Genomic DNA, 42482 nt, shown 5'->3' with positions numbered 1-42482 from the left:
TATTATAATACCAAGCGTATAAAGCAAAAGTTGGCAGGCATGAGTCCTGTTCAATATCGGATTCATACCAGCCAATTAGCTGCTTAATATAAAACTCTAACTTTTAGGGGTCACCTCAAAACGAGGGGTCTTTTGTATGTACTTCACTTATTCAAATGTAACGATTGAAGAAAATCGAAAGTTCTATGAAATGATGTATGACGCTTCACATCATTTAGTGAAGATCGATTGTGTAATGGACTGGGGATTTGTGAAGAAACAGTTGGAAGCTTTTTATCCACATCGTATAGGTCGACCAACGAAAGACCCGATTATGTTGGTAAAAATCCTGTTGATTCAGTATTTAGAAGGCTTTCGTTCTGTTCGTTTTACATGCAATCAAGTGAAACAAAACGCAACGTATCGCTGGTTTTTAGGGATCGCTCCACAAGAAAAAATCCCAGATCACTCAACCATTTCTAAGTTTCTTTCGCAACGTCTACAAGGTACAGCGTTTTGGGAGGAGCTCTTTCATCATTGTCTGCATTTGATTCACGATGAAGGATTTATTGCGAATGAAACATGGGTTGCCGATGAAACGGAACTAAAAGCCAATGCGAATAAACGTGTACGTGAGACAAAAATTGAACAGAAGAAGATCGAGGAAAACGAAGAAAATCTAGCAGAAATTAATGAACGTCGTGCACGTCATGGGAAAAAACCTCTTCAAATGAAAGATCCAAAAGTAGAAGAAAAGCGCACAAATATTAGTCCGGTAGACCCTGATGCACGCTTATCAGTTAAACATGACGAACGTGGGCGATTTGCGTATTTTGAACATCGTATTGTTGATTCACTTCATAACTTTATTATTGCGACGGATGTGACGGCCGCAAATGTGCCAGGGCATCGCAAATTGATTGGACAAGTCGATCACTTAAACGATTTGTTTGGAAAATATGCAAAGGAAATCGCCCTTGATTCAGGTTACTATAATGCCGGGCTTGCACGAAAATTATTTGAACGGGATTTCTTTGTCTACATGTCCTATCGTCGCTTCCCAACAAAAGATCACCCACAATGTCGTCGTTATCAATTTAAACAGGTGAATGAGGATCTCTATGCTTGTCCATGCGGTGTCCCATTTTACTATAAAACAACGAATCGACAAGGGTACCATGAATTCAAACCACCTAAAGGCAGTTGTAACTCTTGTCCCTTTGCGAAAAAAGAAAAGGAAGATCGTGTGTTACGTATCTCGATTCATCAAGAAATTTACGATCAATTAAGAGAACAGCGCTTATCGTCTCGTGGGAAAATCCTTCGTTCTGTACGTCCTTCAACCGTCGAGCTAAGTTTCGCACATTGTAAAGAACTCCACGGTTTACGTTATGCACGTTACCGTGGAGTTCAAAAAGTAAAAAGACAAGTTTTGATGACGGCCATCATACAAAACTTGAAAAAGTGGACCAAACTACGCTCACTAAAGCAAATTGGTCTACACCTAACATATGAAATTATAGAAGAATCCGTTTGATAAAACAAATGATAATCATGAAAATGGCACAAAAAATTTGTGCCATTTTCATTGACATAATCTTTTTTCAACAAAGTGAGCCCAATTTCTTAATTAAGAAATTGGGCTTTTATCATTACTCCGGAATAGCGCCCGATTCTTGAATAAACTATAGTTTTCATTAACTGGTATACCTTAATAAGATCATACTAATAAGAACTTACTATTTTTCTGAATTTTTTAGGTTTACCATCATTAAAAATGAAACAAGATAACAAAGTAATGGAAAATAGACTAATGGTAATGTATCAGGAAAGATAAATGGTTTTACACCGAGGTATTTTGTAATAGGTAAACTGATAAGTAGTGCCAATATCATTAAGTAGGACTTTTTATAAATTGAGGCTACCAAAGCAATACAACTAGGAATAAAAAGAAATATTATATAGTATAATCTCAGGACCTTTATCCAATCTGGCTTATCTTCACCCAGTACAGGTATGTAATCTTTCCATATATAAAATCCCATTAAAGATCCAAAAACCCCCAATATCCTCGCAATCTTATATTTGTTTTTATAAATATAATTCATTAGGATAACCCCCTCATATTAAAATATGCACCTAATATAAGGGAAAATGACAATTAAAAAACTTCTGTACAATCTAAGGATGCCTTCCTTACTTTAGAAATGCGGACGTTAATTGAACAAATAAACTTAATTTCATTTCACCTTTTCAAAAAAGAAGCCTGGTCCATTTTCTTGTGGTACAAATCCTGATAAAGCTGATGAGTTCTCTACCATATTTTGTTCTTCTACTGTTATAACTAGGAGTTGATCCCCATCTTCTGCGAGAATTGGAGAACCAAGTAACGCAGATGCTTCTGTTTGGTTTAAATCTTTATTGTTTATAAAACCAATGGATAGCGTAAGAACACCTGTAAAACAAAGAATTAATGCAAATTTAGATAGTTTTTTCAATAAAAAGTCCTCCTAATAAATTTTTAAACAGCTCGTACTAACATACATATTTCACCATAGGTAAAAAGATTACCTTCCTATTCCTGAATTTAATATATTATCGTACAATCTTAAGGAGATGCTTACTCTTTATTGAAGTAACCTGATCCATTAATATAATAATCCGTACTCCATTAATTGGCTAGATTCTAGAATAACATGGTGAACATTTTTAAAAATTATTATCTATTTCAGATCAATAGTAAATTTCAATTAATTTATCATTAGGCTATACAATCTGCCACCTATGTTCCAAAACTCGTTATTTAGAAAAACAGTAAATTGGAAAGGTTGATGTCTATGCAAGATGAATACCCTCCATTAACAGCTTATTCAGAAGAACAACGACAAGCAGCGATGGTAAAATATAAACTCATTGCGCCCTATTTTATCAACGAAAAACCATTAACTGTCATTACAGAAGAAACTGGAATTGCAAAAAGAACACTGCAATACTGGATTCGGGAATATAAACAATTTGGATTAAAAGGTTTAATCCGAAAAACAAGAAGTGATGCTGGCAAAATATATTTAGAACCGGAAATTGTCTCTTCGATTCAACAACTGATTTTGAAGTATAAAAGGAATTCACTGACATCTATTCATCGAATGATCTGCGAGCAATGTCAGAAAAAGGGCTGGCAAAAACCGAGTTATTATCAAGTGTATAAGGTATCGCAGTCCCTGTCTCCAAGCTTGAAGAAGTTAGCGCATCATGGTCAAAAAGCATACGATGATCAATATGATTTAATTCATCGAAGAGAAGCAAGCTATCCCAATGAAATTTGGCAAGCTGATCATACCCCTTTAGATATTATAGTTTTAAATGAAAAAGGAAAACCAGAAAGACCTTGGCTAACAATTATTTTAGATGATTATAGCCGGGCAATCGCTGGATATTTCTTAACCTTTCAAAACCCCTCTGCAATACATACATCTTTAGTCTTACACCAAGCAATATGGAAAAAAGGTAATTCCGATTGGCAAATATGTGGTATCCCTGAAATATTTTATACAGACCATGGAAGTGACTTTACGTCCAATCATTTGGAGCAAGTAGCAGTTGATTTGAAAATTAACCTAGTCTTTTCTGCAATCGGTGTTCCAAGAGGGCGAGGGAAAATAGAAAGATTCTTTTTAACCATTAATCAATTATTTTTACAAGATTTACCCGGTTATTTAGGAAATCAGAATACTACCGCACTTCTTACTCTTAAGGAACTCGATGAAAGGTTATTGAAATTCATCATATATAGCTATCACTATAGGGTTCATGGTACAACAAAAAAAGAACCGATACATGCTTGGAATAATGGATTTCTTCCCAATATGCCCGATAGTTTGGAAAGTCTTGATTTATTATTGCTAAATGTAGCAAAACCAAGGAAGGTTCATTCTGATGGGATTCACTTCCAAGGATTGATATATATAGATACAAACCTAGCTGCATACGTTGGTGAAACAGTCGTTATTCGTTATGATCCAAGGGATATTGCGGAGATTCGAGTGTTCCATCAGGATAAATATTTATGTACAGCTATTTCTCCTGAAATTTCTGATTATACAGTGGGTTTAAAGGATATTGTTTCAGCACGAAATAAAATACGAAAAAATCTAAAAAAACAACTTGATTCCGGAAGAACAGTTGCAGAAGAAATTGCCTTGTTAAAGCAAATGGATCTAGAGAACAAGGCGAATAAATCTAATTCTAAAAGGTCGAAATTAAAGAGGTATTTCAATGAATAAAGGTCAAAAATTTATTGAAACAAAAGAATATAGGAGATTTAAAGAGTTTTGTGATGCATGTATTAAGTATAAATATATTGGTATTTGTTATGGATTACCAGGTGTCGGAAAAACGTTATCTTCAAGGTATTATTCAAATTGGGATTCCATCGAAAAACAAATATCTTATAAAACTGCAAACGAAATAGGCTTAGATGCAGATGAAAAGATACTTGAAGAAAAAACAATTTTTTATACGGCCCCGGCAGTAAGAGCGACTAAAATGACTGACCAGATCCATTCTATTGGAATTAGAATGAATCTGGTAAGAACTATGTATAAAGTACTTACTAAGGGGGAGGAAGAAAATTACTCCACTGACGCTTATGAAGATATCGACCTGATTATTGTTGATGAAATAGATCGACTGAAAGTGCAAAACTTAGAGCAACTCAGGGATATCTATGACAGAAATGATATAGCAATGATCTTTATTGGAATGCCCGGAATTGAGAAGCGATTAGCTCGATATCCCCAACTCTACTCTAGAATTGGATTTGCTCATGAATTTGATAAACTTAGTAAGGATGAAACTCATCATATCTTGGAGTATAAATGGAGAGAATTAGGACTCTCTGTAAAGCTTGAGGATTTTTCTGATTATGAAGCAATAACCAGTATAATAAAGATTACTGGTGGAAACTTTAGGCTCATACAAAGACTGTTTACTCAGATTGAAAGAATACTTGAAATTAATAAGCTTGAAACAATAGCAACAGAAGTTGTTGAAGCCGCACGAGATAGTTTAGTAATCGGAATCAAGTAAAAATAACTTTTAAACAGGTGCAAAATAAATCCCAAAGTGACACAAGGTATTAACTGGTGGTATCTCTTAGTGTCGAAAATAAGGCTAAAAAGGGAGGGATTTTACATAGTGAAATACGGTTACGCGAGGGTAAGTACTTTAATGCAGGATTTAGAATCTCAAATACAAGCATTGGAAAGCGAAGGATGCGATAAAATTTATTCTGAAAAGTTTACGGGAACGAAGGCAGACTGTCCAAAATTTAAAGAAGTGCTTTCTTTTTTAAAAGAGGATGATACTTTAGTGGTTACTAAGTTGGATCGCTTCGCAAGGTCAACAGTAGATGCGATTCAAACAGTAAGGGGATTGTTTGAAAAAGGTGTTAAAGTTCATATTTTAAACATGGGGCTAGTAGAGAACACTCCAACGGGAAAGCTGGTATTTAATGTTATGAGTGCTTTTGCAGAGTTTGAAAGGGACATGATTGTGGAACGTCTACAAGAAGGTAAAACTATTGCGAAGCAGCGTGAGGATTTCAGAGAAGGTCGGCCTAACAAGTACAGTAAAAAACAGATTGAGCATGCTTTAGGGCTATTAGAAATTCATTCATATAAACAAGTAGAAGAAATGACTGGGATTTCAAAAAGTACGTTGATTAGGGCTAAAAGAAAGACGTTTTGAAATGACATTAGCAAGATTTAATGAATGTCAGAAATAGAAGAATAATTTAAGATTTCTCCTTCAAGGAATAAAGCTGCCTGGGAAAAAGAAAATAGAGCTGTCATTCGCTTTGTATAGAAAGATTACCCTTCTAAAACGGTACGACTTTATTCAAAATCAAAACCACCCGTCATGATGTGGTTTTGATTTTGGACTCTGTGCAAAATAACGCTTAAAATAGGTGCAAATTATCTCCAAAAGTGACATATCAAGGGCTTGAAAGGTGTCATATCTTAGCGTCAAAAATAATAGGAGAAATTAGTTGAAGGTGAGGTCTTGTATTCTTTAACAAAAGGGCCATAATCTTGAATAATATTTAAAATAATTGTTATGGGTGAAGGAATTGGAGGGGGCACTTAAAGCAAACGATTAAGGTCAGTTTAACAAATATTCTAAACTGACAATTATTCATTTTGCTATAATCGATGTATTACAAGGCATACCCGCAGTTTATATCAGACTGGGCTATTTGCGGAAATTCCACTTTGGATTCTGGAATTATCCTGAATAACAGAATGAATTTGAATAATTCCCGACTGATCATCATACTCTGATGCATTGGGATTATATACGAGTAAATCAAAAACAATATGATCCTGTTCAAACTTTGAGGTTCATATACAAAGAGGGGGGCGACGGGAGATGAGCAATGAATTTTCTCAAGAAGAAATTCTTCGATTGATCAACCAACAGAAAATTGCTGTTCATAGAACAGAGATCAATTATCAAAGAGCAGTTGCACTATCAGTTCAAGCGATAACAGAAGATGAACGGAATTGGATAAGGCAGATTTTGAGTGCAGAAGATTCTGATTCTGATCCTTTTAAACCATCTCCAAATTATGTTCGTTTAAAAAAAGCACAATTTGAAATAAGAGAAAGCAAAGAAAATGTGAGAAAGGACTTAGATACTCTAAGAGAAAATATGAAAAAGTTCACTCCAAAAGAGTTGATCGAGCTTAGCAATAAAAATGTAAGAGAGAGTCGGGGGATTAAAAACTTCGATGGTATTTACATCATACATAATTGTGTAAAAGATATTTATTACGTTGGACAAGCAGTAAGGGTATTCGATAGGGCTTATCGGCACTTTGTTACAAATCCAGCAAAAAATGAGAAAAGGTATGAAGGTACCGTTGAATTCAATCTTCCTGAAATATATGATGATTATCATTTAGGAGATAAATTTGATATTAGTTTAATCCCTTTAGGGGATACATCATTTTCGACGCTAGATGATCTGGAGGCTTATGCTATAAGTGCATATAATGCATCAGTTGAATATGGTGGTTATAATCGAACACATGGTAATGTAATAACTAAAGTTTGTTTCAAAAATGACAGCGAAGAAAAAGCTGCGAACTTAATATTAAATAAGATAAAAGGAACGGAAATCTTTTCAAATCTTAAAAATAATGACGATAGGAGGAAGTACACCCACACCTTAGCATTAGAACTTGCATTACCAAGTAATCTAAATTTTCGCTCTAACTTTTCCAAGAGCATAAAAGAGTGTCAAAAAGCTAATAAAAAAAAGTACTAATAAGAAATGATCAAACAAGCATAACCGCGTCTGAAAATCAGAACGGGGTTATGCTTGTTTGAGGTTTTAACATTAAACAACTTTATTGTCACTTTACACGAGAGATATAGGAGTGTATCGTAGTAGTATTTTTCTGTGGAGATATTTTTAAAAAATGGAACACATGCCCAATATCGTAGTACAATTGGATTAAATTCCATTGTTAGGGAGCGATATTTCATGCAAGTGAGAAAAACACAGAATACCAAAAAGCAACTTACTAATAATATAATTCTCTCAATTGAAGAATATATTAAGGAAAATAATCCGGATGGAACATCTGTTGGGGCAGGTACGAGTTTTTGTGAATGGGTTTTGCATAATATTTTTGAGTTAAGAGAAGATGAAGTTATTGAGGCTATGGAGATATCAGGTAAATTTGATAACGGTATTGATGCTGTTTTTGAATATAATGATGAATTATGTGTTCTTCAATCTAAATATAATAGTGCTCATAAAGTGGATGCAGTACATAGGTTTATAGCAGATTGTAAAAGAGTTGTAGTGGATTCACCTGATACTGATAGAGAAGCAGTAGTGAGAGCTTGTAGGAGGATTTCTGAAGCTTATTCTAAGGATGAAGTTATAAACTGTTACTATGTTACTGATAATAGTTTTTCTAAATGGGAAAAGGAACAAATTATGAAGTCTATTAATGAGGCAAAAAAGACCCATAAGAGTTTAAAATTTTATATTTTCGATTTTGAAAATATACTTGAGAATATAGAAATTAAGAATGGTGGATTACCCCGTGAATTTAGAGAGATAACATTAGATTTAAACATTGGTCAGCATTTTGAGGATATGTTTGAAACTTCTGTTGTTGGGATGGTTAAATTAAAGGATTTAGCTGATTTCGTTGAAAAAGGGGGCAATATGCTCTTTTATTCTAATATCAGGAACTATCTTGGAAAGGGCACTAGAATAAACTCTGGAATTAAATCAACTTTAGAAGATACTCCGGATAAGTTTTGGTATTTTAACAATGGAGTTACTATTGTTTGTGAAGAATTTGTTAATTCTAGGAATACTGTTAGAATTAAAGCTCCTCAGATAGTTAATGGTTGTCAAACGGCGAAATCATTATTACATCATTTTTATGGGACAAAGTCTCAAGCTGCTAATAGTCAGGACGGATATTTATTAGTAAAAATCATTGAAACTAAGAAGCTTGGAAATGATAAGGATAAGAAGGAATTAAGAGATAATATTACAAGGTATACAAATAGTCAGAATGCTGTAAAGGGATTAGATTTTTATGCACTTGATGAGTTCCAACGAGACTTGAAAAATAGATTAGATGTTTATGGATATTATTATGAGATTCAAAGAGGAGCTTTTATAACGGAATCTGCTGTTAAGCAAAAGTCATATAAAGGTCATGCTGATTATGATTACTTACTTCAAGGAGTAAGAAGTACTAAAAAGTATTGTTTACCGGCTAAGGAAGTATTACAAGCTTTTACGGCTGCTGTTAATTTAAGACCAAATATTGCATATGGAAGAGCTAATGAATTAACACCGTTTGGGAGTGAATGGGATAAAATAGTTAATGATAAAACAAAAGATATGCCTTTAGAGAATTTCTTGTTTCCTTATTTATTATCAAAATATGCGAAGGAAAGTTTGGGTTATAAACCTGGAGCAGATGATTTTAGAAAGAATTCGGTGTTCCTTTTCCTTTCTACTTATTATCTATTTATGTTAAGTGTTTATAATAAGGTAAAGGGTACTAATCATGAAGAGGTAGCAGAGATAGCTGATTTAAATCATATAAATGCTTGCATTTCAGTATTTAAAAATTCTGCTTTAAATATTGAAATAATGGATATTATCCATGATATTTTGAGTAATTTCTTTGAGGATTCCACAATTGAAGATGAAATTGGCGATAATCGAAAAGGTTTTGTTCAAAATAAGATGAAGCGACCAAGTAAGTTCTGGAATATTCTTGAGAGAAAGATAGAGAGAGCTGTAAATAATGTTGAGCGTAAGGCCATTTATAAAGAGATTTCAAATTGTATAAATGAAAACTAATTGAGACCATTTTTGGTCTTTTTTTATTTGTTTAATTTGGAAATATATGAAAATGGTATTTATCATATAGCGTGTCACTTTAGGCGATAATTTGCGCTGATTTCAAGTGCTAGTTTGCACATATATTATTACAAAAGCACCAATTCGGAATTAGCAGTGTCGGTGCTTTTGATTTGAACTACAATATATGTAAGAATAATCGATTTTTAAAAGAGTCTTAGGCATCCGAATATTTACGAAAAGGGTAGAGAAGGGGGACAAATATGACATTGAATAAGGAAGCACTCATGTTGTTTGAAAATAATCAATATGATGAGGCGTTATATTTATTTGAGGAAGCAGTGAAAGTTGAACGGACTGTGCAATCTTTGAATAATTTAGCCTGGATTTATTTATATGAAGAAGAGGATCTGTATAGGGCAAAAATAATCCTTGAGGAAGTTATTGAACAGAAACCGAAGTCGCATTTCCCGTACAACATGCTTGGCGAAATTGCGATAAAGGAAGGGCGATGGATAGAAGCAAAGGAAATATTAATGAAATCACTTGCCCTATTCCCTTCAACAGAAGCCATTCATAATCTTGCAGTCGCTCATTATTATTTAGGTGATTTCCAAAAGGCTGCTGAAGGCTTTAACAAAATCGCAAAGGACGCCGATGTGATTAGATGGTATGAAGTAATGGCACACATTCAATATAAGAACGTTCCCTCTGCAAAGTCAATTCTAAATCGTTGGAATGACCAGTCAGATGATTATATTGGTGCGATTGAAGCTGCAGATGCTTATCTGGAAATGGAATATTTTGAAGAAGCTCTTCTAATGTTTGAAAAAGAATGGCATCAATATGTGGTGTCACCCTATATCAACGGTAGATATGCGTATACACTATTTCAGCTAGGTGATCTTCATACATGCCTTGAAATAATCAATCAAGCGATTGAGGTAAAAAAGACTGAAATAATAGAAGAACAACAAGAGCCTTGTGATGAGCATTGGACAGTGACTGATAAGACTGAGAGAGTGGCAGAGCTCCAGCTTGAAAAAATAGAACTTGATCAATTATTTGTGCAAATACAATCCGGATTTCGTCCACCTTTAGATTTTGAATTGAAGGCTACTGGAGGATGTTATTTATTCGGCTGCCAACAACATCAACATCTTGAATATAAATAAATCATTTAAAATTAAGCATCAGTAAAAGGGCGCCGTCCACTTTGACTAATGCTTTTTAATTTGTCCGTTTTTAGATAGCTCTTCTGGCTGCTTTGTTCCAAAACTCGTCCTTTTCTGAACACACCCAGATTTGAGTTAAAAAGGATGTTTTTCCTTGCTATAGACGTTACAAAACCCTGTTCATTATTCTACGTCCAATAACCTAATAAAACCTATCTTATATTACGATGATAAAAGCGCTGATTGAAAGTGGTACACCGATTAAGTATGTTGCGGAAAAGTGGAGCGTGTCTCGAACGACGATATATCGCTATTTAGAAAAATAGTAAAAATAAAGAAACCCAGCTAATCTTCTCATGCGAATGTAGCTGGGGCCGATACTAGGAACGAGGTCTTAGAAGTTTATAAGGGCTTTTCTATGTTCCATTATGAAAAATTATATGTATAAAAGAATGATAGATTGGGAATTATGAAGATAAGCAAGTTAAATAAAGGGGGTAAAATAGTGTCAAGAGAAAGCAAATTAACGTTGTCTGATTTTGTTCATAAAGATCAATTTGAATTAAATTCTTACCTTGCATATTTGTTCCATCAATTTTATGATACTGTTCCGAATCAGTCGGAAGATAAGATGGTAAAACAATAGATTAATAAATAAAGGAAACTAAAAGGGTGAAAAAAGTAATGAGTGTGAAAATAGGGTAAGCGACCTTGTTATTCTGATTAGAATTAACGGGGTCGCTTATTGTTTTTATAAACCTTTATTAATCTGTTTAGTTGACGATATAGCGCATGTTATAGGCAACCAAAAACATTCATTTATGATAAATTGATTTTGAAATAAGTTTTGATATAAAAAACACTAAAAAGGAGATGAAAATCATCCCTTTTTTATTTTTCTCAAAAACCATGGTTTTTGATAATGATAAATGGAATCTGCATTATAATTGTGCAGGTGTTTTTTTGTATGAAATGATTTTAAAAATAGATGATTATAAATTATTGACTAAGACAATAAAATGATCTAGAATAATATTATATTGACTAAGACAATTTTTGGGGATGTGGTTCATTGATTGGACTGGAATATATTCTAAGCTTATACAATATGCAACACATTGAATTAGCAGAAAGGTTAGGAATAAAAAAACAGAACATTAACTTATGGATCAAACGTAAGCAGAACATTCCTAAAAAATATCTCCCAATTTTAACAGAACTGTTTGGAATTGAAGAAGAATATTTCATAAAGGAATTAACAGAAGTAGAAAAATTAGAAATCCAAAAGGAAAAATTAAAGAAAGACCTAAAGCCAATCATTACAAATCACGAACAGCAATTTATGATTGGCGATGTGAATGATATTGTTGAAGTGCCTGTTTATGACAAAGAAGAAATGAATACCATCGAACGGAATATTGAAAAAGCTAAGTTGGTATCTAGGTTTAAACAGGCAATTGAAATGGTTGATGATAATCCTAATCTTGATACCTTTAAATTAATTGTTGAGTTGTTGGAAAAATCTCAACACGAAGTAATTTTGCATAAAACAATTGAAGCTTTGGCACATTATCTTGAAGTTTTACCAGATTGGGTATCGACAGGTCCTGAACAAGATGAATTTGAAAGTGACCTATTTGAAGTATTAGATGACAATAATTATTAGGTAAGGAGAATAAAAGTATGGCAACAGCGAACATTGGCTTCGAAGAAACGCTATGGAAAGCAGCAGATAAATTAAGAGGAAGTATGGATTCAGGTGAATATAAACACGTTGTACTTGGACTTATTTTCTTAAAATACATCTCTGATAAATTTGAAACAAAATATAATGAACTTCTTGAAGAAGGCGATGGCTTTGAAGAAGACCGTGATGAATATACGTATGAGAATATATTCTGGGTTCCAAAAGAAGCAAGATGGGGCTTTATCAAAGACAATGCAAAGGATTCAAAGATCGGTCAATATATTGATGATGCGATGATTGAAATTGAAAAGGAAAACCCAAGTTTAAAAGGGGTTTTAGATAAAAGATATGCAAGACCTGAACTGGATAAAAGACGGTTAGGTGAGTTAATTGATATGATTTCAACAATTAAACTTCATGATAAGAGTGAAAAGGACTTGCTTGGGAGAGTTTATGAATACTTTCTTGGTAAATTTGCAAGTGCTGAAGGAAAAGGTGGCGGTGAGTTCTATACACCAACAAGCGTCGTTAAAACTTTAGTTGAAATGCTTGAGCCGTATAAAGGAAGAATTTATGACCCTTGTTGTGGTAGTGGTGGAATGTTCGTTCAAAGTGAAAAATTTGTTAATGAGCATAAAGGAAAGGTTTCTGATTTATCCATCTATGGACAGGAACTAAACTCAACAACTTGGAAACTTTGTAAAATGAATTTAGCTATACGTGGACTTGATGAAAATATAGGAGATCATCACGCAGATACCTTCCACGATGATCAGCATAAAACACTAAAAGCAGATTACATCCTTGCGAATCCTCCTTTCAATATTAGCGATTGGGGTGGAGATCAATTAACTGATGATGTTCGCTGGAAATTTGGAACACCACCAGCAGGGAACGCAAACTATGCATGGCTTCAACATATGGTTTATCACTTAGCGCCGAATGGTTCTGCAGGAATTGTCCTTGCAAATGGTTCATTGAGTTCAAATACGTCAAATGAGGGTGAAATTAGAAAAAATCTATTAGAAGCCGATTTAGTAGATGCAATTGTTGCGCTTCCTGATAAATTATTCTATTCCACAGGGATTCCGGTTTGTCTTTGGATATTAAATAGAAATAAAAGAGGGAATCTAAAATTTAGAAACAGAGAAAATGAAATCCTCTTTATCGATGCGAGAAATTTAGGAGAGATGGTTGACCGAAGACACCGAGAGTTAGTGGAAGATGATATTCAAAAAATTGCTGAAACCTATCACAAATGGAGAAATCTTAATGGTGAACATGCAGATATTAATGGTTTTTGTAAATCATCTACATTGGACGAGGTACGTGAACATGAGTATGTTTTGACACCGGGAAGGTATGTTGGGATTGGTGATGTAGAAGATGACGGTATCTCTTTTGATGAGAAAATGGGGAAGTTAACAAAAGAATTAAGTGACCTTTTTTCTAAATCCAAAAGTCTAGAGGATGAGATAAGGAAGAATCTAAGGGGGATTGGTTATGAGTCTTAAACAATCTAAGGTTGGGGTTATTCCATCTGAATGGGAAGTTGAAATCATCGATAATCTAAAATCTACAGAAAGAAATTCCATATCAATGGGGCCATTTGGATCAAAAATAAAAAAAGAAAACTTTATAGATCAAGGGGTTCCTGTTATAAGGGGCATTAATTTAAAAAATTTTAAATTTCACGAAGATGATTTTGTATTTGTTTCTGAGGAAAAAGCTGAAGAGTTAAAGGCGAGTTGGGTAAAACAAAAAGACATTGTAATAACACATAGGGGAACTTTAGGACAAGTTGGTTATGTACCTGAAAAATCTAAATATAAAAAGTATATTGTTTCTCAAAGTGGAATGAAATTATCCTGTAATGAGGAAAAGGTAATAAGTAAATATCTATATTATTATTTAAATTCCAGAGTAGGCCAATATTTTTTACTAATGAATAAATCTCAAGTTGGAGTCCCAGCAATAGCGCAAGCCTCCACATCTTTAAAAAAAATCCCTGTGCCTTTACCATCTTTGGAGGAACAAAAAGCTATAGTGAACAACCTTTCACCCTTAGATGAAAAAATCGAAACAAACAATCAAATAAATGAAAAAATCGAAAAAATGGCTCAAGCTATTTTTAAACATTGGTTTGTTGATTTTGAATTTCCAAATGAAAAAGGTAAAGCATACAAATCAAGTGGTGGAGAAATGGTTGAAAGTGAGATTGGGTTGATTCCTAAAGGATGGGAAGTAGAAGGATTGGGTAAAATTATTGAAATTTCTAGTGGGAAAAGACCAAAAGAAAAATCCCCAGAATTAAATAAAGAATTTACGTTTCCTTTAGTTGGAGCAAGTTCTATTATGGGTTTTGTTAAGGAATACAATTATAATGAACCGATTCTTGTTATTGGTAGGGTAGGTACACATGGGGTTATTCAAAGGTTTCAAAAAAAAATATGGGCTTCTGATAATACATTAGTAATTAAATCTCGTTATTATGAGTATGTGTATCAAGTTTTATCAACTATTGACTATAAATCTTTGAATCGTGGATCTACTCAACCACTTATTACACAAACTGACATCAAAAATCAAAAAATAATAATTCCTAATATAAATTTATTAGGAAAATTTGAAGAAACAGTCAGAAGTTTATTTGAGCTAGTTAATAAAAACAATATTGAAAATAAAGCCTTGAGTAGTACTAGGTATTCTTTACTACCTAAACTCATGTCCGGCGAAATCCGAGTACCACTCGAAAATTAAGGAGATGTTCTTATGAAGTTTGGAATAAGGAAACCAAGCTTGAAGAAGAGAATCTTAGCAAGAACCAGCATCAAAAGACAAATCATTCATCGAGCTGGTTTGAAAATGCCTAGAGGGTATGGTTGGTTACGGAATCCTAAAAAGTATGCCTACAACAAAGTGTATCAGAAAACGACATTTGATATTTTTAAGTTGCTCAAAAAGTTGTTCAAATAATGGTTGGTGGAGAGGGTGGCATAAATGAGCCTCTTAGAAAATTTTACGGAAGATAAACTAGAAGAAGCTGCAATAGAAGTACTGCAAGAACTAGACTATGACTATATATTCGCACCTGAAATAAGTTGTGATGGAGAACATCCTGAACGAAAAGACTATCGAGAAGTCCTACTTGAACAACGTGTGAAAGATGCTTTATTTCAAATTAACCGAGATCTTCCACAGGAAGCGCTAGACGAAGCATACAGAAAGATTATTGCATTCAATAGCCCAATTCTCGAAGAAAACAATCGTTATTTTCATCAGCTTTTAGTTGAAGGGATTGAAGTGTCTTTTCGTGAGGATGGGATTAATCGTACGAAAAAAGCATTTATTTTTGATTTTGAACGCCCAGAAAAAAATGATTTCTTAGTTGTTAATCAATTTACCTTAGTGGAACACGAAGAACGACGACCTGACTTAATCCTTTTTATTAACGGTATTCCTTTAGTTGTGATTGAATTAAAGTCAGCTACTGATGAGAATGTCGGTATTGATAATGCTTATGAACAAATTCAAACGTACAAAAGAGACATTCCTTCATTATTTAACTACAATGCGTTTTGTATACTATCAGATGGTATTAATGCCAAAGCTGGTACAATTACTGCTAATCAAGAACGTTTTATGAATTGGCGAACGATTGATGGGGTGAATATTGAACCTCTTGAAGTTCCTCAATATGAAGTGATGCTTCGAGGGATGCTTGGTAAAGAGAGAATCCTAGATATTATTCAAAACTTCATTCTTTTTCAAGAAACGAAAGAAGAAGAAAAAGATGAAGATGGTAATAAAATTGGCGATAAGAAAACAATTGCAAAAGTTTTAGCTGCTTATCATCAATATTTTGCAGTAAAAAAAGCAGTTGGAAAGACAGAAGAAGCTACCAGTGAATCTGGTGACAGAAAGATTGGTGTCATATGGCATACGCAAGGTTCAGGTAAAAGCTTTTCAATGGTATTTTATACGGCACAGCTTGTTCAACAACTAAATAATCCAACAATTGTTGTGATTACAGACCGCAATGATTTAGATGATCAGCTTTTTCAAACGTTTTGGAAATCGCGAGATGTATTAAGGCAAACACCAAAACAAGCTCATGTTCGAAAATTAACGGACGAACAAAAGAAACAACAAGCAAAAGAAAATTCTAAAGAACTCAATGGACTTTATGATTTATTAAATGAACGGGAGTCTGGCGGTATTATTTTTACAACCATTCAAAAGTTTAAACCAGAAGATGGGGATATGCCCGTTTTAACAGATCGTAGAAATGTGATTATCATGGCTGATGAGGCTCACAGAAGCCAGTATGGATTAGAAGCGAAAACAAATAGCAAGACAGGTGAAGTGAAGTTTGGGTATGCAAAGTATTTAAGGGATGCGCTACCTAATGCTTCCTTCATAGGGTTTACGGGTACACCAATTGAATTAGAGGATAAATCAACGCCTGCCGTTTTTGGGAATTATATAGATATTTATGATATGACAAGAGCTGTCGAAGATGAAGCAACGGTTAAAATTTATTATGAAAATCGAATTATTAAACTTGAGACCGATGATGAAGAATTAAAGAAAATTGATGAGGAATTTGAAGAAATTACTGAAGGTCATGAAGATAATGATCGAGAGAAATATAAATCGAAGTGGTCTAGGCTAGAAGCCATTGTGGGGTCGCCAAACCGTATTAAAGAGCTAGCCAAAGATATAGTTGATCACTATGAAGAGAAATCGAAAACAATCGATGGAAAAGCAATGGTCGTTTGTATGAGTCGCCGTATTTGTGTAGACCTTTATGATGCTATTGTAGCATTAAGACCCGATTGGCATAGTGATGATGTCGATAAAGGAAAGATTAAGGTTGTCATGACAGGAAGTGCAGGAGAGGCAGAGAAACTACAACCTCACATTGGTGGGAAACAACGAAGAGATACGTTAGCTAAAAGAATGAAAGATACAAGCGATGAATTAAAGATTGTTATCGTACGTGATATGTGGCTCACTGGCTTTGATGTTCCGTCCATGCACACGATGTATATTGATAAGGCGATGAAAGGCCATAATCTTATGCAGGCCATTGCAAGGGTCAATCGTGTCTTTAAAGATAAGGCTGGCGGTGTCGTCGTTGATTATTTAGGTATTCTTGAAAGTTTGAAAAAAGCATTAAACCAATATACGGACAGTGATAAAAAAAGTACAGGAATTGACACATCAGCTGCAGTTGCTGTCATGGTAGAAAAATTAGAAATTCTTCGTGATATGATGCATGGCTTTGATTACTCGACCTTCATGGGGAAATCACAAGCAGGCAGAATGCGAGCCATTGTTGGTGGTATGAACTTCATACTTGGAAAAGTAGAAAAAGAACAGAAAGACTTCAAACAAATTGCGACAGAGCTAGCAAAGGCTCATTCCCTATGTGCGGCGACAGAAGAAGGAAAGAATGTTGCATTTGAAGTGAGTTATTTTAAGGCCGTAAAAGCAAGTTTAGCAAAATTAGAAGTCAAACAACCGAAAAAGAAATCGAAGAAAGAAATCGAAGAAAGAGTGAATCAATTACTTGAACGCTCGATTATTTCCGAAGAAGCAATTGATGTGTTTGAAGTTACGGGATTGAAGAGACCAGAAGTCTCGATTTTATCAGAAGAGTTTCTACAAGAAGTAAAAGAAATGGAACATAAAAACTTAGCAGTCGAGATGTTGAAGAAGTTATTAGAAGGTAACATCAAAACGATGGAAAAGAGAAATCTCGTAAAGTCTGAAAAATATTCTGATAAACTTAAAAAGGCACTTAATAAATATAGAAATCAAGCGATCACAAATGTAGAAGTAATGGAAGAATTACTCCGAATGGCAAGAGAAATGAAAAAGACGAGAGAAGAAGAGGATGATCTCGGCTTAAATGATGATGAAATTGCCTTTTACGATGCCCTCACCTCAGAAGAAATTGTAAAAGAGTTGATGGATGATGAAACACTTAAAAAAATTGCAAATGAATTAACGTCTGCTATCAAACGAAACATCTCTATTGACTGGCATGTTAGAACGAGCGCTCAAGCTGGTATGAGACGAATTATTAAACGTCTGCTCAAGAAATATGACTATCCGCCAAAACAAGTGAAGAATGCTTTAGAAGTTGTTATGAGACAAGCTGAATTAATGTGTGAGAATGTGAAGGTCGAAGATATACAAGCTAATCGAGCAGCAGAAGGCAGTGAAGATTGTCAAGTTTGAAAATGAGAGTAACTATTCTTTGGCACCTATGAATCGGCATCAATTATTAGCGAAGTAGGTGGAAATATGGACTTAAATCATATTATTTCTTTAATAAAAGAAGAAGTACCTAAAAAAGCAATCGATCTAGCAGAAAGCTTAGAATTATTAAAAGAGACGGTTTCAGATACGATAAATGAGATCCATCAAAAAAGTAATGAAGCTTTTCAAGAAAGGGATATATCTAAAAGAAATGAGCTTAATCAACTAATCGATCAAATTATCCTTTTGGAGAGTGAATTTAAAATTTATTTGAAAGCCGATTATACAAACATGACGAAATAATGGGAGGTGTCTGCATGGCAGATCTAAAATATGAAATCACAGAACATATTGCTGTACTTTCAGAGTCACCAAAAGGATGGAAAAAAGAACTAAATTTAATTAGCTGGAATGGTCGTGAATCGAAGTATGACATCCGTGATTGGGCTCCAAATCATGAGAAGATGGGCAAGGGTGTTACATTGAGCAAAGAAGACTTGGACAAGCTGAAGGATGTATTGAGTAATTTGAAGTAACTATTTGATCGTAAAATAGGGGGATTATAAATGACTAAAAAAATTGTGGATGTGACGGATAAATACAGCCATGAACTGCAGGAAATAAAAAATAAACTTCAGCGATTAGAAAATGGAAGGATTTATGAATTAACACGTGTACAAATGGATGGTTATCTTTCAACTAATGTAAGTCAATTAAAGAGAATGATCGCTAGTTTAATAGATAAAATTGAGTATGGTAAAGATTCGGTAGAGGATGAGTTTTCGGAAGCTTTCGGAAAAATTGATAGATAGTACTCTAATGGGTTCTGGTGCAAAACTTCAAGACAATCGCAAGTAATCTCTAAATCTTGGACATACTGATATTATTAATCTCAAAAAGGTGCGTGATCAGTATGGAAAAGCAAAATGTATTCAAGTGGAAGCATTATCAGCTTGACATTATTTTGTTAACGGTAAGATGGTACCTACGGTATCACCTAAGTTTTCGTGATTTAGTGGAAATGATGGAAGAACGGGGCTTATTCATTGCTCATACAACGATCATGCGTTGGGTTCATCAGTATGGTCCTGAATTAGACAAACGAATCCGTCGTCATCTCAAACAAACCAATGACTCGTGGAGAGTGGATGAAACGTACATAAAAGTAAAAGGCCAATGGATGTACCTGTATCGTGCAGTGGATTCCGAAGGAAACACAATCGATTTTTACCTAAGCAAAACAAGAGACCAAAAGGCTGCAAAGCGCTTTTTCAAGAAAGCTTTGCGGTCTTTTCATGTTTCGAAGCCTCGTGTCATAACAGTTGATAAGAACCCAGCCTATCCAGTCGCTATTCAACAACTGAAACAGGAGAAAAAGATTCCTGAAGGCATCCAAATAAGACAAGTTAAATATCTCAATAACATTGTCGAACAAGATCATCGGTTTATCAAGAAGCGAGTTCGTACGATGTTAGGGTTCAAATCCTTTCGAACAGCAAAGGCCATGATCTCTGGAATAGAAGCGATGCATATGGTTAAAAAGGGGCAAGTTGTTTTACAGAACAAGTCTGCCCAAAATCAAGTAAAAACCATCCATAAACTATTTGGAATTGCTGCTTAAAAAGAAATTCAGTTAAGAAATCTATATGCTTTTTTAAACAAATCCAATCTTTGCACCAGAACCTTTTAGAGTAATAGTATCAGTATGTCCAAGATTTAGAGATTACTTGCAATCAATTTAATCTTTTTGCACCAGAACCCCTTTTTCTGTATTTTATCATGTTAGACTTCATGAAAAGGGAGAGTAATAATTATATTAAACCACTCTCCTTCTTCGCTAGAAGCTTGAATGGTATATTCTTGACCGAAATTTAATTTTATTCTTTCATTGACGTTAATTAATCCAATATGTCCTACTTGATGTTCTTGTTGAGATTCGCTATTTAACCAGAAATTTAACTCAGCTAACCTTTCCTGATTTACACCGATTCCATTATCGGTAATATGGATTTGTATTCTCTTATTATTTTGCTCTGTGGAAATAAACAAATTATTTTGTCCCGATTTATGAAAGAAGCCGTGTTTGAAAACGTTCTCTACAATAGGCTGAAGTGTTAATTTTGGTATTTTTGCAGATAGTAAATCTTCTGGTATATTAATATATATGTTTATTTTTTCGGAGTATTTTGCTTTCTGAATCTGTAAGAAAGCATCTAAATGCTGCAGTTCTTCTTTTAAAGTTACGATTGTTTCGCTTTTAAAAGCATATCTCATCATTCTAGATAAAGATAACACGATCATTTGAACTTCTTTCTTTTTACCCTGTAAGGATAATATGTCTACTGCCTCTAAAGTATTGTATAAAAAATGAGGATTAATTTGTGCAGATAATGCTTTAATCTGAGCCTCACGGTTTTTAATTTCCACTTGATAGACTTGATTAATTAAACTATCAATACTTTCAATCATCGTGTTCATTTGCTCGGCAAGTTCTCCGATTTCGTCATTTGAATTAATAGATACACGATTTTTCAAATCTCCTTTTTCTACATTTTTCATGGTAGAATGCAACATTTTAAGAGGAGAAGTGATTCTCTTAGAGATAAGAATAGCAGCGAGTATTGAAATAAAGATGCTGATACTAACAAGTGTAATTGAAAAAGTACGAACATCCCTAAGTCCCTGGTTTAAATTCCTTTCAGGAACAATTGACAGCATAATCCAACCGCTTTTTTTAGATTTATAATAATTAACTAACTCTTTCCCATTTTTGCCAATTTGAATAAAAGATCCTTTATTGTCGATTGTTTTTAATAATTTAGAAATGATAATAATAGTTACTTCATCTGGTTTATTTGTATAAATGACTCTTCCATTTGGTCTTAAGACCATAAACATGCGGGGATCCTTATTGATATTTTTAATGGAACCCATATTATAAATATTTAAGTCAAGTCTAATCCAACCAAGAGGTTGAGCTGTCTCTGGTTCTTTAACAAGTCTTAAAAAAGAAACAACAGCATCTTCTAAATCACTATCAAGAAGAATACCATATTCAATACTGGTATCCGAGTTTTGAAAGTTTTTTAACTTTGGGTTTGGGATGGAGACGTCTGAAATTTTATGACCAATTTTATTCCCGGTCAAATCGTAAATAAATAGATTATCAATTTCTGTCCAGGAAATTCTGGCATAAGAAAAAAGATGGAAAATATCTTTCTGCAATTCTTCGGACAAGACTTCATCTCTGAAACTATGATTTTTTAACATATTAATTAATATATCTTCTGAAGCTAGTTGTAGACTAGCTTTTTCCATTAGATTAAGCTGGACATCAAAGCTGTTGCTCATTTGTTCAATTGTCAGTAGGTTAGCCTGTGAAACTTCATCAAAAATCGCCTTTGAATCAAACCAATATGTGATTGTCGAATAGATAATCAATAAAACGACAATTAAACTTGTGAAAACAATTGCAATTTTTTTTTGTAATGAATTAAAAATCTTAAATCTCAAAGTTTCCACCGCCGCCTTTTTAGTAACATGGTATACCAAATAGTTACTAATTTGAAGGGGAGAAATAAAAGGTTAAATGTAGAAATTATTAACTTTATCATTCTTTAGCGGTCATTATTTTATTTTTATATTTAGAAGGTGTTAAATTATTCTCCCTTCTAAATACCTGCCCAAAGTACCTGACGTCATCATATCCTACAAGCTGTGCTACCTCACTTACTTTTAAAGACTCGTTTTTAAGAAGCTCTCTAGCCTTCTTCATTCTGATTGTTGTAATTGTTTCAATAAAGGTTACGCCTAGCTCTTGTTTGAATAAACGTGCTAAATAATTCGGATGAATATAATAACTATCTGCATAATCTTTTAACGTTTTCTTAGTTGCGTATTCTTGACTTAAATCTTTTATTACTCTATCTAGGATACCTTTTCCAGTAAGCTGGTACTTGTCCTCGTTTAAAGCGTTAATAAAGTTTAAACATTGCTCTTGGAACAACTGTGGTGAATCAAAACTTTGAAGCCATTCTAGTAATACTTCCGAATGGTAATGTTTCCACATGAATAGCTGGAAAGCATGCTCCTTTATATTTTGAGGAATTTTTTGGTTCAAGATTATAATTAGGGCATTTAAAGAAGTTTTTACATCCTCACAATCTATTAGATATTTAAGATTTGAGATTTGAGTATGTTCTATCTCCTCTTTATTTAAAAGATTCACATCAACGCAGTCTTTTTCTATGTTAATAGTGAATACCTTTTTTTCACCTAAGGTCAATAAAGAAGACATTAATGGTATCGCCTTCGTAAAATAGGAAGATAAATGCTTTAAATCTTTCATATTTTCAAAAGAGATAGTAGTTACGGTTTGATAGTTAATTAAATCCATTAGCTTTTGGGTAAAACCTTTTTCTGTGATACAAATGAAAAATTGAGGAATACCATATATCCAGATTAATACCTGATTATCTGATAATAATTCTTCAAGGCTTGTCCGAATATCTGTAAATGATTTAGGACTGTACAGATTTCCTAATAAAACGATATGGATGGTTGAATCGTTATTAATAAATTCTTGTAAATAACTCCTCGCATTTTCACTTAATTTTGCTATCTCCTCCTTTTTGGATAGATGATGGGATATTTCATCGCGAAGATGTTCGAATTTTGATTTCCTTAAAGTGTGAATTTTATCCTGTTCTTTCAGCAATACACTTGTAAGCTCATTAGGGTCGATGGGTTTTAATAAATAATCTGACACTCCCAGCTTTAAGGCTTCTTTTACATAAGAAAAATCATCGTAACCACTGATGACTATAAAATTGGCTGGTTTATAAAACTCTGATACTTCTCTAATGAAGTCTATTCCTTTTAGTTTTGGCATCATCATATCAACTAAAAATAAATCTATACTTACATCTGAAGACTTCAATTTTTCAAGCAAATCATGCCCATCGTCTCCTTCGTAAGCGATTTCAAAATCGTGATTTAAAAAGGGAAATTTAAATTTGATACCTTCACGAATTAATTCCTCATCATCTAAAATTGCAATCCTAATCATCTTTACATTCCTCTTTTCCTATACATTACAAATCAAAAGGATCTAGTCCTAGTCTTCTATCAATTTAAGAGACGGTGTATACATTCTAATTATAAAGTAATAAATAATTTTACAAGTAGAAATATGAAAATATTCAACATTTTAGGTTAGATTTGTCTCATTGATAGAAAATTCAAAATTATTTATTATTTTAAATAAGAGGAGAAAGTTTATAAATAAGATTTAATATGAAAGGGCTTTCTTTTTACAACAAGAATGAAAGCGTTATCAAAGGGGGGTTAAATCATTTTATAGTTGTTTTTTAATTGCAAGCTTTAATAAAGGGGGAGGAAAATTTTATGAAGATGAAGGTATTTATTGTATTACTGATAGGCTGTCTCTTATTGGCTGGCTGTAGCGGTGCTGAGTCAAGTTCGGAAGAGAAATCAGATAAAGTGACATTAGAATGGTTTATGTGGGCAAGCAACGATGCAGAGGTAAAATCCTGGCAAGCAATGGCTGACAGGGTGAATGAAAAGTATCCAGATATACAAGTTAATCTGAAAACTGCTCCATGGACAGAGTATTGGAGTAAACTCCAAACACAGATTGCCGGTGGTTCTGCTCCTGATATCATATCAATGCAAAGCATGCGTCTTCCAGGTTACGGTTCTGCCCTTGCTCCGTTAGATGAGTTTATTAAAAAGGATGACTCTTTTAAACTAGAAGAATTTAATAGTACAATTATTGAAAATACGAAGTATGAAGGTAAACAAGCTGTGGTGCCTTATGACTTCGGGGCTATGATTATATATTACAATAAAGACTTATTTGAAAAATATAACATTCCTGAACCAAAGCCGGGTTGGACATGGGAAGATTTCCAGGAAGCAGCTAAATCACTAAGCAAAGATGGAAATTATGGATTTATTGCAAACGGTTATCCAGATTTCTGGTTCCCGATGATTTTATCAAATGGCGGCAAATACTTAGAAAATGGAAAATATAAAATTAATGATCCAAAAAACGTCGAAACTGTTCAGAATTTAGCAGATATGATTAAAGAAGATGTTTCTCCAAAAATGGTTGCTACAAATAATGGTAGTTGGTCGATGGAACAATGGCTAAAAGGAAATGTCGGAATGGTAGTGGACGGGCCTTGGGATACTTTATGGTATAACGACAGTGCTACATTTGAATTCGGAGTAGCTACAATTCCAGTTGGGGAAAAAGATTCAGTGAGTATTTCTGCAGGTTCAGGATTTGCTGTTAGCAAAGGAAGTGAGCATCCAGAAGAGACGTACAAAGCGATCACTGCATTAACTAGCTTAGAGTCTCAAAAAGAACTTGCCTCTGCAGGACGGGCTTATCCTGCACTTGAAGGTGCACAAGAAGATTATTTTAATCAAGTTCCAGAAGATTTTAAACCGGTTTTAGAATATGCCGATCAGCATACTGTACCGTATGCCATTACTGAAACATGGAATCAGGCTAGCGATATGATTACTAAGGCAATGATTCCAATCTTAAATGGTGAAAAATCAGCTAAGGACGGATTAGACGAGTTACAGAAACAACTTGAAAGTATTCAAGACTAAGAGCTTTAACTTTAAAGAATTGCTACTTGGCTATTTATTTCCTTTAGCCAAGCCAATTCTTACGAAAGGAGAGATTAGATGAGTGTACCTTATGTGGAAAAAGAAAAGAATTTAGATATACCTAAAGAGACGAAGGCCAAGAAGAAAAAATCAAGTGATGTTCGTGCAGCTTTTTGGTTTTTGCTACCAAATTTAACTGGTTTTTTAACTTTTACATTCATTCCTATTATTGCGACGTTTGTACTTAGTCTTTTTGAATGGTCACTTATATCAGAACCCAAATTTGTCGGGTTTGATAACTATATTAATTTATTTAGTAAAGATACGGTATTTGGTTCTGTAATCTTTAATACTTTTTTCTACGTTATTGTTTATGTCGTACTGAATCTAATTGTTTCCGTAGGCTTTGCAGTATGGCTAAACCAAAAGATAAAAGGGATTAAAATTTATAGAGCATTCCTCTTCTTACCAGTGCTTGTTTCACCTGTCGCAATTGCAATGGTATGGCAGTGGATGTATGAACCACAAAATGGATTGATTAATGAAATGCTTCAGTGGATTGGTATTCAAGGACCAAACTGGCTTGGTGACTCAAAATGGGCAATGATCGCTCTTATCTTAATGTGCGTTTGGCAAAATTTTGGATACAATATGATCATTTTTTTGGCAGCTCTTCAAGGAGTCCCACAGTCAATGCTAGAGGCAGCGTCTATCGATGGTGCTGGTCCATTTGTCCGATTTTTTAAGATTATGTTGCCAGCGATAAGTCCTGCTATTTTCTTTGGTACTGTGATGACATTGATCAATGCTTTCCAGGTTTTTGACCAAGCGTATGTCCTGACAAACGGAGGTCCAGGAAATGCAACGGAAGTCCTTGGTCTTTATATTTACAAAAACGCCTTCCAATGGTTCGAAATGGGGAAAGGTGCAGCTATTGCCGTGATTATGTTCGGCTTTATTTTAATCATCACATTGCTCCAATTGGTGTTACAGAAGAAATGGGTTCATTATGAAACAAAGTAAGGGGGGGATAATATGAAACCACTATCAGTATTGAATCGATCATTGTTAGCATTGGCTTGTTTTAGTGTATTTATGCCTTTTCTATGGATGATTATTACATCGTTGAAGCCTGACAATGAGGTTTTTACGATGGATTGGATTGGTTCTCGTTTAGCTTGGGAAAATTACGAAAAGGCTTGGAATTTTTTCCCCTTTGGAACGTTCTTTTTGAATAGTTTAATAGTGTCGATCCTTGGTACTTTGTTAGTATTAATTACTTCAAGTTTATCGGGCTATGCTTTTTCAAGATTGCGATTTCGCGGTAGAGACAAACTATTTGGAGCATACTTGATTACATTAATGGTCCCTCAGCAAGTTGTTGTAGTTCCAATGTTTCTATTGATGAAAGAATTAGGATGGGTAAACAGCTATTGGGCATTAATCATTCCATGGGCGTTTACTGCTTTTGGGACATTCTTATTACGACAGTTTTACCTTACTATCCCGTTTGAAGTCGATGAAGCTGCTAGAATTGATGGTTGTAGCCATTTCGGTGTTTACTGGCGTATTCTTCTTCCGCTGCTCAAACCTGGTCTAGCAACTTTGGCAGTTTTTACATTTATCGGCTACTGGAACAGTTTTTTATGGCCCCTAATTATTACGAATGAAGAAGCTCTATATACGTTACCACTTGGACTGCAAATGTTCCATGGTCAGTATTCAACTCAATGGAATTTGCTGATGGCAGCATCCACAATGGCTACTTTGCCATCATTTATTGTATATTTAATCGCTCAACGTTATATTGTCGAAGGAATTTCGTCAAGCGGTCTAGGAGGAAGATAAAAACTTATGAATATGGAGGCGTTTTATTAATATGAAAGATTACAGTTTGCGTTATAGACAAGTACATTTAGATTTTCATACAAGCCCTGATATCGAAAATATAGGAATTAATTTTGATCCAGACGAATTTGCGTCCACATTAGAGAAGGCTAGAGTTAATTCAATCACTTGTTTCGCCCGTTGTCATCATGGTTTTTTATACTATGACTCAAAGTTGTTTCCAGAGATTGTACATCCGCACCTTGTGAATAAAGACTTGTTAAAAGAACAGATAGAAGCCTGCCATAAAAGGAACATTCGAGTACCTATTTATATTACAGTACAGTGGGATAATTATATGGCAGAAAAGCACCCCGAATGGCTGGCAAGGGATGAAAATGGCGACCCTATTTATCATCCGAATTCATATAAAGATGATTCAACAGTAGACCCCGGTTTTTATCGTCATCTATGTGTGAACAGTCCATATGTTGAGTATTTAAAATCCCAGACGCAAGAAATTTTAGATGCGTTTCCTGTAGACGGCTTGTTTTTTGACATTGTTAACCCGCTTGACTGCTCATGTGAAAATTGTAAAAGTGGGATGGAAAAAGAGAGATTGAATCCAGAGGTAAAAGAAGATCGTCTGTTATATGGACAACAGGTGATTGACAGATTCAAATTAGATATGTCCGCTTTTATTCGAGAAAGCAACAAAGAATGTTCGATTTTTTATAACAGAGGGCATATTAGTACAGCTCACCGCTCGATAAAGAGTGCATACACACACTTTGAATTGGAGTCTCTTCCAAGCGGAGAATGGGGGTATTTACATTTCCCAATTACAGCTCGATATGCACGTAATCTTGGATTAGATAGCCTTGGAATGACGGGTAAATTCCATACAATGTGGGGTGACTTTCACTCTTTTAAAAATAAAGCAGCTCTTGAATTTGAATGTTTTAGATCTCTCGCTTTAAATTTAAAATGCATGATTGGTGACCAATTGGATCCCAATGGGAAAATCTCGTATCCTGTTTATGATCTGATTGGCTCCGTCTATTCACAAATTGAAGCAAAAGAACCATGGTGCGAAGGAGCCAATCCGATTACGGAAATAGGCGTCTTTACTCCTGAAGAGTTTCTAGATTCCAGAAGTCTTGATGGCTTGCCATCTGCTATCATGGGTGTTACTAGAATGCTAGAAGAAAGCGGACACCAGTTTGATATTCTAGACTCCATAAGTGATTTAGAAAAGTATAAAGTATTAATCCTTCCGGACACCATACCTGTTGATGAAGTATTTGCTAGAAAACTAGATGATTATGTAGAGAATGGTGGAAAAATAATTGCGAGTTATCAATCTGGGCTCAACCCTGATAAAAATCACTTCTATCTTTCTTCACTTGGAGTAGAATTGGTGGGTGAAGCTCCATTTAGCCCAGATTTCCTTGTTCCGCAGGGGGAAATTGGAAAAGGTTTGCCTATAACGGAGCATGTTATGTATTTAAAAGGACTTGAGGTTAGAGCATTAGATAATGCTGAAGTACTGATAGAAGCAAAGGTACCTTATTTTAATCGAACACAAGAAAGATTTTGCTCTCATGCCCATACTCCTTCATCAGGAGAAATAGGATACCCAGGGGTAATTCAAAATGGATCGTCTATTTACTTTATGCATCCAATTTTCAGTCAATACAACCAAAATGCACCTCGTTGGTGTAAGCAACTCTTTTTAAATGCTCTTGATCTTCTTCTTCCGCAACCACTCATTAAACATAATGGGCCGTCAACATTGTGTGTCGCAATGAATGAACAAGAAGACAGAGGAATAATTCATTTACTTCATTATATTCCAGAACGTCGCTCACAAGAGATTGAAGTAATAGAAGATGTTATCCCACTGTATGATACTAAAATATCTGTTAATATTCACCATGAAATTAAAGGAATCCAATGTGTCCCTGAAGGAATCGCATTGGAATTTAGCGAGAAGGACGGAAGAACGGAATTTATCCTTCCAAGACTTAAAGGACACCAAATGATCGCTCTTCAATATGAACAATAATGATTGAAACATTTGGGTAAGATCAAGTCATGTATGGAAGTGATTGGCCTGACTGTTTAATGGCAGCCAGTTACGATGAAGTATATCAATAAATATGTGGGTATTACCAACGTCCTACCCAAAGTTGAGCTTGCTAAGTTGTTTGGCTTGAATTCGAAAAAACTGGGCAATATGGGGATTATAAGGAGGGTTTCTGATGAGAAGAAAAATAATAGAAAAGATGTATCTTATTTTGGTGATTGGGATTTCTTTTATTATCTTCTTATCTGGATGCTCACCAAAAACCTCTTTTTTCCAAAATGACCCAAGCACTTCCAATAAGGAAGGGGATCAAACTGAATTAGTTATCTCAGCAATACCGAGCGTAGCAATCCGATTACGGGAGGACGCAAATGCATTTATGGCTGCTAATCCTCATGTAAGTATTCAAATTAATGAATATGAAGAGAGTATATATAAAGAACAAGCACCTGAGTTGTTTAACTCTTCTGAAAAACCAGATGTCGCATGGTATTGGGCCGAACGGCGGTACGATGAAATCGTTGATTCAGCGGTATTGGAACCTCTTGATTCTTTGTATAAAAGTGAAGGATGGAATGAAGTACTTCCACCATCAACATTAAAACGATACACTTCAGCGGATGGACATAAATACTCAGTCAATACCAACATTGTGTGGACCCCGGTCATTTATTATAACAAAATGGCTTTCCGTGAAGCTGGTGTAAAGGAACCCCGATCATTTAATGAGCTTTTTTCCATAGTCGATCCACTCAAAAGGAAGGGATATACTCCACTAGTTTCAGGCATCGGAGAGCCATCAGTTGTAGGGCATATCTTTGATGCTATTTTGCAAAGAAATGTCACTGAGCAGCAATTCAGAAAATTAATTAATATTAGTGAAAAAGACAAGGAAATGACTTATCAAAGCAAAGAAGTGTTAAATACTTGGAGAATAATGAGGGAAATGACAAAAGAACTCATGACTGAAAATGCTGCAACAATAAACGATGAAGAAGCACGGGCTTTATTTATACATGGCAAAGCTGCTATGTACTCAAGTCTTTCTTCACAGGCTGGTATTTTAGAGGAAGAGCTTCCTGAAAACTTTGAGATTGGATTTTTTTATTATCCTCAAGTTAAAAAAAGTATTCAGCCCAAAGTACAATTATATACAGGCGACGCCCTAATGGTCTTGAAAGGGACAAGCAAGGAAGAACTTGCAAAGAAGTTTGTAGCCTTTGTCATGAGCTATGATCGCCAAAAGGCTTTAGCAGAACAAAGGATGTCCTTTCCCTCGAGAACGGATTTGAAAAACGAGGATCTAGAGCAATACGGCCCTCTATTTTCAAATATGTATAATAGAATGAATGAACTAGGTACGACCTCATTATGGGACGATAGTATTCCTGGAGAAATGGCAAATGTAAGTTTTAAACTCCATCTGGATGTTATGACGGGTGAAAAAGAACCAGAAGAAGCAGGAAAGAAGATGCAAGAAGTATATGAACGGTTTGACTCTAATGATATACCCCTTTCTGAATAAGGTACAATTGCCTTATTTAGTATAAAATTATGGGGAAATCTATAAGCTATTACCAAAACATATATTGTGATTGTGCCCAAAATTACGTTAGTACCAAGAATGAAGCAAGCCACTTCTAGGGGTAATAAACAAGAACAAGTAGGAGGTAAAATCCCATTATCTGTTGATTATATATGGTCCAATTAATAGTGCTGATAATGTACCATTTTGAATAATGTAAGCAGGATATAAATAAAATTGACTAGAAAACCCGTTTTAGATTTATCTTAAAATGGGTTTTTGTCTTTTTAAATTATGATAATTTGCAGGTATGTATACACATAAACCAGATATTACTATTTTAAAGACGGGAGTAAGAAGTTAGACTTATTGGGATTAGATAATAAATTGGTTAAAAGAGTATCCAGATCCATCATCTGCACAAATAGTAAATTGGTTAAGACAAGGATATCTAAAGATGGAGGTTAGAGGAAGAAAGGGGAGGTTTCTGATGGTGAAAAGACTCCTTCTTTTCTAGATAGGCGAAGTGTTGAAGATGACTATAAAACAATACTTAGACTTATGATACAATAAAAGTGAAAATGTAAAGGTAGGTACAAAAAGTGACGACTATTTACGATATTGCAAAAAAAGCTGATGTTTCACCGATGACTGTATCAAGAGTGATTAACAATAAAGGAAATATTAGTGAAAAGACAAGAAAAAAAGTAGAAGCTGTTATTAAGGAATTAAACTATATACCGAATTCCGCCGCTCAAAGTTTGAATATTAAGAAGACTAAGTTGCTTTCATTAATCATAACGGATATTACCAACCCTTTTTTTACAAAGGTCGCACGAGGTGCTACGGATAAGGCTAATCAAATGGGATATCAGCTTATTTTATGTAATACAGATGAAAATCACGAAAAAGAAAGTGACTATATTAATGCTTTAATCTCAAAACGTGTAGATGGCGTAATTATTGCTCCAACAGGGGATCCATCGATCAAAAACTTAAAGAAACTAATCAAAAACAGAATCCCTTTTACATTAATTGATAGGCAGATTGAAGATGTATCTTGTGATAGGGTTCTTGGCGATAACTATGAAGGAACAAAATTGCTTCTTCAGCATCTCATTGATTATGGACATCAAAGAATAGCTATGGTCCATGGCCCACTTACGATTTCTACTTCGAAAGAGCGGTATCAGGCGTATATTGAAACGTTAAAAATAAATGATTTAAACATCGATTCTTCTTTCCTTGTGCAGACACATTATAAACAAGAAAAGCAATGGAATGGAATCGACTACTTAGTTAATCTTCCGTCCGCTGATCGCCCAACAGCGATTTTTGCAGCGAATAACTTTATCGCTATTAAGTTGATAAAAAGTTTACGTGAAAAAAGGATTAAAGTGCCAGAAGAGATAGCTGTTGTTTGCTTTGACGATTTAGAATTATTTTCAGACTTGGATCCTTTTTTGACTGTGTCTTCTCAGCCGGCTTATGACTTTGGCTATATAGGAACACAATTAGTGATTGAGAGAGTAGAAGATGTCAGTCCAACCGACTATAGAACTATTAATTTAAAGCCTGAATTGGTGATCAGGAAGTCATCTGGAACTCCTATAAAAGAATAGGAGTTTTTTTATTTTCGCTAAAGATTTGATAATTTATTGACAAATTAAAATATTCTTGTTATTTTAATGTTACCGGTAACACAAAAATAACAAGAAGGGGGTCATAATTATTATTGATGCACATCATCATTTTTGGAAAATTGAAAGAGCTGACTATACTTGGCTTTCAAAAGACATGGGTGTCCTCTATCAAGATTACCTACCAGAAGATTTAGAACCATTATTACAAAAACATCATATTTCTGGAACTGTCCTTGTTCAAGCTGCTCCTACATACGAAGAGACATTATTTCTCTTATCGTTGTATGAACGCTATGACTGGATTTTTGGTGTAGTTGGCTGGCTAGACTTATCTTCTCCGGATTTTCCAAAACAATTAGATTCATTAATGATGCGACCGGGAATTGTTGGTCTGCGTCCAATGCTGCAAGATATAGAAAAAAGTGATTGGATTTTACAAGAGCAAGTGATAGAAAATTTAAAATGGATGATTCGATATAATCTTCCCCTTGATTTATTAATTAATAAAAAACATATTCCATTTATTTTGACTTTGATGGAAGCGCTTCCCGATTTATTGACTGTCATTGATCATATGGCTAAACCGAATATTTCAGGAGGAGAGTTAAGCGAGTGGAAAGAAGAGATGAACGCTCTATCTCAATTTCCAAATGTTTGGTGCAAAGTATCGGGTTTAATGACGCAAGCGGATCCATCTACATGGAAAATAGAAGATTTTAAGCCATATATTCATCATATTGTTCAAACATTTGGTCCGTCACGCTTGCTCTTCGGCAGTGATTGGCCAGTATGTTTATTAGCTGGAGACTATGAATCCGCACTACAGATAATTAATAATAATTTGCCAGACACCTTAAGCGATGTTGAAATGAATGGAATTTTTTCTGAAAATGCTAAAGCATTTTACAAACTGGAGAAAAGGAGAGAAAGCAATGAGCAAGTTAGAATATGAGCAGGATATAACGAGCATCGTTATGTCTGATAACGATAATGTCGCTACTCTTTTGAAAGATTTAGAAGCAGGACAAACGTTACTATATGTCATTAATGGTCAAAAAGAGGTTTTGACAGCAAAACAATCGATTCCATTTGGACATAAAATATCGATTAAACCGATTCAACGATTAGCAACGGTGATCAAGTATGGAGAAGTAATAGGTGCAGCCACGACTGATATCGAACCTGGTGAACATGTCCATGTACATAACATTGAAGGAATCAGAGGCAGAGGGGATAAAGCGGAAGGGGATCGAAAACTATGAGCATGATAAAAGGTTATCGTCGTCCAAATGGAAAAATTGGGATACGTAATCATTTGTTAATTATCCCGACGGTCATTTGTGCAAATCATGTAGCCAATAGAATACAGCAAGCTGTACCGTCTTCAGTGGCTATTCCACATCAGCATGGATGCAGCCAGATTGGAGAAGACAAGGATCGTACACATAAACTTCTCGCAGGAATGGGTAAAAATCCAAACGTTGGTGCAGTTCTTTTAATTAGCTTGGGTTGTGAGGTTATTGATGCCAAAGTATTGAAAAAAGAAATTGAAGAAGAAACAGGAAAACCTGTTGAGTGGATCGATATCCAAGATGCAGGAGGATCGGTAAAAGCGATTCAAAAAGGGTCTGAAGTTGTTAAGAGCTTATTCAAGGAAATTGAGAAAGTGCCACAAGTAGATGTTCCACTTTCAGAATTAATACTTGGTGTGAAATGTGGTGGTTCCGATGCTACTTCTGGCCTGTGCAGCAATCCTGCTTTAGGAAAAGCAGCTGATCAGCTCTTAGGGCATGGTGGTACCATTGTAATGGGAGAAACAACTGAAATTATCGGAGCTGAACATCTTGTCGCTCAAAAAGCTGTGAGTGAAGAAGTGGCAAATAAGCTTTATGCGTATGTCGATAATTTTGAAAAAGAAGTAGAGCGCATTGGAGCAGACATGCGAGGTGGCAATCCAAGTCCAGGCAATATTGAGGGAGGCTTGTCTACAATCGAAGAAAAATCTCTTGGCTGTATAAGTAAAGCAGGTACAGCACCCTTAAAAGATGTATTATCCTTTGCTGAAGAAATTCCAGGGAACGGCTATTACTTTATGGATTCTCCAGGGAATGATATCGAGTGTGTATCAGGCATGGCTGCTGCTGGTGTTCATATGGTCTGCTTTACAACAGGTAGAGGTACACCAACAGGAAATCCGATTATTCCGGTCATCAAAATAACCGGCAATGAACATACTGCTGTCAAAATGTTAGATAACATTGATGTAGATACAAGTCCTGTTATGAAAGGGAAAGAAACGACAGAAGAAGCAGGAAATCGTATTCTTGAAACGGTTATAAAAACAGCACAGGGTGAGTTGGCAAAAGCTGAAATCTTAGGTCATCAAGAATTTAGTATCAGCCGAATCAGTATCAGCCTTTAAAAAAACATAGGAAAAGGAGAATAAATATGGGGAAATTTAAAAAACGAACAGCTCTTGTCACAGGTGGAGGCCGAGGGATAGGAGCGGCAATTGTAATGAGATTAGCTGAAGAAGGCGCTAATGTGGCGATCAACTATACATCACCTAGTTCATTTGAAAGAGCAAACGCTTTAAAGGAAAAAGTAGAAAAGCAGTTTCATATTCAAGCGATGGTTGTGAAAGCAAATGTTGGGATTAAAGAAGAAGTTGACCAAATGATAGACGAAGTAGAAAAAGAGTTAGGATCGGTTGATATCCTGGTGAATAATGCTGGTATTGCGCCATTTGAACCTTTTTTAAGTCTGTCAGAAAAAACATGGGACGAAACATATCAGACGAACGTGAAATCTATTTTCTTGACGTCACAAAGAGTCGCTAAAAAAATGATTGAAAACAAATATGGGAAAATTATTAATATTACATCAACAGCGAGTGTTCTTGTGACGAGTCCAGTTATTCCACACTATATTTCATCAAAAGCAGCAGCTGGGCATTTAACAAAAGCGCTGGCGATTGAGTTAGGTAAGTACAACATTAATGTAAACGCCGTCGGACCAAGCACTGTTGCAACGGATATGTGCGAAGAATATCTGGAAGATCCTCAAATTTTACAAAAAGAGATTGAAGCGAATCCAATGAAGAGACTTGGTACAGAAAAACAAATTGGAGATGCTGTCGTATTTTTAGCTTCAGATGAAGCCATGCAAATCAATGGGCATCTGTTAATGGTTGATGGTGGATTAACAGTTAAAGCGGCACAACCTGAAGATCATATGGATCATGAACAGGAGGTAACAGTATGAGACTACTTGACAAAATAGCTGTCATCACAGGCGGAGGGAGCGGCATTGGAAAGGCAACAGCTCGCTTGTTCGCAAAAGAAGGGGCTTTTGTCATCATCACAGACATTAATCGCGAAAATGGACAAGGAACCGTATATGAAATAGAAGAACATGGCGGAAAAGCGGCATTTTTCGAAGTAGATGTGGCGAATCCTGAAGCGGTTGAGTCTGCGATTAAGCAGATTATTGAGACGTATCAAAAAATAGATATTTTATTTAACAATGCAGGGATCAGCAATGTGGGAAGAGTGGATGAAGTAGAGCCGGACGCATGGGATCGAATAATGAGTGTGAATGTGAAGGGTGTTTATTTGCCTTCTAAATATACGCTTCCTTATATGATGGAACAAAAAAGTGGAGTCGTTATTAATATGTCGTCTTGTGCTGCAGAAATGGGACTAGCTAAACGGGCTGCGTACTCAGCAACAAAAGGAGCAGTACTTGCACTGACGAAAGCAATGCAGGTAGACTATGCTCCTTATCACATTCGAGTAAACGCTTTATTACCGGGCACAATATTATCCCCATTTGTTGAAGATTATTTAAAAACTTCGTACGATGACCCTGAAGTGGCAATAGAAAATATTAAGAAAAGACAATTGAGTGGGGATTTAGGAAGACCAGAAGATGTGGCAAAAGCCGCACTATTTCTCGCTTCAGATGAGTCTTCTTTCATGATGGGATCACCTCTTTATATTGATGGTGGAGTTGTTTTTGGAAAAAATGCATAGAAGGAGAATGGAAAAATGAAACTAGCTACTTTTATAAAAAATGAGAATGAGAGACTAGCTGTACAGATTGATGATAAATTAATAGATATCGAAGAAACGGCTAAGAAGAATGAATGGAACGAAATTTTAAAAGATGTAATGCAAGTAATTGAATTAGATCAATCAGAACTAAACGAATTTGAAACAAAGGTCAAAGAAGCAGTATCAAATGGAAGTGCAGTCGTGATTGAAGAGGATGGGCTTGTTTGGGGGCCATGTGTTACACGACCACGTAAAATTATTTGCGTTGGTTTAAACTATCGAAAACACGCAGATGAAACCAATGCGCCGTATCCAGAAGTACCTATCCTGTTTAACAAGTTTGATAATACTTTAACAGGTCATCAAAGTGAAATTGCTGTTCCTGCTGTAACGAATGAACTGGACTATGAGGTGGAACTGGGGATTGTAATAGGGAAAAAGACTAAAAACATTGGACAAGAAGAAGCTCTTTCTCATGTTTTTGGTTATTGTACAGTCAATGATTTGTCAGCAAGAGATCTCCAAATGAGAACACACCAATGGTTGCTTGGAAAAACATGCGATAAGTTTAGTCCAGTAGGTCCTTACTTAGTTACATCAGATGAAGTTGGAGATCCAAACAATCTAAGCTTGAAAACTTACGTAAATGATGAATTGAGACAGAACTCTAATACTTCCGATATGATTTTTACTTGCGCTGAGATCGTAAGTTATATATCCAAACACATGACGCTAGAGCCTGGAGATCTTATTTTAACGGGTACACCTGAAGGAGTAGTGTTTGGTCTACCTGCTGAGGAACGTGTTTATATTCAACCTGGAGATGTGGTCACTGTTGAAATTGAAAAACTAGGAACGCTTACGAACAAATTTGTGCAAGAAAGTGGAAAGGCTTTGACATATGCTTAAAGGGATTCCGCCTATTATCTCTCCTGATTTGATAAAAATTTTGATGGAGATGGGGCACGGTGATGAAATTGTACTTGCAGATGGAAATTTTCCAGCTGCAAGTCATTCCAGCCGTTTAATTAATGCTCATGGACATGGTGTTTCAGAGTTTTTGAGTGCAATATTAGAATTTTTTCCGCTAGATACTTACGTTACGTTTCCTGTCTTGCTGATGGATACGGTTGAAGGGGATGAAAGGAACCCTGCAATCTGGAAGAATTACGAAGATATCTTTAAAAAAATGAGCGACTTTCCTGTCAAAATTGAAAAACTTGAAAGAACTGATTTTTACGAACGGAGTAAATCTGCTTATGCCATCATCGCTACGAGTGAACGAGCACAGTATGCGAATATTATTTTGAAAAAAGGTGTGCTTTAATTAAAAAACGTAAAAGGAGTGATTTCTTTGGAGCAAAAAATTCCGAAAATTATGTATATTTATGCGATTTTTGGCGGATTGGCTGGCCTTTTATATGGCTTTGATTCGGGTGCTATTTCTCCAGCGCTGCCCTTTATTACTGAAGAATTTGGATTATCTCCGTCCGGTCAAGGATTGATTGTAAGCTTCCTCCTTTTAGGAGCATTACCGGCTATTGTTCTTTCAACCTCATTATCTAAGGTTTTAGGAAGAAAATCATTATTAATTGGAGCCGGTTTAACTTTTATAATTGGGTCTATTGGCTGTGCCTTTGCTACAAATGAAATCATTTTAATATGGTCTCGGTTTATTCTTGGAATCGGCTGCGGAATAGCTAATATGTGTTCGTTGATTTATCTTGTTGAATTAGCTCCACCTAAAATTCGGGGATTTATTGGCGCTCTATATCAGTTAAGTGTGAATGTCGGAATTTTAAGCGCATACATAGTAGGAGCTTCCTTCTCAGATTGGAGGCTAATGTTAGGAATAGGGATTATTCCAGCTACGGTCTTTACGTTTGGGATGCTAATGTCACCTGAAAGTCCGCGGTGGTTGCTGACTGCAGGGAAAGAAGAACGCGCAAGAAAAGTCTTAATGAAGCTAAGAGGATCGAACAAAGAAGTAGAAGATGAAATAAGAGATATTAATTATTCTCTTAAGCAGCAAACAGTAGGATTTAAACATTTATTTGGCCAGTATAAAAGTATTCTAAACATGACGTTAATCTTAACTTTCTTCCAAGTCTTCACTGGGATTAATGCAGTGGTATACTTTGCACCTATTATTTTTGAAGGCGTTAACATTAACGGGTGGAGCGGATCGAATGTAGCGAACTTTGGTGTTGGTATTGCCTTAGTTGTTTCCACTGCTATATCCCTATTTATTGTTGACAAACTGGGTAGAAAAACTTTGTTAATCTACAGTATTGGTGGACAGGTTCTTCCTTTAATCGGTTTAGCACTATTCTCTGATTATACGATAGTGAGTATGATTTGTGTGTTTTTATATGTCTTTGCGTTTGGGATTGGCCTAGGACCGGTTTTCTGGCTATTTATACCGGAAGTGTTCCCTCTACAAGCAAGAGCGATTGGAATGGGATTCATTACATTTTCACAGTACACATTGAATTTCATTTTTTCGTACACTTTCCCGCAATTGTTAAGTTTCATTGGAAATAATGTCTTCTTCATATACGCAGTATTATCAGTGATTGCTTGTATATTTATTTACTATAAAACACCGGAAACAAAAGGAAAAACTTTAGAAGAAATTGAAGGGTACTGGCGTCGACAAGCTGCGGAAAAAACCTATAAACCAGCAAAAGAAGCGTAAGATATATAGGATTTGATTTTATTTCAGGCTGTTGATAAAAATCAGCGGCCATTTTTTATTAGGATTTATTAATGTTAAGAAAATATTTGAAACTGCTAATTTTCTGTTTCATTTTTTGTAGGATTTTATAAATATTTATTAAAGGTGCCAGTTTACTTTTTTGACAGAGGAGGAGACAAAGTGAAAGTAACATTATTCATTACGTGTCTCGTTGACATGTTTCAAGCGAATGTAGGAAAAGCGGCAGTAGAAGTACTAGAACGACTCGGCTGTGAAGTGGAATTTCCAGAGAATCAAGTGTGCTGCGGACAACCGTCTTATAATAGTGGTTATGTTGAAGAAACCAAAGGGGCTATGAAAAAAATGATCGACATATTCCAAGATGCTGAATATATTGTTTGTCCATCTGGTTCATGTGCCTATATGTTTCATGAATATCAGCACATTTTCAAAGGAGATCCAGTATGGGAACCAAAAGCAAAAGCTCTTGCAGCCAAAACATACGAACTAACACAATTTATTGTGGATGTATTAAAGGTTGAGGATGTAGGAGCAACATTCAATGGGAAAGTTAGCTATCACACATCTTGCCATATGACAAGATTACTAGGGGTTAAGGAAGCTCCTATGAAACTGCTAAGCCATGTAAAAGGTCTTGAATATATGGAGCTCCCTGGGAAAGAAAATTGCTGTGGGTTTGGAGGAACCTTTTCGGTGAAAATGGGGAAAATCTCAGAGCAAATGGTGGATGAAAAGGTGCAGTGTGTAGAAGAAACAGAAGCTGACTATTTAATCGGTGGAGATGCGGGTTGTTTAATGAATATTGGTGGAAGAATTGATAGAAAAGGAAAACCAATTAAAGTACTTCATATTGCCGAAGTGTTAAATAGTCGAGTATAGGAGGGGTGCACGATGGCGATGAAAATTGGCACAACTGTTTTTAAAGAACGGGTCGATGAAGGAATTAACAATACCTTCATGAGAGGAGCCGTTTCAAAAGCACAGGAAACGATTCAAGGTCGGAAAAATACCGTAACAGAAGAGTTGGGAAATTGGGAAGAATGGCGTTCACATGGAGAAGAAATCCGCCAGCACGTACTTGAAAACTTAGATTTTTATTTAAATCAACTCAGTGAAAACGTTTCACAAAGAGGTGGACATGTTTTTTTTGCCGAAACAGCTGAAGAAGCAAGCAACTATATTGAGGGGATCGCAAAAAAGAATAATGCTAAAAAAATTGTTAAAGCAAAATCGATGGTAACAGAGGAAATTAGCCTGAATGCAAAATTAGAAGAATCTGGATGTCAAGTAATCGAAACGGATTTAGGTGAGTATATTTTACAAGTCGATGATCATGATCCACCATCTCATATTGTTGTACCTGCCTTGCATAAAAACAAAGAACAAATTAGAGATGTCTTTACAGAAAAATTAAACTATAAAAAGACCGAAGATCCGGAAGAACTTGCGTTACATGCACGGAAAATTTTACGCCAAGAATTTTTAACGGCTGATATCGGGATTACGGGATGCAATTTTGCGGTTGCAGAAACGGGCTCCATTACACTCGTTACAAATGAAGGAAATGCCGATCTTGTGGCATCGCTTCCTAAAACACAAGTAGTTGTAATGGGAATGGAACGGATTGTACCTACTTTTGAAGAAATGGAAGTATTGGTTCGTTTGCTCACAAGAAGTGCGGTTGGACAGAAATTAACGAGCTATATTACGACATTAACTGGTCGTCGTGAGGAAGATGATGTCGATGGTCCTGAGGAATTTCATTTAGTCATCGTGGATAATGGGCGTTCAGATATTCTAGGTACCGACTTTCAATCGGTCTTGCAATGTATTCGTTGTGCAGCATGCGTGAACGTTTGTCCAGTTTATCGACAAGTGGGAGGGCATTCCTACGGTTCGATTTATTCAGGACCGATTGGCGCGGTCATATCTCCTCTTCTTGGTGGGTATGACGAATATAAAGAGCTACCATATGCTTCGACACTTTGTGGAGCTTGTACGGATGCTTGTCCGGTAAAAATTCCACTCCATCAGCTGCTCCATAAGCATCGCCAAGTGATTGTTGAAAAAGAAGGTAGGGCACCGATTGCCGAAAAACTCCTTATGAAAGCATTTGGTTTTGGAGCAGCAACACCTACTCTTTATAAAATGGGTTCAAAAATGGCTCCATCCTTGGCAAAACCTCTGATTACCGATGATAAAATCACAAAAGGGGTGGGTCCATTAAAAGCATGGACTGATATACGTGATTTTCCGGCACCAACCAAAGAACGGTTCCGGGATTGGATTAAAAATCGTCCAAAAGGAGGAGACCAGTAATGCAAGGAACAATCCAAAATAGAGAAGCTTTTCTAAATAAAATTGCGAACAGGCTTGGACGAGAGAGCAAATCAAATGTTACTCGTCCTCATTGGGCATACAATCCCCAGGAAGATGTATTAAAAGGAGCATCATCTGATGAGTTAGTAGAAGTCCTAAAAAAACAATGTTCCAAAATTCATACTGATTTTAATTTGACAACACAAGCAGAATTATCTGCTGCTGTCATGAATGTGATTGAAAGCTTTGGAGGTGGCCCGATTGTTACATGGAAGGACGAACGTTTTAAACAATTCGGACTCGGAACTCTTTTAAAAGAAGAATTGCCACAAGGAAATGTTGATGTCTTTGAGTGGGATTTCACATTAGGGTCTGAAAATATCAAGAAAGCAGATCTTGCGAATGTCGGCATCACCATCAGTGAAATGACACTAGCTGAATCAGGAACAGTCGTCTTATTTAGTGGCAAAGATCGAGGGCGAACGATAAGCTTCTTACCAGAGAACTCTATTGTGATCATCCCAAAAAGCACCATTGTGCCATCTATGACTCAGGCCGCAAAAATTTTACGTGAAAAAGTGAAAAACGGTGAACAAGTTGCATCCTGCATTAACTATATAACTGGACCAAGCAACTCAGCAGACATTGAAATGAATCTAGTTGTCGGTGTCCATGGTCCGGTGAAAGCCGCATATATAGTAGTGGAAGATTGCTAGTCAATTGAATATGCGCCTAAGGGGCGGTCTTAAACCTCTTCCCCCTTGTTGGAGACTGGTCTTTTGACTAGCTCTCTTTTTTGTTTGTTCTATTATTAATATATTAAATTTCCCTCCGTTCGTAAAAGTACACTTTTTCGGGTTCTGGTGCAAGAACTTGAAGACAATTGCAATTAATCTCTAAATCTTGGACATACCGATACTATTACTCTAAAAAAAGGTGTGTGATCGGTATGAAAAAAGAAGATTTGTTCAAATGGGGTTCTGGTGTAAAAAACTCAAAACAACTGCAATTAATCTATAAAGCTCGGACATACTGATACTATTACTTTAAAAAAGGGACGTGATCAGTATGGAAAAGCAAAATTTGTTCAAGTGGAAACATTATCAACCTGACATTATTTTATTAACAGTGAGATGGTACCTAC

The 42482-nt window shown here is 35.4% G+C and carries 39 protein-coding genes and 2 pseudogenes; 37 read left to right on the top strand and 4 right to left on the bottom strand.

Going from position 1 to position 42482, the window contains the following annotated elements:
* Both K9V48_RS18520 and K9V48_RS18515 read left to right on the top strand, forming a co-directional pair.
* Window positions 1-87 (top strand): IS3 family transposase (locus tag K9V48_RS18520; RefSeq protein ID WP_224140655.1); only part of this gene is annotated, 87 nt, incomplete at its 5' end.
* Between the two features lie 49 nt (window positions 88-136).
* Window positions 137-1516, top strand: coding sequence for an IS1182 family transposase (locus K9V48_RS18515; RefSeq protein ID WP_224140653.1), 1380 nt, complete (start codon window positions 137-139; stop codon window positions 1514-1516).
* 202 nt (window positions 1517-1718) lie between these two features.
* Here K9V48_RS18515 and K9V48_RS18510 read toward each other — a convergent pair whose 3' ends face one another.
* Together K9V48_RS18510 and K9V48_RS18505 are read right to left on the bottom strand one after the other, a co-directional pair.
* Entirely contained in the window at window positions 1719-2087 is a 369-nt protein-coding gene (locus tag K9V48_RS18510) for a hypothetical protein (protein WP_224140652.1), read from the bottom strand.
* Between the two features lie 132 nt (window positions 2088-2219).
* Complete coding sequence (locus K9V48_RS18505) at window positions 2220-2477, bottom strand: hypothetical protein (protein ID WP_224140651.1); 258 nt, start codon at window positions 2475-2477, stop codon at window positions 2220-2222.
* A 339-nt stretch (window positions 2478-2816) separates the two neighbouring features.
* Between K9V48_RS18505 and K9V48_RS18500 the strand changes: the two genes are divergently transcribed.
* From K9V48_RS18500 to K9V48_RS18420, 17 genes and pseudogenes are all read left to right on the top strand, one after another.
* Window positions 2817-4262, top strand: coding sequence for a TnsB C-terminal domain-containing protein (locus tag K9V48_RS18500; protein ID WP_308012601.1), 1446 nt, complete (start codon window positions 2817-2819; stop codon window positions 4260-4262).
* Window positions 4255-5067, top strand: a complete 813-nt coding sequence (locus tag K9V48_RS18495) for an AAA family ATPase (RefSeq protein ID WP_224140649.1) — start codon at window positions 4255-4257, stop codon at window positions 5065-5067. The genes K9V48_RS18500 and K9V48_RS18495 overlap by 8 nt, the downstream gene beginning before the upstream one ends.
* A 108-nt stretch (window positions 5068-5175) precedes the next feature.
* Window positions 5176-5727: a recombinase family protein gene (locus K9V48_RS18490; RefSeq protein ID WP_224140648.1), complete on the top strand. Its 552-nt coding sequence runs from the start codon at window positions 5176-5178 to the stop codon at window positions 5725-5727.
* A gap of 681 nt (window positions 5728-6408) precedes the next feature.
* A complete protein-coding gene (locus K9V48_RS18485; protein WP_224140647.1) occupies window positions 6409-7308 on the top strand; it encodes a GIY-YIG nuclease family protein in 900 nt (299 codons plus the stop codon).
* Window positions 7309-7527: 219 nt separating this feature from the next.
* Window positions 7528-9384: an AIPR family protein gene (locus tag K9V48_RS18480; protein ID WP_224140646.1), complete on the top strand. Its 1857-nt coding sequence runs from the start codon at window positions 7528-7530 to the stop codon at window positions 9382-9384.
* Between the two features lie 263 nt (window positions 9385-9647).
* Complete coding sequence (locus K9V48_RS18475) at window positions 9648-10559, top strand: tetratricopeptide repeat protein (RefSeq protein ID WP_224140645.1); 912 nt, start codon at window positions 9648-9650, stop codon at window positions 10557-10559.
* A 221-nt stretch (window positions 10560-10780) separates the two neighbouring features.
* Window positions 10781-10885 (top strand): annotated as a pseudogene (locus tag K9V48_RS18470) (helix-turn-helix domain-containing protein); the annotation flags it as partial.
* A 179-nt stretch (window positions 10886-11064) separates the two neighbouring features.
* Window positions 11065-11205 carry a hypothetical protein gene (locus tag K9V48_RS18465; RefSeq protein ID WP_224140644.1) on the top strand — a complete coding sequence of 47 codons (141 nt, stop codon included), beginning with the start codon at window positions 11065-11067 and terminating at the stop codon, window positions 11203-11205.
* 426 nt (window positions 11206-11631) lie between these two features.
* Window positions 11632-12225, top strand: a complete 594-nt coding sequence (locus K9V48_RS18460; protein WP_224140643.1) for a helix-turn-helix domain-containing protein — start codon at window positions 11632-11634, stop codon at window positions 12223-12225.
* Window positions 12226-12242: 17 nt separating this feature from the next.
* Window positions 12243-13760, top strand: a complete 1518-nt coding sequence (locus K9V48_RS18455) for a class I SAM-dependent DNA methyltransferase (RefSeq protein ID WP_224140642.1) — start codon at window positions 12243-12245, stop codon at window positions 13758-13760.
* On the top strand, window positions 13750-15006 hold the full coding sequence (locus K9V48_RS18450; RefSeq protein WP_224140641.1) for a restriction endonuclease subunit S: 1257 nt from the start codon (window positions 13750-13752) through the stop codon (window positions 15004-15006). The genes K9V48_RS18455 and K9V48_RS18450 overlap by 11 nt, the downstream gene beginning before the upstream one ends.
* A gap of 12 nt (window positions 15007-15018) precedes the next feature.
* Window positions 15019-15222, top strand: coding sequence for a hypothetical protein (locus K9V48_RS18445; RefSeq protein ID WP_224140640.1), 204 nt, complete (start codon window positions 15019-15021; stop codon window positions 15220-15222).
* A gap of 24 nt (window positions 15223-15246) precedes the next feature.
* The gene (locus K9V48_RS18440) at window positions 15247-18495 is read left to right on the top strand and encodes a type I restriction endonuclease subunit R (protein WP_224140639.1); all 3249 of its coding nucleotides are present in this window, start codon (window positions 15247-15249) and stop codon (window positions 18493-18495) included.
* Between the two features lie 66 nt (window positions 18496-18561).
* Window positions 18562-18819 (top strand): hypothetical protein, encoded by a 258-nt coding sequence (locus tag K9V48_RS18435; RefSeq protein WP_224140638.1) that lies wholly within the window; start codon window positions 18562-18564, stop codon window positions 18817-18819.
* A 14-nt stretch (window positions 18820-18833) separates the two neighbouring features.
* Window positions 18834-19052 (top strand): YdbC family protein, encoded by a 219-nt coding sequence (locus K9V48_RS18430; RefSeq protein ID WP_224140637.1) that lies wholly within the window; start codon window positions 18834-18836, stop codon window positions 19050-19052.
* Window positions 19053-19082: 30 nt separating this feature from the next.
* Window positions 19083-19328 (top strand): hypothetical protein, encoded by a 246-nt coding sequence (locus K9V48_RS18425; protein WP_224140636.1) that lies wholly within the window; start codon window positions 19083-19085, stop codon window positions 19326-19328.
* A gap of 101 nt (window positions 19329-19429) precedes the next feature.
* A complete protein-coding gene (locus K9V48_RS18420) occupies window positions 19430-20137 on the top strand; it encodes an IS6 family transposase (RefSeq protein WP_224140635.1) in 708 nt (235 codons plus the stop codon).
* Window positions 20138-20298: 161 nt separating this feature from the next.
* On the opposite strand, the gene K9V48_RS18415 is transcribed toward K9V48_RS18420, so the two are convergent.
* Both K9V48_RS18415 and K9V48_RS18410 read right to left on the bottom strand, forming a co-directional pair.
* A complete protein-coding gene (locus K9V48_RS18415; protein WP_224140634.1) occupies window positions 20299-22029 on the bottom strand; it encodes a sensor histidine kinase in 1731 nt (576 codons plus the stop codon).
* Window positions 22030-22126: 97 nt separating this feature from the next.
* A complete protein-coding gene (locus K9V48_RS18410) occupies window positions 22127-23584 on the bottom strand; it encodes a response regulator transcription factor (RefSeq protein ID WP_224140633.1) in 1458 nt (485 codons plus the stop codon).
* 338 nt (window positions 23585-23922) lie between these two features.
* On the opposite strand from K9V48_RS18410, the gene K9V48_RS18405 reads away from it, so the two are divergent.
* The 18 genes and pseudogenes from K9V48_RS18405 to K9V48_RS18320 all read left to right on the top strand — a co-directional run.
* Window positions 23923-25161: an ABC transporter substrate-binding protein gene (locus K9V48_RS18405; protein ID WP_224140632.1), complete on the top strand. Its 1239-nt coding sequence runs from the start codon at window positions 23923-23925 to the stop codon at window positions 25159-25161.
* 78 nt (window positions 25162-25239) lie between these two features.
* Window positions 25240-26184, top strand: coding sequence for a carbohydrate ABC transporter permease (locus tag K9V48_RS18400; RefSeq protein WP_224140631.1), 945 nt, complete (start codon window positions 25240-25242; stop codon window positions 26182-26184).
* A 12-nt stretch (window positions 26185-26196) separates the two neighbouring features.
* Window positions 26197-27009, top strand: coding sequence for a carbohydrate ABC transporter permease (locus K9V48_RS18395; protein ID WP_224140630.1), 813 nt, complete (start codon window positions 26197-26199; stop codon window positions 27007-27009).
* Window positions 27010-27040: 31 nt separating this feature from the next.
* Window positions 27041-29056 (top strand): alpha-amylase family protein, encoded by a 2016-nt coding sequence (locus K9V48_RS18390; RefSeq protein WP_224140629.1) that lies wholly within the window; start codon window positions 27041-27043, stop codon window positions 29054-29056.
* 196 nt (window positions 29057-29252) lie between these two features.
* A complete protein-coding gene (locus K9V48_RS18385) occupies window positions 29253-30602 on the top strand; it encodes an ABC transporter substrate-binding protein (RefSeq protein ID WP_224140628.1) in 1350 nt (449 codons plus the stop codon).
* 602 nt (window positions 30603-31204) lie between these two features.
* Window positions 31205-32224 (top strand): LacI family DNA-binding transcriptional regulator, encoded by a 1020-nt coding sequence (locus tag K9V48_RS18380; RefSeq protein ID WP_224140627.1) that lies wholly within the window; start codon window positions 31205-31207, stop codon window positions 32222-32224.
* Window positions 32225-32327: 103 nt separating this feature from the next.
* Entirely contained in the window at window positions 32328-33197 is an 870-nt protein-coding gene (locus K9V48_RS18375) for an amidohydrolase family protein (protein ID WP_308012600.1), read from the top strand.
* On the top strand, window positions 33178-33507 hold the full coding sequence (locus tag K9V48_RS18370) for a UxaA family hydrolase (RefSeq protein ID WP_224140626.1): 330 nt from the start codon (window positions 33178-33180) through the stop codon (window positions 33505-33507). Before K9V48_RS18375 ends, K9V48_RS18370 begins: the two co-directional genes overlap by 20 nt.
* Window positions 33504-34667: a UxaA family hydrolase gene (locus tag K9V48_RS18365; protein WP_224140625.1), complete on the top strand. Its 1164-nt coding sequence runs from the start codon at window positions 33504-33506 to the stop codon at window positions 34665-34667. Before K9V48_RS18370 ends, K9V48_RS18365 begins: the two co-directional genes overlap by 4 nt.
* A gap of 26 nt (window positions 34668-34693) precedes the next feature.
* Window positions 34694-35509, top strand: a complete 816-nt coding sequence (locus K9V48_RS18360; protein WP_224140624.1) for an SDR family NAD(P)-dependent oxidoreductase — start codon at window positions 34694-34696, stop codon at window positions 35507-35509.
* A complete protein-coding gene (locus K9V48_RS18355) occupies window positions 35506-36279 on the top strand; it encodes an SDR family NAD(P)-dependent oxidoreductase (RefSeq protein ID WP_224140623.1) in 774 nt (257 codons plus the stop codon). Before K9V48_RS18360 ends, K9V48_RS18355 begins: the two co-directional genes overlap by 4 nt.
* Window positions 36280-36294: 15 nt before the next feature.
* On the top strand, window positions 36295-37209 hold the full coding sequence (locus K9V48_RS18350) for a fumarylacetoacetate hydrolase family protein (protein WP_224140622.1): 915 nt from the start codon (window positions 36295-36297) through the stop codon (window positions 37207-37209).
* Window positions 37202-37627, top strand: coding sequence for an L-fucose mutarotase (gene fucU / locus K9V48_RS18345; RefSeq protein WP_224140621.1), 426 nt, complete (start codon window positions 37202-37204; stop codon window positions 37625-37627). Before K9V48_RS18350 ends, fucU begins: the two co-directional genes overlap by 8 nt.
* A gap of 27 nt (window positions 37628-37654) precedes the next feature.
* Window positions 37655-38998 carry a sugar porter family MFS transporter gene (locus K9V48_RS18340; RefSeq protein WP_224140620.1) on the top strand — a complete coding sequence of 448 codons (1344 nt, stop codon included), beginning with the start codon at window positions 37655-37657 and terminating at the stop codon, window positions 38996-38998.
* 180 nt (window positions 38999-39178) lie between these two features.
* On the top strand, window positions 39179-39898 hold the full coding sequence (locus tag K9V48_RS18335; RefSeq protein ID WP_224140619.1) for a (Fe-S)-binding protein: 720 nt from the start codon (window positions 39179-39181) through the stop codon (window positions 39896-39898).
* A gap of 12 nt (window positions 39899-39910) precedes the next feature.
* On the top strand, window positions 39911-41338 hold the full coding sequence (locus K9V48_RS18330) for a LutB/LldF family L-lactate oxidation iron-sulfur protein (protein ID WP_224140618.1): 1428 nt from the start codon (window positions 39911-39913) through the stop codon (window positions 41336-41338).
* A complete protein-coding gene (locus K9V48_RS18325; RefSeq protein WP_224140617.1) occupies window positions 41338-42054 on the top strand; it encodes a LutC/YkgG family protein in 717 nt (238 codons plus the stop codon). Before K9V48_RS18330 ends, K9V48_RS18325 begins: the two co-directional genes overlap by 1 nt.
* A gap of 352 nt (window positions 42055-42406) precedes the next feature.
* A pseudogene (locus K9V48_RS18320) lies at window positions 42407-42482 on the top strand (IS6 family transposase); the annotation flags it as partial.

This window comes from Metabacillus rhizolycopersici, from assembly GCF_020075705.1.
This window is presented reverse-complemented; position numbering and strand designations above follow the sequence as displayed.

Bases quoted from the DNA above. Each gene is read 5' to 3' on its own strand.
- K9V48_RS18515 (WP_224140653.1), top strand. From the start codon at position 137: ATGTACTTCACTTATTCAAATGTAACGATTGAAGAAAATCGAAAGTTC.
- K9V48_RS18510 (WP_224140652.1), bottom strand. From the start codon at position 2,087: ATGAATTATATTTATAAAAACAAATATAAGATTGCGAGGATATTGGGG.
- K9V48_RS18500 (WP_308012601.1), top strand. From the start codon at position 2,817: ATGCAAGATGAATACCCTCCATTAACAGCTTATTCAGAAGAACAACGA.
- K9V48_RS18495 (WP_224140649.1), top strand. From the start codon at position 4,255: ATGAATAAAGGTCAAAAATTTATTGAAACAAAAGAATATAGGAGATTT.
- K9V48_RS18485 (WP_224140647.1), top strand. From the start codon at position 6,409: ATGAGCAATGAATTTTCTCAAGAAGAAATTCTTCGATTGATCAACCAA.
- K9V48_RS18480 (WP_224140646.1), top strand. From the start codon at position 7,528: ATGCAAGTGAGAAAAACACAGAATACCAAAAAGCAACTTACTAATAAT.
- K9V48_RS18475 (WP_224140645.1), top strand. From the start codon at position 9,648: ATGACATTGAATAAGGAAGCACTCATGTTGTTTGAAAATAATCAATAT.
- K9V48_RS18455 (WP_224140642.1), top strand. From the start codon at position 12,243: ATGGCAACAGCGAACATTGGCTTCGAAGAAACGCTATGGAAAGCAGCA.
- K9V48_RS18450 (WP_224140641.1), top strand. From the start codon at position 13,750: ATGAGTCTTAAACAATCTAAGGTTGGGGTTATTCCATCTGAATGGGAA.
- K9V48_RS18445 (WP_224140640.1), top strand. From the start codon at position 15,019: ATGAAGTTTGGAATAAGGAAACCAAGCTTGAAGAAGAGAATCTTAGCA.
- K9V48_RS18440 (WP_224140639.1), top strand. From the start codon at position 15,247: ATGAGCCTCTTAGAAAATTTTACGGAAGATAAACTAGAAGAAGCTGCA.
- K9V48_RS18435 (WP_224140638.1), top strand. From the start codon at position 18,562: ATGGACTTAAATCATATTATTTCTTTAATAAAAGAAGAAGTACCTAAA.
- K9V48_RS18430 (WP_224140637.1), top strand. From the start codon at position 18,834: ATGGCAGATCTAAAATATGAAATCACAGAACATATTGCTGTACTTTCA.
- K9V48_RS18425 (WP_224140636.1), top strand. From the start codon at position 19,083: ATGACTAAAAAAATTGTGGATGTGACGGATAAATACAGCCATGAACTG.
- K9V48_RS18420 (WP_224140635.1), top strand. From the start codon at position 19,430: ATGGAAAAGCAAAATGTATTCAAGTGGAAGCATTATCAGCTTGACATT.
- K9V48_RS18410 (WP_224140633.1), bottom strand. From the start codon at position 23,584: ATGATTAGGATTGCAATTTTAGATGATGAGGAATTAATTCGTGAAGGT.
- K9V48_RS18405 (WP_224140632.1), top strand. From the start codon at position 23,923: ATGAAGATGAAGGTATTTATTGTATTACTGATAGGCTGTCTCTTATTG.
- K9V48_RS18400 (WP_224140631.1), top strand. From the start codon at position 25,240: ATGAGTGTACCTTATGTGGAAAAAGAAAAGAATTTAGATATACCTAAA.
- K9V48_RS18395 (WP_224140630.1), top strand. From the start codon at position 26,197: ATGAAACCACTATCAGTATTGAATCGATCATTGTTAGCATTGGCTTGT.
- K9V48_RS18390 (WP_224140629.1), top strand. From the start codon at position 27,041: ATGAAAGATTACAGTTTGCGTTATAGACAAGTACATTTAGATTTTCAT.
- K9V48_RS18385 (WP_224140628.1), top strand. From the start codon at position 29,253: ATGAGAAGAAAAATAATAGAAAAGATGTATCTTATTTTGGTGATTGGG.
- K9V48_RS18370 (WP_224140626.1), top strand. From the start codon at position 33,178: ATGAGCAAGTTAGAATATGAGCAGGATATAACGAGCATCGTTATGTCT.
- K9V48_RS18365 (WP_224140625.1), top strand. From the start codon at position 33,504: ATGAGCATGATAAAAGGTTATCGTCGTCCAAATGGAAAAATTGGGATA.
- K9V48_RS18360 (WP_224140624.1), top strand. From the start codon at position 34,694: ATGGGGAAATTTAAAAAACGAACAGCTCTTGTCACAGGTGGAGGCCGA.
- K9V48_RS18355 (WP_224140623.1), top strand. From the start codon at position 35,506: ATGAGACTACTTGACAAAATAGCTGTCATCACAGGCGGAGGGAGCGGC.
- K9V48_RS18350 (WP_224140622.1), top strand. From the start codon at position 36,295: ATGAAACTAGCTACTTTTATAAAAAATGAGAATGAGAGACTAGCTGTA.
- fucU (WP_224140621.1), top strand. From the start codon at position 37,202: ATGCTTAAAGGGATTCCGCCTATTATCTCTCCTGATTTGATAAAAATT.
- K9V48_RS18330 (WP_224140618.1), top strand. From the start codon at position 39,911: ATGGCGATGAAAATTGGCACAACTGTTTTTAAAGAACGGGTCGATGAA.
- K9V48_RS18325 (WP_224140617.1), top strand. From the start codon at position 41,338: ATGCAAGGAACAATCCAAAATAGAGAAGCTTTTCTAAATAAAATTGCG.